This is a genomic window from Pelomicrobium sp. G1, assembly GCF_051905455.1.
GTDB lineage: Bacteria > Pseudomonadota > Gammaproteobacteria > Burkholderiales > UBA6910 > Pelomicrobium.
The window spans coordinates 58089-113436 of sequence record NZ_JBQACR010000012.1 but is presented as its reverse complement, the minus strand read 5'-3'; the positions used below and the strand labels follow the sequence as shown (position 1 = coordinate 113436).

General features: G+C 67.6%; 51 protein-coding genes (1 of these 51 running past the window's edge). 25 read left to right on the top strand and 26 right to left on the bottom strand.

The features are described from left to right. Positions 1 to 352 carry the 3' portion of an ACT domain-containing protein gene (locus ACTFO6_RS12750; protein WP_439934827.1) on the top strand. 62 nt of this gene lie to the left of the window's left edge, so the window shows 352 of its 414 coding nt (coding positions 63-414); the start codon falls outside the window, past its left edge; it ends in the stop codon at positions 350 to 352. A gap of 29 nt (positions 353 to 381) precedes the next feature. Here ACTFO6_RS12750 and ACTFO6_RS12745 read toward each other — a convergent pair whose 3' ends face one another. After that, positions 382 to 1287 (bottom strand): fumarylacetoacetate hydrolase family protein, encoded by a 906-nt coding sequence (locus ACTFO6_RS12745; RefSeq protein ID WP_439934826.1) that lies wholly within the window; start codon positions 1285 to 1287, stop codon positions 382 to 384. 129 nt (positions 1288 to 1416) lie between these two features. Between ACTFO6_RS12745 and ACTFO6_RS12740 the strand changes: the two genes are divergently transcribed. Together ACTFO6_RS12740 and ACTFO6_RS12735 are read left to right on the top strand one after the other, a co-directional pair. After that, complete coding sequence (locus ACTFO6_RS12740; protein ID WP_439934825.1) at positions 1417 to 3690, top strand: NADP-dependent malic enzyme; 2274 nt, start codon at positions 1417 to 1419, stop codon at positions 3688 to 3690. Between the two features lie 119 nt (positions 3691 to 3809). Then, entirely contained in the window at positions 3810 to 5330 is a 1521-nt protein-coding gene (locus tag ACTFO6_RS12735; RefSeq protein WP_439934824.1) for a fumarate hydratase, read from the top strand. Between the two features lie 54 nt (positions 5331 to 5384). On the opposite strand, the gene ACTFO6_RS12730 is transcribed toward ACTFO6_RS12735, so the two are convergent. Then, a complete protein-coding gene (locus tag ACTFO6_RS12730; protein WP_439934823.1) occupies positions 5385 to 5816 on the bottom strand; it encodes an Hsp20/alpha crystallin family protein in 432 nt (143 codons plus the stop codon). A gap of 152 nt (positions 5817 to 5968) precedes the next feature. Here ACTFO6_RS12730 and fumC point away from each other — a divergent pair, with 152 nt between their 5' ends. Together fumC and ACTFO6_RS12720 are read left to right on the top strand one after the other, a co-directional pair. Beyond that, complete coding sequence (gene fumC / locus ACTFO6_RS12725; RefSeq protein ID WP_439934822.1) at positions 5969 to 7372, top strand: class II fumarate hydratase; 1404 nt, start codon at positions 5969 to 5971, stop codon at positions 7370 to 7372. A 31-nt stretch (positions 7373 to 7403) separates the two neighbouring features. After that, positions 7404 to 8120: an SDR family oxidoreductase gene (locus ACTFO6_RS12720; protein WP_439934821.1), complete on the top strand. Its 717-nt coding sequence runs from the start codon at positions 7404 to 7406 to the stop codon at positions 8118 to 8120. 7 nt (positions 8121 to 8127) lie between these two features. Here the strand turns inward: ACTFO6_RS12720 and ACTFO6_RS12715 are convergent, their stop codons facing one another. From ACTFO6_RS12715 to ACTFO6_RS12695, 5 genes are all read right to left on the bottom strand, one after another. Next, positions 8128 to 8643 carry an arsenate reductase ArsC gene (locus tag ACTFO6_RS12715; RefSeq protein ID WP_439934820.1) on the bottom strand — a complete coding sequence of 172 codons (516 nt, stop codon included), beginning with the start codon at positions 8641 to 8643 and terminating at the stop codon, positions 8128 to 8130. Next, positions 8640 to 9092, bottom strand: coding sequence for an ArsI/CadI family heavy metal resistance metalloenzyme (locus tag ACTFO6_RS12710; RefSeq protein WP_439934819.1), 453 nt, complete (start codon positions 9090 to 9092; stop codon positions 8640 to 8642). The genes ACTFO6_RS12715 and ACTFO6_RS12710 overlap by 4 nt, the downstream gene beginning before the upstream one ends. Next, on the bottom strand, positions 9089 to 9448 hold the full coding sequence (locus ACTFO6_RS12705) for an ArsR/SmtB family transcription factor (protein WP_439934818.1): 360 nt from the start codon (positions 9446 to 9448) through the stop codon (positions 9089 to 9091). The genes ACTFO6_RS12710 and ACTFO6_RS12705 overlap by 4 nt, the downstream gene beginning before the upstream one ends. Before the next feature lie 81 nt (positions 9449 to 9529). Then, a complete protein-coding gene (gene pip, locus ACTFO6_RS12700) occupies positions 9530 to 10513 on the bottom strand; it encodes a prolyl aminopeptidase (protein WP_439934817.1) in 984 nt (327 codons plus the stop codon). 116 nt (positions 10514 to 10629) lie between these two features. After that, on the bottom strand, positions 10630 to 10875 hold the full coding sequence (locus ACTFO6_RS12695) for a hypothetical protein (RefSeq protein ID WP_439934816.1): 246 nt from the start codon (positions 10873 to 10875) through the stop codon (positions 10630 to 10632). A gap of 207 nt (positions 10876 to 11082) precedes the next feature. On the opposite strand from ACTFO6_RS12695, the gene ACTFO6_RS12690 reads away from it, so the two are divergent. From ACTFO6_RS12690 to ACTFO6_RS12655, 8 genes are all read left to right on the top strand, one after another. After that, positions 11083 to 11709 carry a CoA pyrophosphatase gene (locus ACTFO6_RS12690; RefSeq protein WP_439934815.1) on the top strand — a complete coding sequence of 209 codons (627 nt, stop codon included), beginning with the start codon at positions 11083 to 11085 and terminating at the stop codon, positions 11707 to 11709. A 325-nt stretch (positions 11710 to 12034) separates the two neighbouring features. Continuing rightward, positions 12035 to 12724: a helix-turn-helix domain-containing protein gene (locus tag ACTFO6_RS12685; protein ID WP_439934839.1), complete on the top strand. Its 690-nt coding sequence runs from the start codon at positions 12035 to 12037 to the stop codon at positions 12722 to 12724. 166 nt (positions 12725 to 12890) lie between these two features. Next, complete coding sequence (locus ACTFO6_RS12680) at positions 12891 to 13349, top strand: (2Fe-2S)-binding protein (RefSeq protein WP_439934814.1); 459 nt, start codon at positions 12891 to 12893, stop codon at positions 13347 to 13349. Between the two features lies 1 nt (position 13350). Beyond that, positions 13351 to 15534 carry a molybdopterin cofactor-binding domain-containing protein gene (locus ACTFO6_RS12675; RefSeq protein ID WP_439934813.1) on the top strand — a complete coding sequence of 728 codons (2184 nt, stop codon included), beginning with the start codon at positions 13351 to 13353 and terminating at the stop codon, positions 15532 to 15534. A gap of 1 nt (position 15535) precedes the next feature. After that, entirely contained in the window at positions 15536 to 16531 is a 996-nt protein-coding gene (locus ACTFO6_RS12670; protein WP_439934812.1) for an XdhC family protein, read from the top strand. Then, entirely contained in the window at positions 16524 to 17090 is a 567-nt protein-coding gene (locus ACTFO6_RS12665; RefSeq protein WP_439934811.1) for a nucleotidyltransferase family protein, read from the top strand. Before ACTFO6_RS12670 ends, ACTFO6_RS12665 begins: the two co-directional genes overlap by 8 nt. A gap of 165 nt (positions 17091 to 17255) precedes the next feature. After that, positions 17256 to 17759 (top strand): GreA/GreB family elongation factor, encoded by a 504-nt coding sequence (locus ACTFO6_RS12660; RefSeq protein ID WP_439934810.1) that lies wholly within the window; start codon positions 17256 to 17258, stop codon positions 17757 to 17759. Positions 17760 to 17949: 190 nt separating this feature from the next. Continuing rightward, on the top strand, positions 17950 to 18450 hold the full coding sequence (locus ACTFO6_RS12655; protein ID WP_439934809.1) for a hypothetical protein: 501 nt from the start codon (positions 17950 to 17952) through the stop codon (positions 18448 to 18450). Between the two features lie 19 nt (positions 18451 to 18469). On the opposite strand, the gene ACTFO6_RS12650 is transcribed toward ACTFO6_RS12655, so the two are convergent. After that, positions 18470 to 18946 carry a cytochrome P460 family protein gene (locus ACTFO6_RS12650; RefSeq protein ID WP_439934808.1) on the bottom strand — a complete coding sequence of 159 codons (477 nt, stop codon included), beginning with the start codon at positions 18944 to 18946 and terminating at the stop codon, positions 18470 to 18472. A 124-nt stretch (positions 18947 to 19070) separates the two neighbouring features. Between ACTFO6_RS12650 and ACTFO6_RS12645 the strand changes: the two genes are divergently transcribed. Beyond that, the gene (locus ACTFO6_RS12645; RefSeq protein WP_439934807.1) at positions 19071 to 19400 is read left to right on the top strand and encodes a winged helix-turn-helix transcriptional regulator; all 330 of its coding nucleotides are present in this window, start codon (positions 19071 to 19073) and stop codon (positions 19398 to 19400) included. Between the two features lie 12 nt (positions 19401 to 19412). On the opposite strand, the gene ACTFO6_RS12640 is transcribed toward ACTFO6_RS12645, so the two are convergent. Both ACTFO6_RS12640 and ACTFO6_RS12635 read right to left on the bottom strand, forming a co-directional pair. Beyond that, a complete protein-coding gene (locus ACTFO6_RS12640) occupies positions 19413 to 20564 on the bottom strand; it encodes an AI-2E family transporter (RefSeq protein WP_439934806.1) in 1152 nt (383 codons plus the stop codon). 115 nt (positions 20565 to 20679) lie between these two features. Next, the gene (locus tag ACTFO6_RS12635) at positions 20680 to 21456 is read right to left on the bottom strand and encodes a DUF2189 domain-containing protein (RefSeq protein WP_439934805.1); all 777 of its coding nucleotides are present in this window, start codon (positions 21454 to 21456) and stop codon (positions 20680 to 20682) included. A 221-nt stretch (positions 21457 to 21677) separates the two neighbouring features. Here ACTFO6_RS12635 and rocD point away from each other — a divergent pair, with 221 nt between their 5' ends. Together rocD and amaB are read left to right on the top strand one after the other, a co-directional pair. Further along, positions 21678 to 23777 (top strand): ornithine--oxo-acid transaminase, encoded by a 2100-nt coding sequence (gene rocD, locus ACTFO6_RS12630; RefSeq protein WP_439934804.1) that lies wholly within the window; start codon positions 21678 to 21680, stop codon positions 23775 to 23777. Between the two features lie 49 nt (positions 23778 to 23826). Then, positions 23827 to 25371, top strand: a complete 1545-nt coding sequence (gene amaB / locus ACTFO6_RS12625) for an L-piperidine-6-carboxylate dehydrogenase (protein ID WP_439934803.1) — start codon at positions 23827 to 23829, stop codon at positions 25369 to 25371. A gap of 46 nt (positions 25372 to 25417) precedes the next feature. Here the strand turns inward: amaB and ACTFO6_RS12620 are convergent, their stop codons facing one another. Beyond that, entirely contained in the window at positions 25418 to 25963 is a 546-nt protein-coding gene (locus ACTFO6_RS12620; RefSeq protein ID WP_439934802.1) for a DUF6806 family protein, read from the bottom strand. An 82-nt stretch (positions 25964 to 26045) separates the two neighbouring features. Here ACTFO6_RS12620 and ACTFO6_RS12615 point away from each other — a divergent pair, with 82 nt between their 5' ends. Then, entirely contained in the window at positions 26046 to 27056 is a 1011-nt protein-coding gene (locus ACTFO6_RS12615; RefSeq protein WP_439934801.1) for a CobD/CbiB family protein, read from the top strand. Positions 27057 to 27078: 22 nt separating this feature from the next. On the opposite strand, the gene rsgA is transcribed toward ACTFO6_RS12615, so the two are convergent. Genes rsgA through ACTFO6_RS12600 form a run of 3 tightly spaced genes read right to left on the bottom strand, consistent with a single transcriptional unit; the run spans position 27079 to position 29597 of the window. Further along, positions 27079 to 28002, bottom strand: coding sequence for a ribosome small subunit-dependent GTPase A (gene rsgA, locus ACTFO6_RS12610; RefSeq protein WP_439934800.1), 924 nt, complete (start codon positions 28000 to 28002; stop codon positions 27079 to 27081). A 13-nt stretch (positions 28003 to 28015) separates the two neighbouring features. After that, positions 28016 to 28330 carry a cytochrome c gene (locus ACTFO6_RS12605; protein ID WP_439934799.1) on the bottom strand — a complete coding sequence of 105 codons (315 nt, stop codon included), beginning with the start codon at positions 28328 to 28330 and terminating at the stop codon, positions 28016 to 28018. 10 nt (positions 28331 to 28340) lie between these two features. Continuing rightward, positions 28341 to 29597, bottom strand: a complete 1257-nt coding sequence (locus ACTFO6_RS12600) for a M48 family metallopeptidase (RefSeq protein ID WP_439934798.1) — start codon at positions 29595 to 29597, stop codon at positions 28341 to 28343. A gap of 120 nt (positions 29598 to 29717) precedes the next feature. Here ACTFO6_RS12600 and orn point away from each other — a divergent pair, with 120 nt between their 5' ends. Together orn and glgP are read left to right on the top strand one after the other, a co-directional pair. Continuing rightward, positions 29718 to 30263: an oligoribonuclease gene (orn, locus tag ACTFO6_RS12595; protein ID WP_439934797.1), complete on the top strand. Its 546-nt coding sequence runs from the start codon at positions 29718 to 29720 to the stop codon at positions 30261 to 30263. Positions 30264 to 30357: 94 nt separating this feature from the next. Further along, entirely contained in the window at positions 30358 to 32916 is a 2559-nt protein-coding gene (glgP, locus tag ACTFO6_RS12590; protein ID WP_439934796.1) for an alpha-glucan family phosphorylase, read from the top strand. A 36-nt stretch (positions 32917 to 32952) separates the two neighbouring features. Here glgP and glgA read toward each other — a convergent pair whose 3' ends face one another. Further along, positions 32953 to 34428, bottom strand: coding sequence for a glycogen synthase GlgA (gene glgA / locus ACTFO6_RS12585; protein ID WP_439934795.1), 1476 nt, complete (start codon positions 34426 to 34428; stop codon positions 32953 to 32955). 105 nt (positions 34429 to 34533) lie between these two features. Between glgA and ACTFO6_RS12580 the strand changes: the two genes are divergently transcribed. Continuing rightward, positions 34534 to 35364 carry an NAD(P)-binding domain-containing protein gene (locus ACTFO6_RS12580; protein WP_439934794.1) on the top strand — a complete coding sequence of 277 codons (831 nt, stop codon included), beginning with the start codon at positions 34534 to 34536 and terminating at the stop codon, positions 35362 to 35364. A 22-nt stretch (positions 35365 to 35386) separates the two neighbouring features. Here the strand turns inward: ACTFO6_RS12580 and ACTFO6_RS12575 are convergent, their stop codons facing one another. Next, a complete protein-coding gene (locus ACTFO6_RS12575) occupies positions 35387 to 35593 on the bottom strand; it encodes a DUF6494 family protein (protein WP_439934793.1) in 207 nt (68 codons plus the stop codon). Between the two features lie 375 nt (positions 35594 to 35968). Between ACTFO6_RS12575 and ACTFO6_RS12570 the strand changes: the two genes are divergently transcribed. Then, positions 35969 to 38959, top strand: coding sequence for a transglycosylase domain-containing protein (locus ACTFO6_RS12570; protein WP_439934792.1), 2991 nt, complete (start codon positions 35969 to 35971; stop codon positions 38957 to 38959). On the opposite strand, the gene pgi is transcribed toward ACTFO6_RS12570, so the two are convergent. The 5 genes from pgi to hslO form a co-directional block, all read right to left on the bottom strand. Next, positions 38928 to 40568, bottom strand: a complete 1641-nt coding sequence (gene pgi, locus ACTFO6_RS12565) for a glucose-6-phosphate isomerase (protein ID WP_439934791.1) — start codon at positions 40566 to 40568, stop codon at positions 38928 to 38930. The two genes, ACTFO6_RS12570 and pgi, sit on opposite strands and share 32 nt — an antisense overlap. 126 nt (positions 40569 to 40694) lie before the next feature. Next, complete coding sequence (locus ACTFO6_RS12560) at positions 40695 to 41237, bottom strand: phasin family protein (RefSeq protein ID WP_439934790.1); 543 nt, start codon at positions 41235 to 41237, stop codon at positions 40695 to 40697. A 378-nt stretch (positions 41238 to 41615) separates the two neighbouring features. After that, positions 41616 to 42803 (bottom strand): acetyl-CoA C-acyltransferase family protein, encoded by a 1188-nt coding sequence (locus ACTFO6_RS12555; protein ID WP_439934789.1) that lies wholly within the window; start codon positions 42801 to 42803, stop codon positions 41616 to 41618. Between the two features lie 178 nt (positions 42804 to 42981). Then, a complete protein-coding gene (locus ACTFO6_RS12550; protein ID WP_439934788.1) occupies positions 42982 to 43893 on the bottom strand; it encodes a DMT family transporter in 912 nt (303 codons plus the stop codon). Positions 43894 to 43911: 18 nt separating this feature from the next. Then, a complete protein-coding gene (gene hslO, locus ACTFO6_RS12545; protein ID WP_439934787.1) occupies positions 43912 to 44787 on the bottom strand; it encodes an Hsp33 family molecular chaperone HslO in 876 nt (291 codons plus the stop codon). 145 nt (positions 44788 to 44932) lie between these two features. Here hslO and glgC point away from each other — a divergent pair, with 145 nt between their 5' ends. Next, positions 44933 to 46249: a glucose-1-phosphate adenylyltransferase gene (gene glgC, locus ACTFO6_RS12540; protein WP_439934786.1), complete on the top strand. Its 1317-nt coding sequence runs from the start codon at positions 44933 to 44935 to the stop codon at positions 46247 to 46249. Beyond that, entirely contained in the window at positions 46249 to 47955 is a 1707-nt protein-coding gene (locus ACTFO6_RS12535) for a glycoside hydrolase (RefSeq protein WP_439934785.1), read from the top strand. The genes glgC and ACTFO6_RS12535 overlap by 1 nt, the downstream gene beginning before the upstream one ends. A gap of 7 nt (positions 47956 to 47962) precedes the next feature. On the opposite strand, the gene ACTFO6_RS12530 is transcribed toward ACTFO6_RS12535, so the two are convergent. The 3 genes from ACTFO6_RS12530 to ACTFO6_RS12520 form a co-directional block, all read right to left on the bottom strand. Beyond that, complete coding sequence (locus ACTFO6_RS12530) at positions 47963 to 49663, bottom strand: ArnT family glycosyltransferase (protein WP_439934784.1); 1701 nt, start codon at positions 49661 to 49663, stop codon at positions 47963 to 47965. Positions 49664 to 50041: 378 nt separating this feature from the next. Further along, positions 50042 to 50260 (bottom strand): 50S ribosomal protein L31, encoded by a 219-nt coding sequence (gene rpmE, locus ACTFO6_RS12525; RefSeq protein WP_333842887.1) that lies wholly within the window; start codon positions 50258 to 50260, stop codon positions 50042 to 50044. Between the two features lie 90 nt (positions 50261 to 50350). Next, the gene (locus tag ACTFO6_RS12520) at positions 50351 to 51370 is read right to left on the bottom strand and encodes an isocitrate/isopropylmalate dehydrogenase family protein (RefSeq protein ID WP_439934783.1); all 1020 of its coding nucleotides are present in this window, start codon (positions 51368 to 51370) and stop codon (positions 50351 to 50353) included. Positions 51371 to 51566: 196 nt separating this feature from the next. On the opposite strand from ACTFO6_RS12520, the gene ACTFO6_RS12515 reads away from it, so the two are divergent. Then, positions 51567 to 52805 carry an MFS transporter gene (locus tag ACTFO6_RS12515; RefSeq protein WP_439934782.1) on the top strand — a complete coding sequence of 413 codons (1239 nt, stop codon included), beginning with the start codon at positions 51567 to 51569 and terminating at the stop codon, positions 52803 to 52805. Between the two features lie 94 nt (positions 52806 to 52899). Here ACTFO6_RS12515 and rho read toward each other — a convergent pair whose 3' ends face one another. Together rho and trxA are read right to left on the bottom strand one after the other, a co-directional pair. Continuing rightward, a complete protein-coding gene (rho, locus tag ACTFO6_RS12510; RefSeq protein ID WP_147800839.1) occupies positions 52900 to 54159 on the bottom strand; it encodes a transcription termination factor Rho in 1260 nt (419 codons plus the stop codon). Positions 54160 to 54277: 118 nt separating this feature from the next. Further along, positions 54278 to 54604 (bottom strand): thioredoxin TrxA, encoded by a 327-nt coding sequence (gene trxA / locus ACTFO6_RS12505; protein ID WP_439934781.1) that lies wholly within the window; start codon positions 54602 to 54604, stop codon positions 54278 to 54280. A 248-nt stretch (positions 54605 to 54852) separates the two neighbouring features. Here trxA and fdxA point away from each other — a divergent pair, with 248 nt between their 5' ends. Next, a complete protein-coding gene (fdxA, locus tag ACTFO6_RS12500; protein ID WP_439934780.1) occupies positions 54853 to 55176 on the top strand; it encodes a ferredoxin FdxA in 324 nt (107 codons plus the stop codon). Positions 55177 to 55348: the final 172 nt, after the last annotated feature.

Sequence of the window (55348 nt, the reverse complement as noted above, 5' to 3'; positions counted from 1 at the left end):
GGCGGCCAATCACCTGAAAGCCCTCAAGGAGGCGGGGGTCAACCTGCTCGGCTTCACCGGCTTCCCCAGTGCCCGGCGCGCCCAGATCGACTTCATCCCGGAGGACACGGCCAAGCTCAAGGCGGCGGCCCGCAAGCTCAAGTGGAAGCTGGGGGACAAGAAGACCGTGTTCCTAGTCCAGGGGGAGGACCGGGTGGGCGCCATCTACGACGTGATCGGCAAGCTTGCCGAGGCCGGGATCAACATCACCGCCCTGGATGCGGTCTCCGCCGGCGAGGGACGCTATGGGGCCATGTTCTGGGTCAAGCCCAGGGACGTGGCCAAGGCCTCCAAGGTCCTAGGGGTGAAGTGACCCCGGCGGGATGAGGGGTGTCCCGCGGTTCAGGCCGCCACGGGATTGCGCAATACCCCGATTCCCTCGATTTCCGTCTCCAGCAGATCGCCGGGCCGGAGGAATTCGGGCGGTGTGCGGGCGAAGCCCACGCCCTGGGGGGTGCCGGTGGAGATCACGTCCCCGGGCTCCAGGGTCATGCCCAGGGACAGCTCGGCGATCAGGCGCGGGATCTTGAAGTAGAGATGGCAGGTATTGGAATCCTGCTTGACCACCCCGTTCACCCGGGTCATGACCCGCAGACCGTTGGGGTCCAGAGCGTCGGCGGTAACGATGGCCGGGCCCATGGGACAGGTGCCGTCCAGGCTCTTACCCTTGTGCCACTGACCCCCGTGGGCTCGCTGAAGGTCCCGGGCCGACACGTCGTTCACGACCGTATAGCCGAACACATGCTCCATGGCCCGCGCTTCGGGAATGTTCTTGCCGGCCCGGCCGATCACTACGCCAAGCTCCACCTCCCAGTCGAGCTGGGTGGTGACCTTCGGGTCGTAGGGAATCGGGTCGTGGGGGCCGATCATGGCGGTCACCGCCTTGCTGAAGAAGACGGGATGGTCCGGAAGCTGCTGCCCGCTCTGGCGGATGCGCTCCCCCTCCTCGAAGTGCTCCAGGTAGTTCCAGCCTACGCAGAACACGTTCTTGCGCGGTCGAGGGATGGGGGCGAGGAGCTTCACTCGGGACAGGGGAAGCTGCCCCTCTCCGGTGCCGGAGAGGCCGCGAAGCGCCGCCAGGGCCCCGTCGCCCGCAGCGATCAGCGACACCATGTCCCAGGGGTCGAAAGGAAGACGAACGCCCAGAGCCTGGGCGGCGTCGAGCACGTCCAGCACAGTCGTCTCGTCGATGAGCACCCCGATGCGGGGCTCGGCGTCTTCGGGACGGGTGAAGGTGACGAGTTTCAAGGGCAAGCTTCGCTGAAGTGAAAGGGGTTCGTAGTCGAAGTTTACCACCGGCGCCGCCGGCGGTTCTCAGAAGCCGAACGGCGGCCAGTATATAATTTTCGCCCTCGCGACCCCATGCCGGGAGAAGGAATGGACGACCAACTGCGCCAGAGCGCGCTCCAGTATCACCGCCTGCCCAAGCCCGGCAAGATCTCCATCGCGCCGACCAAGGGTCTCATTAACCAGCGGGATCTGAGCCTCGCCTATTCCCCCGGAGTGAGCGCCGCCTGCCTGGCCATCCAGGAGGACCCCGCCGAGGTGCGCAACCTGACTGCCCGGGGCAACCTGGTGGGCGTGGTGACCAATGGCACGGCGGTGCTCGGGCTTGGCAACATCGGGCCCCTGGCGGCCAAGCCCGTCATGGAAGGCAAGGCGGTGCTGTTCAAGAAGTTCGCCGGCATCGACGTGTTCGACATCGAGCTCGCCGAGAGCGATCCGGACCGGCTGGTAGACATGATCGCCGCCCTGGAGCCCACCTTCGGCGGCATTAACCTGGAAGACATCAAAGCCCCCGAGTGCTTCTACATCGAGCGCAAGCTCCGGGAGCGGATGAAGATCCCGGTGTTCCACGACGACCAGCACGGCACCGCCATCATCGTGGGCGCGGCGGTGAGGAACGGGCTCAAGATCGTCGGCAAGGACATCGGCCGGGTGAAGCTGGTCACCTCGGGCGCGGGGGCGGCCGCCCTTGCCTGCCTGGGGCTTCTGGAGGCGATGGGGCTTAAGCGCGAGAACATCTGGGTGACCGACATCAAAGGCGTGGTGTACCAAGGGCGCACCGAGGAGATGGACCCCTACAAGGCGATTTACGCCCAGAGGACCGAGGCTCGCACCCTGGCGGAGGTGATCCAGGGGGCGGACGTCTTTCTCGGGCTTTCCGCCGGCGGGGTGCTCAAGCCCGAGATGGTGAAGCGCATGGCCGACAAGCCCCTCATTCTGGCCCTCGCCAACCCGGTCCCCGAGATCATGCCGGAGGAGGCCAAGGCGGTGCGGCCCGATTGCATCATCGCCACCGGCCGCTCCGACTACCCCAACCAGGTCAACAACGTGCTCTGCTTCCCCTTTATCTTCCGTGGAGCGCTGGACGTGGGCGCCACCGCCATCACCCGGGAGATGGAGCTCGCCGCCGCCCAGGCCATCGCGGAGCTGGCCGAGCAGGAGCAGTCCGACGTGGTGGCCAGCGCCTACGGCGAGCAGGACGTGGCCTTCGGGCCCGAGTACATCATCCCCAAACCCTTCGACCCCCGCCTGATCCTCAAGATTGCCCCCGCCGTGGCCAAGGCGGCGATGGAGAGCGGGGTGGCCACCCGGGAGATCGCCGACTTCGAGGCCTACAAGGCCGAGCTGCAGCAGTACGTCTACCACTCCGGGCTGGTGATGAAGCCCATTTTCGCCGCGGCCAAGGCGGCTCCGGACAAACGCATCGTCTACGCCGAGGGGGAAGACCCGCGGGTGCTGCGGGCGGTGCAGGTGGTGGTGGACGAGCGGCTCGCTTGGCCCATCTTGATCGGCCGGCCGGAGGTGATCGAAATGAACATCCGGCGGCTGGGGCTGCGCATCCGGCCCGGGGAGCACTTCGAGCTGGTGAACCAGGACTCCGACCCCCGCTACCGGGACTACTGGACCGAGTACCACCGGATCATGGAGCGCAAGGGCGTGTCGCCCGAGTACGCCAAGATCGAGATGCGCCGGCGGCGCACCCTGATCGGGGCCATGATGGTGCGCAAGGGGGACGCGGACGGCATGCTATGCGGCACCTTCGCCCATTACCTGCTGCACCTGTACTACGTGCAGAACGTGATCGGGCTGCGATCGGGTGCCAAGATCTTCGCCGCCATGAACCTGCTCATGCTGCCGGAGCGCACCCTGTTCCTGTGCGACACTTACATCAACAAGGACCCTACCCCGGAGCAGATCGCCGAGATGACCCTCATGGCGGCGGACGAGGTGCGCCGCTTCGGCGTTACCCCCAAAGTGGCGCTGCTGTCCCACTCCAGCTTCGGGAGCGTGCGGGACGAATCGGCGGCGAAGATGGCCCGCGCCCGGGAGCTGCTCGAGAGCATGGCGCCGGCGCTGGAGTGCGAAGGGGAGATGCACGGGGACGCGGCCCTGTCCGAGGAGATCCGCCTCGCGGTGTTCCCCAACTCCAAGCTCAAGGGGCCCGCCAATCTCCTCATCATGCCCAACGTGGAAGCGGCCAACATCTCGTTCAACCTGCTCAAGCAGGCAGCGGGGGGCGGCATCACCGTGGGGCCCATCCTCCTCGGGGCGGCCATGCCGGTGCACATCCTCACCCCGAGCGCCACGGTCAGGCGGCTGATCAACATGACGGCGCTGCTGGTGGTAGAGACCATCAAGCGTTGAGGCCGTCCGGTCCCAGATCCAGGCGGGCGGCGGCCCGGGGCGATGGGGTAAAATAGCAGTCTCGATTCTTCTTCGTTTTTCCTTCGCGGCCGGGAGCGGCCGCTCTCTGGGGACCGATCATGGCCGTCATCAAGCAGGAAGACCTTATCCAGAGCATCGCCGACGCGTTCCAGTACATCTCCTACTACCATCCCGCTGACTATATCAAGGCGTTGACCGAAGCCTACGAGCGGGAGGCTTCGCCCGCTGCCAAGGACGCCATGGCCCAGATCCTGGTCAACTCCCGCATGTGCGCGGAAGGACACCGTCCCCTCTGCCAGGATACGGGCATCGCGGTGGTGTTCCTCAAAATCGGCATGAACGTGCGTTGGGACGCCACCATGGGCGTGGCCGACATGGTGAACGAGGGCGTGCGCCGCGCTTATACCCATCCGGACAACGTGCTGCGCGCTTCTATCCTGGCAGATCCGGCAGGGGAGCGGAAGAACACGCGGGACAATACCCCGGCGGTGATCCACATGGAGGTGGTGCCAGGGGACACGGTGGAAGTGATTCTGGCGGCCAAGGGCGGCGGTTCGGAGAACAAGGCCAAGTTCACCATGCTGAACCCTTCGGATTCCATCGTGGACTGGGTGCTGAAGACCGTGCCCACCATGGGGGCCGGCTGGTGTCCGCCGGGCATCCTGGGGCTGGGCATCGGCGGAACGCCCGAAAAGGCGATGGTGATGGCCAAGGAAGCGATCCTGGAGCCCATCGACATCCATGAGCTCCAGGCACGGGGGCCCAAGAACCGGATCGAGGAACTGCGGCTCGAGCTCTACGAGAAGGTGAACGCCCTGGGGATCGGCGCCCAGGGGCTCGGGGGTCTCACCACCGTGTTGGACGTGAAAATCCGGCACTATCCGACCCATGCGGCGTCGCTTCCCGTGGGCATGATCCCCAACTGCGCCGCCACCCGTCATGCCCACTTCGTCCTGGACGGCTCGGGGCCGGTGGCGCTCGTGCCCCCCAGCCTGGACCTGTGGCCTAAGATCGAGCTCACGGGGGTCCAAGGCGCTCGCCGGGTGAACCTGGACACCATCACCCGGGAGGACATCCTCGCCTGGCGCGCCGGGGAGCGGGTGCTTCTTTCCGGCAAGCTCCTCACGGGGCGGGACGCGGCCCACAAGCGCTTGACCGACATGCTGAGCCGCGGGGAGAAGCTGCCGGTGGATTTCACCAACCGCTTCATCTACTACGTGGGGCCCGTGGACCCGGTGCGGGACGAGGTGGTGGGCCCCGCCGGCCCAACCACCGCCACCCGCATGGACAAGTTCACCGACGCCATGCTGGCGAAAACGGGGCTGATCGGCATGGTGGGGAAAGCGGAACGAGGGCCCGAGGCCATCGCGGCCATCAAGCGGCACAAGGCGGTCTACTGTATCGCCGTGGGCGGGGCCGCCTACCTGGTGTCCAAGGCGATCCGCGCCGCCCGGGTGGTGGCTTTCCCCGACCTGGGGATGGAGGCGATCTACGAGTTCGAGGTGAAGGACATGCCAGTCACCGTGGCGGTGGATGCGGAAGGCCGCTCGGTGCATGCTACCGGCCCCGCCGAATGGCGGGCGAAGATCGGCAAGATCCCGGTGGCCGCGACGGTTTGAATAAAAAAGCCCGCTTTCCGCGGGCTTTTTCAACGGCAGCAGGCCGAAAGTCTATTATTGGACGGTCAACCGCTTGGCGATGCTGTCCGCCTTCTTCGGCAGCGTCAGGCGCAGAACCCCATCCTCGTGCTTGGCCTCGGCATGCTCGGAATCGATTTCGGTGGGCAGCATAATGGACCGGCTGAACTTGCCATAGGTGCGCTCGCCCAGGAGCTGCTTGGCTTCTTCACCGGCTTGCTTCTCTTGTACCGCCTCCGCTTCGATCACGAGCTGGTTGTCGAAGACCCGCACGTTGATGTTGTCCTTGCGAACCCCCGGGAGCTCCGCCATCACGACGTAGGCGTTATCGGTCTCCCAGATGTCCATGGGGATGACCCCCCGGACCGTGCGCTGGGTGTCCCAGTCGAGCAGAGTGGGACGCAAGAAGCTGCGGAACAGGTTATCGACGGCGGTTTCGAAGGGATCGAAACGAATCAGGTTCGCCATATTTTCACCTCCTTCACCTATGTCTAACCTTTCACGCCCAAAGAAGAAAATGCTCTCGATGACCTATATAGGGTCGGCGGCAAGCTTCATCAAGTCCTCGGGCAGGGACTCGGGTTTGAGCTTATCACTTTGATTTTACATGGAACATTGCCATGACCGGATTCCGTGAAGAAAAGGACACGATGGGCGTGGTGCGGGTGCCGGAGCGGGCCCTCTGGGGCGCCCAGACCCAGCGCTCCCTGGAAAACTTCCGCATCGGCACCGAGCGCATGCCCCTGGAGCTGATCCGGGCCCTCGCCCGGGTGAAACGGGCGGCGGCCACCGTCAACCGCGACCTGGGCCTCTTGGACGCCCGCAAGGCCCAGGCCATCATCCAAGCGGCGGACGAGGTGATCGAAGGCCGACACGACGACCAGTTTCCCCTGGTGGTCTGGCAGACAGGCTCTGGCACCCAGACCAACATGAACATGAACGAGGTGCTGGCCAACCGGGCCTCCGAGCTCCTGGGTGGCCCCCGGGGCCAGGAGCGTCTGGTCCATCCCAATGACGAGGTAAACCGGGGCCAGTCGTCCAACGACGTGTTTCCCACCGCCATGCACGTGGCGGCGCTGGAGGCGATCGAGGAGCGGCTCAAACCCGCCGTCAACCGGCTGCGGGAGACCCTGGCGGAGAAATCCCGGCGCTACATGGACATCGTGAAGATCGGCCGCACCCACCTGCAGGACGCCACCCCCGTTACCCTGGGCCAGGAGATTTCCGGCTGGGTGGCCCAGCTCGACCACGGGCTCGCCCATCTGGACGCGACCCGCTGGCACCTCTCGGAGCTGGCCATTGGGGGCACGGCGGTGGGCACGGGGCTGAACACCCACCCCGAGTTCGGCCGGCGCTGCGCCGAGGAGCTATCCCGCTTGACCGGCCTTTCCTTCGTTTCCGCCCCCAACAAGTTCGAGGCCCTGGCCGCCCACGACGCCCTGGTGGCCGCCCACGGGGCGCTCAAGACCCTGGCCGCCGCCCTCATGAAGATCGCCAACGACGTGCGCTGGCTCGCTTCCGGCCCCCGTTGCGGCATCGGCGAGATCCGCATCCCCGAGAACGAGCCGGGCAGCTCCATCATGCCCGGCAAGGTGAACCCTACCCAGTCGGAAGCCATGACCATGGTGTGCTGCCAGGTGCTGGGCAACGACGTGGCCGTCAATCTGGGCGGTGCTTCGGGAAACTTCGAGCTCAACGTCTTCAAGCCCCTCATCATCCACAACTTCCTCCAGAGCGTGCGGCTGCTGGCGGACAGCGCTCGGAGCTTCAACGACCACTGCGCCGTGGGCATCGAGCCCAACGTGCAGCGCATCGAGAAGCTCCTCCACGAATCCCTCATGCTGGTGACGGCCCTCGCCCCCCACATCGGCTACGACAAGGCGGCGGAGATCGCCAAGCTCGCCCACCAGGAGGGCATCACCCTCAAGCAGGCGGCCTTGGAGCTGGATTACGTGACCGGGGAGCAGTTCGACGAATGGGTGCGGCCCGAGGCCATGGTGGGGCGGCTTGGGGACACGGAATGAGGGGCGGGCACGTCCAGAAGGAGGTCCGGACATGAGGACTGCGAGCGGCCCGAAGATCGGGGTGGTGACAGGGGCGAACCGGGGGCTGGGCCTGGAAATTTCCCGCCAGCTCGCCCTCCGGGGCGTGCACGTGGTCATGACCGCCCGGGACCCGGAGAAGGGGAAGGCGGCCTGGGAAGGGCTGCGCCGCCAGGGGCTTTCCGTGGAGTTCCTGCCCCTGGACGTGACCGCTCAGGAGAGCGTGGACGCCCTGGCCCGGGCCTTGGAGCGGTCCTTCGGCGGCCTGGACATCCTGGTGAACAACGCGGGCATCCTGCCGGAGGGGCGGGGAGCGCAGGCCCTGACCCTCAACCTGGAGGTCTTCCGCCAGGCGCTCGAGACCAACGCCTTGGGGGCCCTGAGGCTTTGTCAGGCGCTCTCGCCCCTTATGAAGAAGCGGGGTGGCGGGCGCATCGTGAACGTCTCCAGCGGCCTCGCCCAGCTCGCCACCATGGGGGCGGGCACGCCCGCCTACCGGGTCTCCAAGACCGCCCTCAACGCGATCACCCGGATCCTGGCGGCGGAGCTGGAGGGGGAGCGAATCAAGGTGAACGCCGCCTGCCCCGGCTGGGTGCGCACCGACATGGGCGGCCCAGACGCACCCCGCTCGGTGGAAGAGGGGGCCGACACCCCGGTATGGCTGGCTCTTCTGCCGGACGATGGGCCCACCGGCGGCTTTTTCCGCGACCGCCAACCGATTCCATGGTGAAGCGGGTTCAGCCCGTGCAGCCGATTTCCTCGAGCCGGCGCCGCAGGGCCAGGCGGTCCAGCTTCTCCAGGGGAAGGTTCACGAAGAGGCCGATGCGGCGGCTCAGGAGATGGAAGGCGTCCCGGACGGCTTTGCGCGCCTTGTCCGGGTCCTCTTCGTAGGGCGCGGGATCGGGAACGCCCCAGTGGGCCGTCATGGGCTGCCCCGGCCAGATGGGGCAGGCTTCGCCAGCGGCGTTGTCGCACACGGTGAACACGAAGTGCAGGGGCGGTGCGCCGGGCCGGGCGAACTCGTCCCAGGACTTGCTGCGCAATCCTTCGGTGGGCAGCCGCTGGGCGGCGAGGAACTCCAGCACGTAGGGGTTGACACGCCCGGCCGGATGGCTGCCGGCGCTGTAGGCGTTGAACCGGCTTCCGCCGTGGTGCCGCAGGAGGGCCTCTGCCAGGATGCTGCGGGCGGAGTTGCCCGTGCACAGGAACAGCACGTTGTATTTTCCGCCGGTCAGGGCGCGCTCCCCGTTCACTCGCGGCGCTTGCCGAAACTTGCCTTCACCGGCGCCGCGGCAGGGCCGCAGCACGCCGCCGCGCCGGCGCCTTCATCATTGAAAGTGGGAATGGTGCCTAGGCTCCGGTACGCTTCCCAGGCGATGCCCTGGGGATCGGTCACCCAGTGCTTGTCCGAGCGGGCGTAGCAGCAGGCCGCCCCCGGCTCGTCCCGCACGGGCAGCGCCGCCCGCTCGAGCTGGGACCGCACCTGGGCGAGCTCCTCGTCGCTGTCCACCTGGATGCCCAGGTGATCCACGCCCGGCGCCGCGCCGCGCTGGGAAACGGCGAAATTGATGCGCGGATCCTCTAGCATCCATTTCGCATAATCGGGTTTGACCAAGGCGGGCGGCGCTCCGAACAGAGCGGAGTAGAAGCGGATGCTCTCCTTAAGGTTCGAAACCGAGACGTGGACATGGAAGCGTTTCATGGATTCGCGACCTCCTTGCGCGGACGTTTCGATGCCGGGCGGCGATCCGCTGCCGGGGTGCAGAGTTCCGGGCTGCCGCCGCAACAGTTTTCCGACAGGAACGCCATCAGCTCGGCCATGGCGGCGTAGTTGGCGCTGTAATAGATGAATCGGCCTTCCTGCCGCCCGTGGACGAGCCCGGCGTGGACGAGCTCCTTCAAGTGGAAGGAGAGGGTCGGCCCGGCTACGCCCACGGCTTCGGCGATCTTGTGGACCGGCAGCCCGCCGAAGCCCGCCTGCACCAGCAGCCGGAACACCGTGAGCCGGGTTTCCTGGGCCAGGGCCGAAAGAGCCCGGATCGCGGCTTTCATTTCCATGATTCGAATACTATAAAAATAATTGCCAAAGTCAAGCCCCCTCAACCGCCCAGCGCAAGGACCATTCCCTCAAGCGGAGTCTCATCGACGCGGGGGCTCGGGCTGCTTGAAGCGCTCCATGGCCTTCACCAGCTCCGCCCGGATGCCGGGCTCCCAGGCGGAATGGCCGGCGTCGGGAACCACGACGTACTGGGCCTCGGGCCAGGCGCGAGCGAGCTCGTCCGCGGTGACGATGGGACAGACCGCGTCGTAGCGGCCTTGCACGATCACCCCCGGGATCGAGCGGATGCGCTCCACGTTCTCCAGCAGGGCGTTCTCGGGCAGGAAGATCCGGTGGACGAAGTAATGAGCCTCCATCCGGGCAAGGCCCAGGGCCACCGCGTCCGAGGCGAAATAGTCCACCGTTTCCTGGCTGGGAAGCAGGGTGGAGCAGGAGCCTTCGTACACGCTCCAGGTCCGGGCGGCGGGCATGTGGACCGCGGGATCGGGATCCGTGAGCCGCCGGTAGTAGGCGGCGAGCAGGTCGTCCCGTTCGGCTTGCGGGATGAACTCGGCGAAGGTGCGCCACGCTTCGGGAAAGAAGTTGCGCACGCCGTAGAGGAACCAGTGGATCTCGGACGGGCGGCAGAGAAAGATGCCCCGCAGGATCAATCCCAGGCAGCGCTCGGGGTGGGCTTCGGCGTAGGCGATGGCGAGGGTGGAGCCCCAGGAGCCCCCGAACACGAACCAGCGCTCGATATCCAGAAACCGCCTTAGCTTCTCCAGGTCCTGGATCAGTAGGGGCGTCGTGTTGTCGGTGAGTTCGCCCAAAGGGGTGGAGCGGCCGGCGCCCCGCTGGTCGTAAACGACGATCCGGTAATGGGCGGGGTCGAAAAAGCGGCGGTGGTTGGGGACCGCGCCGGCCCCTGGCCCCCCGTGCAGGAATACCACCGGCACCCCGTCGGGTTTGCCCGACTGCTCCCAGTACATGGTGTGCACGTCGTCCAGGGGCAGCATGCCGGAGGCGTAGGGGGAGATCTCGGGATAGAGCTCGGTGCGCAGCCGTTCGGCGTTCACGGTGTCCACGGGAGGCCTCCAAGGGCTGAGTTCTCCTTCTTATTTTGCCCTCAGCCGCGGATTGAATACGAAGACCGCCGGCGGCAACCGGCGGTCTCGGGAAAAGGAAGCGGCGTGAAGGGCGATCAGATGCCCAGGATCTTCTTGGCCTTGGCCAGGGTGTCCACGGACTCCTGGTGTTTGCCCGCCTTGTGCAGCTTTTCCCCCTCCTCCCGGTATTTCTTGACCTCGGCCATCTGCTCCGCCGAGAGCTTGGGGTTCTTGGCCAGGGCTGCGTCGATGGCCTTCATGTCGGCGGGGCAGTGGAAGGCGAAGGCGCTGGCGCTGGCAAAGGCGAGGCCCAGGGCGACGATCAGGGACTTGAATTTCATGGGAATCTCCTTCTTGTTCAAAGTCAAGGGTGCAGGGAATGACGATCGCTCTTTCCGAGGGGAGGCAAAGGGCGCTTCCCTCCCTGCCGTTTCGCGGAAGCACGGAAAAACCGTTCGCGCGCTCGCGCTGGCTTCCGCTCCGCATTATAGTAAACAGGGCGAGGGAAGAATTTAGTCCCTGGCCTTGTCCATTCCCCTGCTTCTCCCATGGATGGGACGACGCCTGTAGCCCCTTTGGCCTTGACGCCCCAGGCAATCGCCGAGCGGCTGGCGGTCGCCCGGGCCCGGACCGATTGGGTGCCGGGGGATGCGCCGGATCCTGCGCGTCGAGGGAACGGCGCCCCGATCCCCGCGGCGGTACTGATCCCCCTCGTTCAGCGGGAACGGGGGCTCACGGTGCTGCTCACCCAGCGCACCGCCCATTTGAACGACCATGCCGGGCAGATCAGCTTTCCCGGCGGCCGGGTCGATCCGGGCGACGCAACGCCCGAGGTAACAGCCCTGCGGGAAGCCGAGGAGGAAGTGGGCCTGCCGCGGGAGCGGGTGCGGATTCTCGGGCGCCTGGCCGATTACCATACGGTGACCGGCTTCGCTGTCACGCCGGTGGTGGGCTACGTCGTGCCGCCTTTTTCCCTCCATCCCGACCCCTTCGAGGTGGCGGAGGCGTTCGAGGTGCCCCTCGAGTTCCTGATGAACCCGACGAACCACCAGCGCCGTACGTCATCCTACCGGGGCAGGGAGCGCAGCTACTACGCCATGCCCTACGAGGGGCGCTTCATCTGGGGCGCTACCGCCGGCATGATCGTCAATCTCTACCGAGCCCTCATGACCTGACCGCCCGAAGGGCTTGGGGGGCCCGTCACGGGAGAGCCGTATGAATTCGCAAGAAAGCGCCTCCGGCTGCGATGCCGGCTATCTCGCCCGGTCCCTTGCCGAGGCGCTCGCGCGCACCAGCGCAGGCAAGCCCGCCCTCTGTAAGTACAGCGGTTGCGCCGCCGGCCAGCGCCGCCAGACATGGCCGGGCCTGATCGTGGAGTCCGCGCGATGGCATATCGCGCCCAGGGCGGAGGGGGTCGTGCGGCTGCCCTGGCACGTGATCTACGTGACGCTCGCGGGGGGTACGCGGCGGACCGTCACCCGCACCGACGGCGTGGTCGGAATGGACGGACCGGAGCTCGCCGGTCGCGTCTCTTTCGTCCCCGCAGACCGGGAGCGGTGGGGCTGGTACGAGGGAGCCTGGATGGAGTTCGCCGCCATCCTGCTCGATCCCCAGTGGATTGCCCGGGCGTTAGAGCGAGACGGGATTGCCGTGCCGACGCAATGGCGTTCGGTGGACAACGTGCGGGATCCCTTCATACTGGGCGCCGCCCGGGCCCTGGTGGACGAGATGGAGACGGGCGGCGTCGCGGGGCCGCTGTTCGCCCAGAGCGTGGCGCTTTCCCTGGCGCTGCACGTGGTGCGCCGGTACTCGGACTCGGCGCCGTGTCTTCGCGAGGGGCCCGACCTGTCGCGCAAGCGCATCGCCCGGGTGCTGGACTTCATCCACGATCACCTGGATCAGCCCATCGCCCTGGCGGATCTAGCCGCAGTGGCGGAACTGGGTCTGTACGGGTTCCTGCGGACGTTCAAGCGGTCCGTGGGCGTATCACCTCACCGGTACCTGGTGGAGCGCCGGATCGAGCGGGCCCGGATGCTGCTCGAGACCACCGACGATCCAATTGCAGAGATCGCGGCTGCGGTGGGATTGTCCAGCCAGAGCCATCTCACCACGCTGTTTCGCAAGCATCTGGGGACGACGCCCGAGAAATTCCGCCGCAGCCGCCGTTCGTTGCCGGGAGCAAGTTCCTGAAAACAGCGCAAGATCGTGAAAGAACCACGCCCCTTGCTCGGCGATAATGCGCCCCTGCTCGCCCTTCACTCTCAACATACGAAGGAAATACGCATTGGGGGCCCCGTTCGATCCCCGCCGGCGCAGAATCCGGAGAAGTGAAACATTTTTCTAACAGGAGCTGACCATGATTGCTTTGACGGTGAATGGCAGGCGGCGCAACGTGCAGGCGGATGCCTCGACCCCCTTGTTGTGGGTGCTGCGCGACCACTTGGGCCTTACCGGCACCAAATATGGCTGCGGCATGGCGCTGTGCGGTGCCTGCACGGTGCACGTGGAGGGGGAGCCCACCCGCTCGTGCGTGACGCCGGTGTCCGCGGTGGCTGGAAAGAGGATCACCACCATCGAGGGGCTATCGCGCAACGCCGATCATCCGGTGCAAAAGGTCTGGATCGAGCTGGACGTGCCTCAGTGCGGCTACTGCCAATCCGGCCAGATCATGAGCGCGGTGGCGTTGCTCGCGAAGCACCCGAAGCCCACCGACGCCCAGATCGACGAAGCGATGCGGGGCAACCTCTGCCGCTGCGGCACCTATCCGCGCATCCGCGCCGCCATCAAGCGCGCCGCCGGTATCAAGGAGGCCTGACATGAACGAGCCCGCGAATCTCGATCGGCGCACCTTCCTCAAAAGCTCCGCGGCCCTCGCCGGCAGCCTGGTCATCGGCTTCCATCTCCCGATGAAGGGGGCCCGGGCCGCCGCGCCAAGCCCGGGCGCGGCCACCGGCGGGGCGTTCGCGCCCAACGCGTTCCTGCGCATCGCCCCCGACAACACCGTCACCGTGATCGTCAAGCACCTGGAGATGGGACAGGGGGTGTACACCGGGCTCCCGACCTTGGTGGCCGAGGAGCTGGAAGTGGATTGGAGCCAGGTGCGGGTGGAGACCGCCCCGGCGGACGTGACCCGCTACGCCAACCTGGCCTGGGGCGGCGCGGCCCAAGGCACCGGCGGCAGCACGAGCCTGGCTAATTCCTGGGAGCAGTTGCGCCGGGCGGGCGCGACGGCGCGGGAGATGCTGATTGCGGCGGCGGCCCGGACCTGGAACGTGGACCCTCAAGGGCTCAAGGCGGAGAAGGGCTTCGTGATCGATCTGCGGGGCGGTCGGCGCTTCTCTTACGGCGAGCTGACGGCGAAGGCGGCGAGCCTGCCTCCGCCCGCCGACGTGAAGCTAAAGGCGCCTTCCCAGTGGAAGCTGATCGGCCAACCGGTGCCGCGCAAGGACAGTCCCGAGAAGGTGAACGGCGCGGCTCTCTTCGCCGTGGATGTGAAGCTCCCCGGGATGCTGACCGCGGTGGTGGCGCGTCCGCCCCGCTTCGGCGGCAAGGTGAAGCGCTTCGACGCGGAGAAAGCGAAGGCCATGCCTGGGGTGAAGGCGGTGGTGGAGATTCCCCAGGGCGTCGCCGTGGTGGCGACCGACTTCTGGTCGGCGGTCCAGGCGCGCAACGCCCTTGTCATCGAATGGGATGAGGCGCAAGCCTTCACCGGGGGAAGCGAGGCCCTCACCCGCCGCTACGCCGAGCTCGCCCAGCAGCCCGGCGCGGTGGCGCGCAAAGAGGGCGACGCCGAGGGAGCCTTGGGCTCCGCGGCCAGACGGCTCTCGGCCACCTTCGAGTTCCCCTTCCTCGCCCACGCACCCATGGAGCCCTTGAGCTGCGTGGTGCGGTTGAGCGGTGAAGCGTGCGAAGTGTGGGCCGGCTCCCAGCTCCAGACCCTAGATCAGGCCATCGCCGCGCGCATCGCGGGGCTGCCGCCGGAGCGGGTACAGATCCACACGCTGCTCGCCGGCGGCTCCTTCGGCCGCCACGCGAACCCGACCGCGGATTACATCGCCGAGGGCGTGGCGGTGGCGGTGGCGACCCGTCCCCTCGGCGCCCCCATCCGCCTCCTGTGGACCCGGGAGGACGACATCCGGGGCGGCTACTACCGGCCCCTCTACGTGCACCGGATCGCCGCTGGGCTCGATGCCGCTGGGCGCCCGGTGGCGTGGCAGCAGCGCATCGTGGGCCAGTCCATCCTCAAGGGCACCCCCTTCGAAGGGATGATGAAGGAGGGCATCGACCCCACTTCGGTGGAGGGCGCCGCCAACCTGCCCTATGCCATTCCCCACCTGCAGGTGGAGCTGCATACCGTCGACGTCGGCGTGCCGGTGTTGTGGTGGCGCAGTGTGGGCAGCACCCATACCGCCTTTTCCGCGGAAGTGATGATGGACATGCTGGCCCACGCCGCGGGAGAAGATCCGGTCGCGTTCCGGTTGCAGTTGCTGGATAAGCATCCGCGCCACGCCGGAGTGCTCAAGCTCGCGGCGGAAAAAGCGGGATGGGGCCGCCCGCTTCCGAAGAACCGGGGCCGGGGCGTGGCGGTGCACGAGTCGTTCCATTCCTTCGTGGCCCAGGTGGTCGAAGTCACGGTCAAGGACGACGGCACCTTTTCGGTGGACCGGGTGGTGTGCGCGGTGGACTGCGGGGTGGCCGTCAATCCGGACGTGGTGCGGGCCCAGATGGAGTCGGGCATCGTGTTCGGGCTGTCGGCGGCCCTCCACGGCGCCATCATCCTCAGGGACGGGATCGTGGTGCAGTCCAACTTCAACGACTACCCGGTGCTGCGGCTCGACGAGACGCCGAGGATCGAGGTGCACATCGTGAGAAGCGAGGCGCCGCCCACCGGCGTGGGCGAGCCGGGCGTGCCGCCCGTCGCGCCGGCGCTGGCCAACGCCCTCTTCGCCGCCACCGGCAAGCGGCTGACCAAGCTGCCCCTGCGGCTCAAGGAGGCCTGAGATGGACTCGGTGGATCTGGAGGTCCTGCGCACGGCGGTGCGCTGGCTCGCCGAAGGGCGGCGGGTGGCCCTCGCCACGGTGGTGCGCACCTGGGGATCGAGCCCCCGTCCCGTGGGGGCCCTTGCGGCTTTCGGCGAGCACGGGCGCGTCGCCGGCTCGGTCTCTGGCGGTTGCGTGGAGGACGACTTGCTTTCCCGTTTCGTCGGGGGCTTTCCCCTGCGCCCGGAAGTCGCCCGCTATGGCGTCACGCGGGACGAGGCGGCCCGCTTCGGGCTTCCTTGCGGCGGGACCCTGGAGCTCGCGATCGAGCCCCTCGCCTCGGCCCGAAGCCTCGCCCCGGTGCTGGAGGCGGTGGAGACCCGCCGCTCCGTCGCCCGCCGGCTGGATCTCGCGACGGGGAAGGCCACGATCGTGCCCGCAGCCGGGGACGGCCCGGTCATCTTCGACGGGCGCGAGCTGACCCGGGTCTTCGGCCCCCGCTGGCGGATGCTGCTGATCGGCGCGGGGCAGCTATCCCGCTATCTCGCCGAGTTCGCCCTGGCGCTGGACTACCAGGTGCTGGTGTGCGACCCGCGGGAAGAGTACGCTCAGGAATGGAAGGTTGCGGGGGCGGAGCTTCTGCCCGGGATGCCCGACGAGGCGGTGCAGGCGCTTGTTCCCGACGAGCGCACGGCGATCGTGGCTCTGACCCACGACCCGAAGCTGGACGACATGGCCCTCATGGCGGCGCTCAAGTCCAGGGCGTTCTACGTGGGGGCGCTGGGGAGCCGGGCCAACAACGCCCGGCGCCGGGAGCGGCTCAAAATGCTGGACCTGACGGGAGACGAAGTGACCCGGCTCCGCGGGCCGGTGGGACTTCCCCTGGGCGGTCGCACGCCGCCGGAGATCGCGGTGGCCATCCTGGCGGAGCTCACCGCGCTGCGCCACGGCGTCCGGCTCGTGGGTCAAGAGACGCTCGAGGCGGTTTTTTCCCGGGACGCTGCCGTCTGTGATTAACGGCGTGCTCCTGGCGGCGGGCCGCGGATCCCGCTACGGCGCCGACAAGCTTCTCGAGCCGCTGGCAGACGGGGTGCCCATGGCGGTGGCGGCCCTGAGGAGCCTCCTGCCTGTGGTGCACCGGGCGTTCGCCGTGGTGCGTCCGGGCTGCGGCCGGCTCGCCCACCTTCTGATGGAGGAGGGGGCGCTGGTGTCCATCTTCCCCGGAGCGGATCGGGGCATGGGCGCGAGCCTCGCCTGGGGCGTGGGCGTGCTCCCGGAGCACACCGAGGGCATCCTTGTGGCCCTGGCTGACATGCCCTTCATTCTTCCCGATTCCTACCGGCAGGTGGCGGAGGCACTGCGCGGTGGGGCGCTCATCGCCGCGCCCTCGTATCATGGAGAGCGGGGTCACCCGGTGGCCTTTTCCATCCGGCTGCGCACCGAACTGGAAGCCCTGAGCGGCGACGAAGGCGCCCGCAGCCTGATCGCCCGGCACCAGGAGGCCCTGGTGTTGGTGGACGTGGACGATCCCGGCGTTCTCTGGGACATCGACCGGCCGGCGGATCTGGAGCGTTAGCCATACTGGACGCCGGGCGGCCGAAGAAAACCCCCGGAAATATAAACCGGAGCCCGGTTCCGCGGTCTTATTTCCAGGCTGGGGAAGCCGGCGCGAGATTTCGCTATACTGAAAAAATAGGCTTGTGGGTGAGCGGGCTTGATTCTCGGGGATCAAGGAGGGTCGATGAGCCAGGCGTTTCTGAAGGAACAGGACGACAGCGTTCTGGCCAACCAGTTGCCGGACCGGCCGCAGAGCGAGCATCCCAACTACGTGACCCGGGAGGGGCTCGAGCGGCTACACGCCATGGTTCGCGACCTCCAGGAGCGCCGCGCCAGCCTGGAGGGGCAAGTGGACGATCCCCACAGGCAGCAGGAGCTCGCCCAGGTAGAACGGGACCTGCGCTACTACCAAGGGCGCATCGAAAAAGCGGTGGTGGTCGACCTGTCCAAGCAGCCGGCGGACGAGGTCCACTTCGGGGCCATCGTCGAGGTGGAAGACGAAAACGGGGAGCGCCACACCTTCACCATCGTGGGTGAGGACGAGGCCGACGTCACCAAGAACCGGGTGAGCTGGGTCTCGCCCCTGGCACGGGCCATGCTAGGCGCCAAGGTAGGGGACACGGTGACCTGGCAACGACCTGCGGGCAATCTCGAGCTGGAAATCGTGAATATTCGTTATCCGGAGTGAGTCCTCGCCGCTTCGGCCCGCCAGGAGCGGCGGAGCGCTCCCCGGGGATTTCCAGCGGCTGCAGGAAACGGTCTCGCCCGCCGGTTGCCGCCGAGCCTTCGGTTAACGGTTGACGAGCCGTTTGCCGTCGGCAGGCCCGGCCCACGCCGGCGGGAGATGGGAGCGTCAACCACGACAAGGGGAGGAGTTCATGGCGGGCAACTTTACGCCGGGTACCGTTTTTGCCAAGACCGACAAGGGCCGCGCTGAAGTGGCGACGCGCCAGGCGGGTCTCGATGCCAAGACCCGCATGCTGCTCATCATGCTGGACGGGCAGACCCCGCTCGGGCAACTAGCGCAGAAGCTGGCCCACCTGGGAGACCTGGGTCCCTACCTGGAAAAGCTCCTCGCCCTGGAGCTGATCGCGCCGGCGAACGGCGCGGGCCAGCAGGCAGCGAAGCCGGCCGCGGCCCTGGAACCTGGGAAGGCACCGCCGGAAGGCCCCCTGGAGGCGGCGCGCCGGGAGGCTTTGCACCGGCTCCATGAGCTTCTGGGACCCGACGCCGATCTGTTCGCCCCGGGCCTGGAGGCGGCGGGTTCCGCCGCCGGGCTGCTGGCTGAGGTGCAGCGGGTCGCCGACGTGGTGGGTCGCGTGGCGGGCAAAGGGAAAGCCGAGGATTACGTGAACCAGGTGCGCCGGCACCTCGGATGAGAACGCCGGCGCGCGCCCCTCAAGGCCGCAACTGGCTGAACACGTAGTCCTTTTCCTTTTGCGGGGTGTGGCAGGCGTAACACGCCGTTTCGGCGTTTCCCCCCACCGCGCGCTCCGCTTTCGAATCCCCCTTGAAGCCCTCGAAGCCCCACCCGCCCGTCTTGGCGAACTTCTTCGAATCCTTGTGCATCACCCCCACCACTTTGCGCGGGCCTTCGGTGACGGCGTTGTCGGCGTTCCTGGCTTCCAGAAGATCGAAGACGATCACCGCGCCATCGGGGAACCGGCCCTTCTGGTAGCCCTGGAGCGCCTTTTTGTTGGCGTAGATGTGATGGATCCCGCCGAAGGCCTCGTAGAGCGGATGACCGGGGTTGATCACCATGCTTTTGACATGGCGCCAGTCCCGGTAGCCCTCGGGGTAGGGGACCTGGACCTTCTCCTGGGCGAGGGCGCTCGGGGCGAGAAAACAGAAGGAAAGAAACACGGCTGCGCGCATGATTGCCTCCATTCGGACTCGCGTGATGAAATCCGCGAAGGCTGCCAATGTAGCAGCCGGGCAGCCGCCGGGAAAGCGGGCACAAAACGGTAAGCTCCTCACTTTTCGGTGTATTTTTCTGACGATGAAGGGGAAAAAGAACGCCGCGATTTCCCGGCCGCGCGTGGCCGCGATGGTGGAGGAGGTGATCGGCTGCAAATGGTCCCTCACGGTCCTCTCCCTCGTGCGCCAGGGGGTGCGGCGCCCCGGGGCCCTGGAGCACGCCGTGCCGGGCCTCTCTGCCAAGGTGCTCAACGAGCGGCTGAAGAAGCTCACCCGCTACGGGGTGCTGCAGAGAACCAGCTACCCGGAGATCCCGCCGCGGGTGGAGTATTCGTTGACCCCCTTCGGCGAGCGCTTTGCCGGCATCCTGGACCAGATCCGCCGGCTGGAAGACGAACTGGACGGGGAGTGAGCCCGCGCCCGTTCAGGGTCCTTCCTTGCCGTCGTTGGGACTGGCCGCCCGAGCAGGGGGAGGGCGGCGGCCCGGCGGCTCGGCCTCGGGCGCCCGAAGGCCGGCGTCGAAGGCGATCACGTCCTTGCGGACCATCTCGAACACGATCACGAACACCGCCAGCACCAGGGGGCCCACCACCAGGCCGAAAAAGCCGAAGGCGGCGAGCCCCCCCAGAGCGCCCAGGGTCATAAGGGAGAAGGGCAGCCCGGTGCGGCCGCTGATCAAGAGCGGGCGCAGGAAGTTGTCCGCCGAGCCCACCACCAGGGCACACCAGCCGGCCAGGATCAGGCCGTCCACCACCTGCCCGGTGAGGAGCAGGTAGGCGACCGCCGGCACCCAGACCAGCATGGTGCCCACCACCGGGACCAGGGCGGCGATGGCGGTCAGGGTGCCCAGCAGCACCGGCGATCCGAGTCCCACCAGCCAGTAGGCGAGGCCCGCCAACAGCCCCTGGAGGGAGGCGGTCACCAGGATGCCGATCACCACGGCCGAGACCACGTTCTCCACGGTGTCGTGGATCACCCGCTTGCGCTCCTCGCCGATGGGCAGCGCCGACCAGAAGCCCTGGGTGAGCTTGGCCCCGTCCCGGTAGAGGAAGAAGAGGGCGATCAACACCAGGAGCAACTGGAGCACGAAGAGTGCCACCTGCTTGGCGGCGCCGGTCAAGGAGTCGAATAGCAGCCGCAGCAGGCGCTGACCGCTCTGCACCGCCGCTTCCTTGATGTTGATGTCGTACAGGGTTACCAGCTCGTTCGCCCTGGCCACCAGGGGCGCCACCCAGGGGTGATGGAGCACCTCGTCGATGGCGAGCTTGCGCTCCTCCGCGCTCCAGCGGCCGATGTATTCCTGGGCGTGCCCGATTTCTTGGGCCAGGGTGAGGCCGATGAACACGCCGGGCACCACCAGGACCAAGAACACCATGAGGGTCGTGAGGGCGGAGACCCAGGTCTCGCCCAGGGGCAGGCGCCTCCGTAGCCCGTCGTACACGGGATAGGTGGCGATGGCGATCACCGCCGCCCAGCCGAGGGCCGGCAGGAACGGGCGCAGGACCAGGTAGAGGGCATACAGGAAGCCGAGCAGGGCCGTGTACGCCAAGAGGGCGAAAAAGACTCTGCGATCCATGGCGGCCGCTCATGGTACACGCAAACGCCGCCGCTGTGGCCGCGGCGGATCGCCGGCGGCTCCCCCCGGATCGCCGGGGCCGCCGCGCCCGCGCCCCGCGGGGGAAGGGTGCGATTCAGTCGGTCTCCACCAGGTCTTTGTAGGCATGCCAGGTGGCGTGACCCACCAGGGGCATGGTGACGATGAGCCCGATGAACAGGGTGAGGAGCCCGACGCCCACCAGGGCGACGATGAGGGCGGCCCACAGAGCCATCGCCGGGACGTTGCGCGCGCATACGCGCGCGCTGGTCACCACCGCGGTGGCGGTGTCCACCTTCCGGTCTAGCATGAGAGGGATCGAGACCGCGCTGATGGCGAACACCCCCACGGCGAGCAAAGCCCCGAACAGCAGATAGGCCGCCACGAACCCCAGGTACTCCACCGAGAACAGGCGGTTCGCCAGGGCCTCCAGCGAAGGCAGGTCGCCGCCGTGGAAAAAGAGCGCGAACAGGACGGCCGACAGGCGCTCCCAGGAGATGAGGATGAAGGCGAGCAGGAACCCGAACAGGCCGATAGACTGGGGGTTTTCCCGCCAGGCGAGGGCCGAGTCGACGAAGCTCGCCCGCTCTCCCCGCTCCAGGCGCCGGCTGATCTGGTAGAGCCCGATGGCCAGGAACGGGCCCACCAGGAAGAAGCCCGAGACCATGGCGGTGAAAAGATAGGGTCGGTACCAGGCGAACATGAAGATGACATAGCCGAAGAGGGCGAAGAAAATCCCATAGGCCAGGCTCGAGAGGGAGGCGGCCTGCAGGTCCCGCCATCCGGCGGCGAGCCAGCGCAACGGGCGCCGGGACTCGACGCTGCGGACGCGGACGGCGTCGAAGCCGGAAGCTTGACTGCTAATGTGCTCCATTGCCTTCTCTTTTTTGTCGACGCTGACGCGGGATGAGCGGAATCTTCTCCCGGCTCGCCGGGCGCCGCACCGGCCTTACGGCCGCCTGCTCCCTCGACGGCGGACCACATTCCCTATTTAGCCTATGGCGGGCCGTTTGTTAAGGGCCGGCGGGCACCGCCGAACGCCCAGCTCCCTGTAGGCTCTAAGTTTTTGAGATTGAGATTCCTTGGGCGAGGAAAATGAAGTCTCTCGATCCTCAGGCGTGGCATCTGATCGGTTATGCCTCGGGGCTTGGCGCCCGGGACGCGGGCTGCGCCGAAGGCCCCGCGGCGCTCGCGGCGTTGATGGGCGAAGACCACGCCCAAGCCCGCTGGCGGGCCATCTTGTTCCCCGAACCTAGGCCCCGGGACGCGACGCGGGAAGTCGCCCGTCTGGGGGCGCGCCTTGCCGAGGAAGTGGCCGCTTCCCTGGCGGAGGGCGTCTTTCCCATCGTGGTGGGGGGAGACCATACCTGCGCCCTGGGCACGTGGAGCGGCGCCTGGCGGGCGCTCTCCGCTGAAGGACCCCTGGGCCTCCTCTGGATCGACGCCCATTTGGACGCCCATACGCCCGAGACCTCCCCGAGTGGAGCGCTCCACGGCATGCCCCTCGCCTGCCTGCTGGGCTACGGCGATCCCGCCCTCACGGGATGCGGCGGCCCCGGCCCCAAGCTGGACCCCGCCCGGGTGTGCCTGGTGGGGGCGCGCAGCTTCGAGCCCGAAGAGGCGGCGCTCCTCCTGCGCCTGGGGGTGCGGGTATTCGGCATGGCGGAAGTGCGGCGCCGGGGCCTGGACGAGGTGCTGGACGAAGCGGCTTCCATCTGCGCTCGCGGCAGCGCGGGCTTTGGCCTGTCGGTGGACCTGGACGCCTTCGAGCCCGAAGAGGCCCCCGGCGTGGGCACGCCCGCGCCGGGGGGCTTGAGGGCGGAGGAAGCGGTGAGGGCGCTCTTCCGGATCGCGGACGACGCCCGCCTGTTTGTCCTGGAGGTGGCCGAGCTCAACCCGCGCCTGGACCCCCACGGCCGCACGGTGCGACTGGCGCAACGGCTCATCGCCGCCGTGGTGGAAGGGCGGCAGCGAGCGTCGCGCCCGTGGATCGAGGTGGAAAAGCGCTGGGGCGCCCGCAACTACGATCCGCTGCCGGTGGTGATCACCCGGGGAGAGGGCGTTTACGTGTGGGACGACCAGGGCCGGCGCTACCTGGACATGCTGGGCGCCTACTCGGCCGTGAGCCACGGCCACGCCCATCCCCGGCTAGTGCGGGCCCTGGAGCGCCAGGCGCGCCGGCTCGCGGTCACCTCTCGGGCGGTCCACAACGACCGGCTGCCACGGCTGCTGGAGCGCCTGGGCCAGGTGTTCGGGTTCGACCGGGCGTTGCCGGTGAACACCGGCCTGGAGGCGGTGGAGGCGGCCCTCAAAGCGGCGCGGCGCTGGGCCTACCGCGTGAAGGGGGTGCCGGCCGGGTCGGCCGAGATCATCGCAGCCCAGGGCAACTTCCACGGCCGCTCCATCGCCATCATCGGACTCTCGTCGGAGCCGGAGTACCGGGACGGTTTTGGCCCCTTCCCGCCCGGAGCGGTACTGGTGCCCTACGGGGACGCGAACGCCTTGGAGCGGGCGATCACGCCCCACACCGCGGCCTTCCTGGTAGAGCCGGTGCAGGGGGAGGGCGGGATCGTGGTGCCGCCCGAAGGCTACCTCGCCCGGTGCGCGGAGATCTGCCGCCGCCATCGGGTGCTGCTCATCTGCGACGAGGTGCAGACCGGGCTCGGGCGCACGGGGCGGCTGCTCGCTTGCCAGCACGAAGGGGTGCAGCCCGACGGGGTCGTGCTGGGCAAGGCCCTGGGCGGCGGGCTTGTGCCGGTGTCCGCTTTCCTCGCCCGGGAGGAAGTCATGGGGGTCTTCACGCCGGGCAGCCACGGCAGCACCTTCGGCGGCAATCCTCTGGCGGCGGCGGTGGCGCTGGAGGCGCTGGAAGTGATGCTGGAGGAGCATTTTCCCGAGCGGGCGCAAGCGCTGGGCGCGCGGCTCCTGGCAGGGCTGCGGGCCATCGAAAGCCCCTTGATTCGGGAAGTACGCGGGCGAGGGCTCCTGGTGGGCGTCGAGATCGATCCGGCGCGGGTAGACGCCCGCACCCTGTGCCTGGATCTGCTGGCGCGGGGCATCCTGACGCTAGATACTCACAAGACCGTGCTGCGCTTCGCCCCGCCCCTGGTGATCGACGCCGAGCGGATCGACTGGGCGGTGGCCCAAGTGCGGGAAGCGTTCGAACACCAGCGGAACGCGCGCCGGGTGGCCTAGCCGGGAGGCCGGCGAGAAGGCAGTCAAAAACGCCCGAGAGGGATCGATCATGGAAACGGTGCTCCATCGTCTCGGCATCGAGCCCGCCAATCCGGCAGGCTATTGCGCCCCGTCCACCTGGCTTCCGGGCGCCGGTCAGTTCCCTTCCCTCAATCCGGCCACCGGGGAGCCCATCGCTACCGCGGGCGCCTGCACGGCCGCCGACTACGAGACGGTGATCGCCAGCAGCCGGCAGGCGCAGCGGGAGTGGTGCCGGGTGCCGGCCCCGAAGCGCGGGGAGCTGATCCGGGCGATCGGCGACGCCCTGCGGGCCGAAAAGGATGCCCTCGGCACCCTGGTGTCCCTGGAGACGGGCAAGATCAAGCAGGAGGGGGACGGGGAAGTCCAGGAGATGATCGACATCGCCGACTTCGCCGTGGGCCAGTCCCGCATGCTCTACGGCCGCACCATGCCTTCGGAGCGCTCCCAGCACCGCATGTTCGAGCAGTGGCACCCCCTGGGCCTGGTGGGGGTGATCACCGCCTTCAACTTTCCCGTGGCCGTGTGGGCGTGGAACGCGTTCTTAAGCGCCGTGTGCGGCAACGTGACCGTGTGGAAGCCCTCGCCCAAGGCGTCCCTGAGCGCCCTGGCCGTGCAACACCTGGTCAACCGGGTGCTCGCGCGCTTCGGCTATGACGGCGTTTTCGCCCTGCTGCTCGACCCGGGCACGGAGGCGGCCGAGCGGCTGGCGGCCGATCCGCGGATCAACCTCTTGTCCTTCACCGGCTCCAGCGCCGTGGGCCGGCGTGTGGCCCAGGCGGTGGCGGCGCGGATGGGCAAGTGCCTGCTGGAGTGCTCCGGCAACAACGCCGTGATCGTGGACGAGGCCGCCGACCTGAAGCTGGCCATTCCGGCCATCGTTTTCGGCGCGGTGGGCACCGCGGGACAGCGCTGCACTACCACCCGCCGGCTGATCGTCCATGCCTCCTGCATGGAGGAGGTGGTGGCCCGGCTGATCGATGCCTACCGGCAGGTGCGCATCGGCGATCCCCTGGACCCCGCCACCCTTATGGGGCCCCTGATCGATGGAGCCGCCGTGGAGCGGTTCCGGGCCACCTTGGCCGAGATCCGGGCCCTCGGGGGAGAGGTGCTCTACGGAGGCGAGGTGCTACCGGGCCCCGGCTATTACGTGCAGCCCACCATTGTCCGGGCGGAGAACCACTGGCCGGTGGTCCAGCGGGAGACTTTCGCCCCCATTCTCTACGTGATGCCCTACCGCACCCTGGAGGAGGCGATCCAGCTCAACAACGGCGTTCCCCAGGGGCTTTCTTCGGCGCTGTTCACCACCGACCTGCGGCGGGCGGAGCAGTTCCTCTCGGCGGAAGGCAGCGACTGCGGCATCGCCAACGTCAACCTGGGCACCTCGGGGGCCGAGATCGGCGGGGCGTTCGGAGGCGAGAAGGAAACCGGCGGTGGGCGCGAGGCGGGCTCCGATGCCTGGAAAGCCTACATGCGGCGCCAGACCAACACCATCAACTGGGGTTCGGCCCTGCCCCTGGCCCAGGGGATCCGCTTCGAGGTGGGGGGAAGCGGGACGGCGAGAGGCGCCCCGTGATGCGGCGCCCCATCTCGAGATCGGGCAAAGCGCGCAGAGGAAGAAGTCAGTGCAGGTGCTTGCGCCCCGGCGGCACCGATGAGAGGGAGGGCGCCGGAGCCGCCTCGCCGCCTTGCTGCCATTGGCGGCGGAAAAGATCGTTCACCAGGGCCACCACTTCGTTCACCGCTCTTTCGTCGAACTGGCGCGCGAGCAGCCCCGCCACGTCCTCCACCATGCGCCGGCGCTGGGCCTCGTGGATCGCTTCGGAGGTGGGGCCGATGAAGATGAGCCGGGTTTCGTCGTTGCCGTTCTCGTGGTAATAGGTGAGCTCCAGCTCGGCGGCCTGCTCGGTGAGGGGCCCTAGCAGCTCCACCGTCTCCTCCAGCTTCTGCTCGAAGGTGCGCCCCACGGCGCCGGTCCAGCAGATTTCCAGCACGCCGTCCCGGGCGTGGTAGACGATGCCCGGCTGGTCCGGCTCCAGGCTCTTCGCTTCCTCCATGCGCTCCACATCGAGATACTCGAGCCACGGGCGCAGGGCCGCCTCCACCTGACGGCGGGTGACGCCTTCGCATAGATAGAGGCTGCCGTGGACGTGAACCTCGGTACGCATGTCCGAACTCCTTGGGAGCCAAGGGAAAAGATTATTTAATAATACCACGGGGCCGGGCGCGGGTCAGTCTGGGAAGCGCCGGATGGCCCGGCGCTTCCGGCGCCGCGACCCCGTGACTCGTCCCTTGAGACGTTCTACCATATCGGCGGACCGTTCCTTCCACCTCCCCGTGACCCTGGCCTCATTGCTGGCAGCCCTGCTGCTCGATTACTGGCGCCCCCTGGATCGGGATCACCCCCTCGCTTCCCTCTTCGCCCGCTACGCCGATTTCCTCGAGCGGCAGTTCAACGGCGGCGAGCGCCATCAGGCCGTGGTGGCCTGGGCCCTCGCGGTCCTCCCGGTCCTCGTCGCCGTCGGTGTCGTGTACCTCCTGCTCGCCCAATTGAGCGGGCTGCTCGCCTGGGCGTGGAACGTGCTGGTGCTCTACCTCACGGTGAGCTTGCAGCAGGGAAACCGCGCCCTAGCCGAGATCGAGCAGGCCTTGAGGCGCGGAGACGATACGCAAGCGCGGGAGCGGCTCGAGCGCTGGCGGGGAGAGACCGCGTCCGATCTCGGCCCCGGGGAGGTGGCGCGCCTCGCCATCGAGCAGGGGCTGCTGGAGGCCCATCGCGGCGCCCTGGCGGCGGTCTTCTGGTTCGTGGTGCTGCCCGGGCCCATCGGCGCGGTGCTCTACCGGCTCACCACCCTGATCCAGCAGCGCTGGAGTCGCGCCGACGGAACCGAACGGGCCGCCTTCGCCGGGTTCGCCGCGCAAGCGTTCCATGTCCTGGATTGGCTCCCGGCGCGCCTCACGGCGGCGAGCTTCGCCATCGTCGGCGATTTCGAAGACGCCGTGTATTGCTGGCAGCGCCAGGCGTCCACCTGGCTCGACCGCAACGAGGGCATCGTGCTGGCGAGCGGCGCCGGAGCCCTGGGGGTGCGGCTGGGGGAGCCCTACCGCCGCTACGGCGAGCTCTTCTATCGCCCCGAGCTGGGAATAGGGGACGAGGCCGATCCCGACATGGTGGCGAGCGCCCGCCTGATGATCTGGCGGGTAATCACCCTGTGGGGGGGCGTCCTGCTGCTGATCGCGGTGGCCCGCTGGTTCGGCTGAACGCGGGATTGGACGGGCTGGATCAGGCGTACAGCTTTTTCTTCAGCCGCTCCCGCATGAGGGTCTGGTAGATCGTCAGCCGCCGCTGGTCGATCTCGCCCCGCTCCACCGCGGCGCGCACCGCGCAGTCGGGCTCTTCCAGGTGGCGGCAGTCGTTGAAACGGCAGACGCCCAGGTGGGGACGGAACTCGGGAAAGGCGGCGGCCAGGGCTGGCGGCTCCAGGTGGGAGAGCCCGAAGGCCTGCATGCCGGGGGAATCGATGAGGTCGCTGCCCGGCCCCAGGTGATAGAGCCGGGCGTGGGTGGTGGTATGGCGGCCCGCGTCCAGGGCCTCCGAGATCTCCCCCGTGGCGGCCCGGGCGCCGGGGACCAGGGCGTTCACCAGGGTGGACTTTCCCGTTCCGGAAGGCCCCACCAGGACCGTCACCCGCCCTTCCAGGTAAGGGCGCAAGGGGGAGGCGTCCTGTTGGGCCGAGAGAGGGACCACGGGATAGCCCAGGCCCTCGTACAGGGCAAGCTGGGAGCGAAGGCGGGCCGCCTCTTCCGCCAGGTCGATCTTATTGAGCACGATCACCGACGGGATGGCCGCGGCCTCGGCGGCCACCAGGCAGCGGTTGAGCAACCCTTCGTTGAAAGGAGGCCGAGGGGCGACCAGCACCAGCACCTGGGTCACGTTGGCGGCGATCAGCTTTTCCCGCTGGGGGTCGCTGCGGTAGAGGAGGTTTTTCCGGGGCAGGATCTCCTCGATCATGCCTTCCCCCTCCCCCGAAGGCCGCAGCCGCACCCGGTCCCCGCAGGCGACCCCGCGCCGCTTGGCCTTCACCACGCACTGGCGCCGGGCGCCGTCGGGGGTTTCCACTTCGAAGCGCCGGCCGTAGGCGGCCACCACCCGCCCCTCCATCAGGCCGCAGCCCCGGTCGAGTTGGCTCCCGGCCGGGTGATCCATCGGCGCGCTCCCCTCACTTGAAGCGGTAGTACCGCTGGTTCAGATAAGCGGCCACGTGTTCCTCTTCCTCCGGGAACCAGTTGGCCTTCACCTGGGTGGCGCAGAAACGGACCTGGGCCCGGAGCTGGGAGGGATTGCTCACCCGGCGGTCGGGACGGGTGTAGATGCGGCTGCCGTCGCCGCCGAAGAGAGCCTGGTGGCAAGCGTCGCACTGGGCTTCCGCCATGAGCTGCTCGCCCTTGGCCGGATCGCCCTTGGGAAAGGGATTAGCCCAGGCGGTTCCCGCCCCGGAGAGGCAGGCGAAAGCAACGATCAGAATGCGCACCATGGCAACTTTCCTACGAAGGAGCCGGTTCCGCCGCTTGCTTGAGCTGCGCGATGCGCAGCCCGACCGGTGGGTGGGAGTCGTAGAAAGCAGATCGCAGGGGGTCGGGCGTCAGGGTCGAAGCGTTGTCCTTGTACAGCTTGACCAGCGCCGAGACGAGGCTGGACGCCGGGGCGTGCCGGGCGGCGTAAGCGTCCGCTTCGTACTCGTGGCGGCGGGAATAATAGGCAGCCAAGGGTCGCAGCGGGAAAAGGAAAGGGGGCGCCGCCAGGAAGAACAGGATCAGGGCGGCGGCGGTGGAGGGCGTGGTGACACCCAGGGCCGAGTAGAACCACTCCCGCTCCATCAGCCAGCCGAGGAGCGCGAGCGCCGCAAGGCTCGTGGCTAAGGACCAGGCGAGCCGCTTCGCCACGTGCCGCAACCGGAAGTGCCCCAGCTCGTGGGCGAGCACCGCTTCCACTTCGGGGGGCTCGAGCCGCGCGAGCAGGGTGTCGAACAGCACGATGCGCTTGGACCGGCCGAAGCCCGTGAAATAGGCGTTGCCGTGGCTGCTGCGCCGGGAGCTGTCCATGACGTACAGTCCCTGGGAGCGGAAGCCGCAGCGCTTGAGGAGCCCCTCCACCCGCCGCTTGAGCTCCCCCTCCTCCAGGGGCGTGAACTTGTTGAACAGGGGCGCGATCAGGGTGGGGTAGAGGGCCACCACGAGAAGGTTGAACAGAACCCAGGCGGCCCAGGCGTAAAGCCACCAATAGGCGCCCGCCTTTTCCATCAGCCAGAGCACCAGCAGGAGCAAGGGCAGCCCCAGGGCCGCCGTCACGAGCAACTGCTTCACCAGGTCCGAGACGAACATGGCGGCGGTCATGCGGTTGAAGCCGAAACGGGACTCGATGCCGAAAACCCGGTAGGCGGTGAGGGGAAGCTCCAGGGCGCCGGCGATCAAAACCACGCTGGCGACCAGGGCCACTCCCGCAGCGAGCCCGGCGCCGAAGGCGCCGTTCCATAATTCGATCAGCGCCTGCAGCCCGCCGCCCAGGGTAAAGGCGACGACGAGGGCCGCGTCGAGGAGGGTATGGACCAGGGACAGCCGGGTCTTGGCCACGGTGTAATCGGCGGCCTTCTGGTGCTGGGCGAGCTCGATCACGCCGGCGAACTCGGCCGGTACGGCGCCGCGCCGCTCGCCCACGTGGCGGATGTGGCGCAGGTCCAGCCACAGCCGGGTCGCAGTGGTGGCTGCCAGGACGGCCAGGAAGAGGGCGGTGAAAGGATGCATGGGAAAATGACGCGGCAGTGGGACTTATGACAAAATTTCGCTTCGCGGGTTTTGGCGAGAGCGGGACCGGGGACGCCGCCGCCGGTTGAGCGGGGCGGCTCTCGTCCGACCCAACCGATTATGGCACAGGACGCGACGCGCCTCATCTGGATCGACCTGGAAATGAGCGGGCTCAACCCCGACACCGACCGCATCCTGGAGGTGGCGGCGGTGGTGACAGACTCGGCCCTGGAGACGGTGGCCGAGGGGCCGGTGCTGGTGGTGCACCAGCCCGACTCCCTCCTCGAGGCGATGGATGACTGGAACAAGTCAACCCACGCCCGCACCGGGCTGATCGAGAGGGTCAAGGCCTCGCGGCTCAACGAGCAGGAGGCGGAGGCGCGCATGCTCGCCTTTCTCGAGGAGCACGTGCCGTCCAAGGCCTCGCCCATGTGCGGCAACTCGGTGTGCCAGGACCGGCGTTTCCTCGCCCGGTGGATGCCCCGGCTGGAAGCCTATTTCCACTACCGCAACCTGGACGTGAGCACGCTGAAGGAGCTCGCCCGCCGCTGGCGGCCGGAGGTGGCCGCGGGCGTGGCCAAGCAGGGCAAGCACGAGGCGTTGGCCGACGTCTACGAATCCATCGCCGAGCTCAGGTACTACCGCGACAATTTCTTGAGGCTCTGAAGGATCAGGAAGCTCCGCCGGGCTGGAGCGCCCGCCCGGTCCCCCAGAACAAGACGAACAATTTTCCGCCTCGATGTTTCACGAAGAACGCCCCATGACGCCGCGCACGGTGTTTCACCTGGAAGTCAACCCGAAGATCCCGCGCCGACTCGCCCGGCTGGAAGAGCTGGCGAACAACCTGTGGTACAGCTGGGACCGGCCGACCCGCACCCTCTTCGCCCGGCTGCACCCGGGCCTGTGGGACGCGGTGGGCCACAACCCCAAGGCGTTCCTGAAGCGGATCGACGAGAAGCTCCTCACCCAGGCGGCGGAAGACCCGGTCTTTCTGGCCTATTACAACCACATTCTCTCCGCCTACGACTCCTACCATTCGGAGCTGGTGCGGCGGGACGGCCAGGCGCTCCTGGGTCCGGACGACCTGGTGGCCTATTTCTGCGCCGAGTTCGGCTTCCACGAGAGCTTCCCCATCTACTCCGGGGGCCTGGGCATTCTGGCGGGGGACCATTGCAAGACGGCGAGCGACATGCGCCTGCCCTTCATCGGGGTCGGATTGCTCTACCGCCAGGGCTATTTCCACCAGAGCTTGGACAGCGACGGCAACCAGCACGCCCAGTACACCGATTCCGACTTCGACGACCTGCCGGTGGCACCGGTCATCGGCCCGGACGGCAAGGAGCTCAGGGTGGCGGTGGAGCTGCCGGGCCGCAGCGTCTCGGTCAAGGTGTGGCAGGCCCGGGTGGGCCACGTGACCCTTTACCTCCTGGACACGGACCTGGAGGAGAACCGGCCCGACGACCGGGACATCTCCCACCGACTCTACGGCGGGGACCGCACCATGCGCCTGGAGCAGGAGCTGGTGCTGGGGGTGGGCGGCGTGCGGGCCCTGGCGGCCCTCGGGCTCAAACCGATTGTGTACCATGTCAACGAGGGCCATGCGGCTTTCCTGGTGCTGGAGCGGGTGCGCATGCTCATGAGCCAGGGGCTCGATTTCGCCGCCGCCCTGGAGGCGGTGGCAGTGTCCACCGTATTCACCACCCATACCCCCGTGCCGGCGGGGCACGACCACTTCAGCGACGAGATGATCCTCACCTACTTCGACTGGTATTTGAAGGAGGTGAAGATCCTGCCGGAAGAGCTGCTGGCCCTGGGCCGCACCCCCGGCAGTAGCGATTTCAACATGACGGCCCTGGCGGTGCGGGGCTCCCGCTTCCACAACGGCGTCTCCCGCATCCACGGGGAGGTTTCGGCGCGTATCCTCCAGGGCCTGTGGCCCCAGATCGAGCCGGAAGAAAACCCGATGGAGTCGATCACCAACGGGGTCCACGTGCCGACTTTCTTGTTCCAGGATTGGGCGGACGTGTTCGACAAGTTCCTGGGCAATGAATGGCGCAACCGGCTATGCGACGATTCTTTCTGGGCACGTATCGACGAGATTCCCGATCATCTCTTCTGGAGCACGCGCCAGTCGTTGAAATCCCAGATGCTCTACCTGGTGCGCCACCGGGTGAGGATCCAGCACTTCCGCAACCACGGTTCGGAGGCCCACCTGGAGCGGCTACTTAAGTACGCCGACCCCATTAACCCCCACGTGCTTACCATCGGCTTTGCCCGCCGCTTCGCCACCTACAAGCGAGCGCTACTCCTGTTCCAGGACCTGGAATGGCTCAAGCAGATCGTCTCCGACCCGGAGCGGCCGGTCCTGTTCATCTTCGCCGGCAAGGCGCACCCGGCGGATGAGCCGGGGCAGGCGTTGATCCGACGCGTGGCGGAGATTGCCCGCATGCCGGAGTTCGAGGGCAAGATTTTGCTGGTGGAGAACTACGACCTGCGGCTTGCCCGGCGCCTGGTCTCAGGCGTGGACGTGTGGCTCAACAACCCGATCTACCCCCAGGAGGCCTGCGGCACTTCCGGCATGAAGGCGGCGATCAACGGGGTGATCAACCTCTCGGTCACCGACGGTTGGTGGGGGGAAGGTTACGACGGCAAGAACGGCTGGGCCATCAAACCGGCGCCAGAAAGCATGGACCCGGCGCGCCGCGACCGGGAGGAATCTCGCACCCTGTACGAAATCCTGCAGGACCAGGTGCTGCCCCTCTACTACCAGCGCGGCAAGCAGGGCTACCCGGTGGAGTGGGTGAAGCTCGCCAAGCGCTCCATCGCCTCCATCCTGCCCCGCTTCAATTCCGTGCGCATGGTGGGCGAATACGTGCAGCGCTTCTATGCCCCGGCGGCGCGCCAAGGCGCCGCCTACGCCCAGAACCGGTTCGAGAGCGCCCGGGCGATCGCCGCCTGGAAGTCCCGGGTCCGGCGCGCCTGGCCCGGGGTCCGGCTGCAGCGGCTGGACACGGGGCCCAAGCGTATCCAGTTCGGCAGCCGTCTCACCTTCAAGGTGGTCATGTATCCGAACGGGCTCGAGCCCGACGACGTGGTGGTGGAGCTGCTGATCGGCCGCACCAGCAAGGCCGACCGGTTGTCCGAGTACGAACGCTTCCGCTTCCGGCCGGAGGGCGCGGCCGACGATCCGAATCAATACCTCTATACCCTGGACCTGGAGCCGAGCCTTTGCGGGAAGCTCAACTACATGATCCGCGCCTACCCCTGTCATCCCCTGCTCACCCACCCCCTGGAGATGGGGATGATGGTATGGCTGTGAGTGCGACGTCCGGGCAGACGGTGCCATTTTCCCGTCTCAGCCCTCCCGGACCAGGGCGCGATAGAGCCCCAGGTACTGCTGAGCGCTTCGGCGCCAGCTGAAATCCCGCGCCATCCCGGCGCGCTGGATGCGCCGCCAAGCGTCCGGGTCCCGCCACAGGGCGAGCCCCCGGTCGATGGCGCCGAGAAACGCCTCTTCCGCCATGACCTCGAAGGCGAAGCCGGTGGCGGTGCCGGCGGCGAGGGTGGCGGGGGTGGCATCGGTCACCGAGTCCTTGAGCCCGCCGGTGGCGTGGACCACCGGGGGCGTGCCGTAGCGCTGGCTATACATCTGGTTCAAGCCGCAGGGCTCGAAGCGGGAGGGCATCAGGAACAGATCGGCGCCGGCCTCGATCCGGTGAGCGAGAGGCTCGTCGTAGCCCAGGCGCACCGCGAGACAACGGGGAAAGCGCCGGGCGGCCTCGGCGAGGGCCTGTTCCAGCGCAGGATCGCCGCTCCCCAGGACGGCGAGCTGGGCGCCCCGCGCCGCCAGCCGGGGCGCGATGCGTGCTACCAGGTCCGCGCCTTTCTGGGTCGTGAGCCGGCTCACCACGCCGAGGAGCGGCGCATCGGCCTCTTCCGGCAGCCCCAGCGAGCGCTGCAGCGCCCGCTTGTTCTCGCCCTTGCGTTCCAGGCGCTCGGCCGAGTAGGGGGCGGCGATGAAGGGATCCCGGGACGGGTCCCAGACCTCCGTGTCGATGCCGTTCAAGATTCCCGTCAGGTGGTCGCGGCGCGCCCGGAGCAGCCCATGGAGGCCGAAGCCCAGGGGCTCCGACTGGATTTCCTGGGCGTAGGTGGGGCTCACCGTGGTGATGTGGTCGGCGTAGTAGAGCCCCGCCTTGAGGAAGGAGAGCTGCCCGTAGTATTCCACGCCATGGAGGGAAAAGGACTCGGGCGGCAGGCCCACCTGGGCCACCGTCTCGGCGGGGAAGATCCCCTGGAACGCCAGGTTGTGGACGGTCATCACGGTGGCGGCCCGACCGCTGCGGAAGTAGTGGAGATAAGCGGGAGCGAGCCCCGCCTGCCAGTCGTTGCCGTGGACCACGTGGGGGCGCCAGGCGAGGGGGCTGCGGCTCGATCCCAGGAGCGCCGCGATCCGCCCCAGCAGGGCGAAGCGCAGGGCGTTGTCGGGCCAGTCATTGCCGTCTGGCCCCAGGTAGGGACCGCCCTCCCGGCGGTAGAGTTCGGGGCAATCGATGATGAGGAGGGGGGCGGTGGCGTCCGAGCGGGCGGTGAGCAGCCGAGCCGGGGGAAACCCGGGCAGGTCTTTGACCTCCAGGATCACCCGCTTGTGGCTCGCGCCCTGGAGCACGGCCGGGTAGCCGGGCACCAGGACCCGGACGTCCACGTGAAGGGCCGCCAGGGCCTTGGGCAGGGCTCCGCTCACGTCGCCGAGACCCCCGGTCTTGACCAGGGGATGAATCTCCGGCGTCACGAACAGGACGCGCAGGGGACTGCGGGATGGCGGTGGCATGGGGAGGGCGGAGGCCATGTGTTATAGTGGCCCGGTATTGTAGCGCGGGCTTCCGGCGCCCCCGGCGCGGGAAGACGGTTCCAGCGCTTTTTTCTCCCCCTTTCCATGCAGGTTGGCGTCCTCGGGATCGATGCCTTGGCGGTGGCCGTGACGCGCCGGCTGGCCGCCCAGGGCGTGGCGGTGCGGATCTACGCCCGGAAGCAGGCGGCCCTCGACGCCCTGTGCCGGGATGGGACGATCGCCGTCTCCCGGGGGATAAAGGCCCTATGCCAGGGACTCGATCCCCCGCGCAACCTGTTCCTCTTCGGCTGCGATGCCCGCCTGCTCGCCGCTCTCGTCCGCCGGATCGAGCCGGGGGACTGTATCGCGGATTGCGTCGAGGGGGATCTGCGCGCCGCCGCGGAACGGGCCCGGCGCTTCAAGGCGCGGGGCGCCTTGGTCGCCGACCTGGGTCTGTTCACCGCGCCAGGAAGCGAAACCTACGGCTTCGGTCTGGCCATCGGGGGCGAGGCGGCCGCCTTCGAGCGCTTGAAGCCCCTGGCGGAGAAGCTGGCGGTGGACGGCGGGCCGCCCCCGGGCGGGTTCGGCGCGATCCATGCAGGACCCGCGGGCTCCGGCCACTTCCTGAAGGCGCTGCAGGAACTGCTCCTGGAAAGCGCGGCGGCGGGAAGCGCCGAGGCGCTCCGGCATCTCGTCCAGGCGCCCGCTTCCCTCGCTTCGCCCGAGCTCCTCGTCCGCGCCTGGGACGCGGGCAGACACGCGAACGTCCGCTTGGAGGCCCTATGTTGGTCATACGTGAACCTCGCGGGCGGCGACGCAGCACCTTCCTGCCCGGCGGTCAACCTGGCGCGGGCGACCCTCGCCAGCACCCAGGCGGCGGCGGGCTTCCTGGACCGGCTCCAGGCGCTGCTGCGGGGACGAGGGCTCGGCGCTTGAAGAGCCCCTTCTGCGGGGGCGACTATTCCAACTCGATCTCGCCTTCGAAGGTGACGTCCACCTGAAGGCCGTCCACCGTCAGGCGCATCTTGGCGGGAAAGGTCTCGTTGCCTTTCACCCGGCCCGCCGACAGCGCCTTCTCCACCGCGTGCTCGATTTCCCGCTGGGAGCGGATGCCCACCTTCTTGAGAAACTTGCGAATGCTCAGGTTCAGCGCTTCTTCGTTCATGACCTGTCACGTGGGTCGGTGAGGTAGCCCCTACAGATTACTCCAAAACGCTTGCCTCGACACCGTAACAAAGGTTCGAGAATCCGCCGGCAATTCTTTGCGCTTTGGTGCGTCTAATGAAGGCCGGGTTTTCGCTTTTCTCGTTGTTCCCGGCAACAGGATATGAATACGAATATGCGCCTCCGTTTCCGCGGAGGCGGTGGCTCTCGCGGGGCCAGGGCGCTCGGGGGTGCGCCCGAACGACCGCTCGAGCGTGGAGCGGAGACTTGGCCTTCCGCTCCCGCTTGCCTGCTTCTCTCGGCGCTGCCCCATCCGCCGGCCCGGCGGCGCCATCGCCGGCGCGTCGTCTGGGCGACGGCGGCTTTCGTCGCGGCGATGGCCGGGCTTGGGTTCTGGGAGCTGCAAACCTCCACCATCCAGGCGCAGCAGCTCTCCCGCTACGCCCAGGCGATCCGGTTCTGGGTGGAGCCGGGCGCGAATCCCTCGATCCGTTTCCCCGGGCCGGGACCTTTCGACCAGCGCATGGGCTACAGCCGCCTTCCGGCGTTCCTCGAGCGTCTTGAAGCCGAAGGCTTCGTTGTGGAGCGGCAAGCCCGCGCCTCTCCCACCCTGACTGCCCTGATGGACCTAGGGCTTTTTCCCATCTACCGAGAAAAAAACCAGACGGGCCTCAGGGTGTTGGACTGCCGGGGGCGGCCTCTCTACGCCTTCGATTTTCCTCAGCGGGTCTACCAGAACTTCGCCGAAGTGCCACCCCTGGTGGTGGCCGCGCTCCTCTTCATCGAGAACCGGGAGCTGCTCGACACCCGCTATCCCTATCGCAATCCGGCAGTGGAGTGGGACCGGCTGGCCAATGCGGTGCTCAGCCGGATGGTGCACCTGGTGGCCGAGGACTATCCTTCGCCGGGAGGAAGCACCCTGGCCACCCAGATGGAAAAGTACCGCCATTCCCCCGGCGGCCGGACCGATTCCGCCGAGGAGAAGGTGCGGCAGATGGTCTCCGCGTCGCTCCGGGCCTATCTCCACGGGAACGAGACCCTTACCGCTCGCCGGCAGATCGTGGTGGATTACCTGAACACGGTGCCCCTGGCGGCGGCGCCCGGCTTCGGCGAGGTAGTGGGCCTCGGCGACGGCCTGTGGGCCTGGTACGGGGAGGACTTCGACGCGGTGAACGCCCGGCTGCGCCAGGCGCCCCAGGGACCCGAGGAGCTCGAGGCCCAGGCCCGGGCGTTTCGCCAGGTCTTGAGCCTGCTCATCGCCCAGCGGCGTCCCTCCGAGCTGCTCAACGGGGGGCGGGAGCGACTGGATTCCCTCACCGACAGTTACTTGCGGCTGATGGCGAAGGAGGGGGTGGTCGAGGGCGCCTTGGCCCGGACCGCCCTGCGGATTCGGGTGGTGCCCCGGGCCTCCGCACCCCTGGCGTCGCCGGGCTCCTTCCTCGAGCGCAAGGGGGCGGACGCGGCGCGGGTCAAGACGGCCCGGCTCCTGGGGGTGGCGAGCCTCTACGAGCTGGATCGCCTGGACCTCACCGTGGAAACGCCGCTCGAGGGTTCGCTGCAAAATGAAGTCTCGGAGGCGCTGCGCCGGCTTGCCGATCCCCGCTACGCTCGGGAAGCCGGCTTGCTGGAGCCTAAGCTCCTCGCCCGGGGAGACCCGTCCCAGGTGATCTACAGCTTTACCCTCGTGGAGCGGGCAGCCGGTGCCAACCGGGTGCGGGTCCAGGCCGACAGCATCGATCAGCCCTTCGACGTGAACGAGGGGGCGAAGCTGGACCTGGGCTCCACCGCCAAGCTGCGCACCCTGGTGACCTATCTGGAGCTGATCGCCGAGCTCCACGCCCGCTACGGAGCGCTCCCGCCGGAAGCGTTGCGTAAGGTCGAAGCGAGCCCCCGGGATCCCCTGACCCGCTGGGCTCTGGATTACCTGGGAAAGGCTCAGGACCGGAGCCTTCCCGCCATGCTGGAGGCGGCCCTGGACCGGCGTTACTCCGCGAGCCCCCACGAGACCTTCTTCACCGGAGGAGGGCTCCACCGCTTCGAGAACTTCCGACCCGAGGATGACGTTCGGGTGGTAAGCGTGGGAGAGGCGTTCCGCGACTCCATCAACCTGCCCTTCGTGCGCCTGATGCGGGACATCGTGCACCACGTTATGTTCCGGGAGCCCGGCTCCACCGCCCGGGTTCTGGAGGATCCCACCCATCCGGCTCGAGCCCAGTATCTCTTCCGGTTCGCCGACCGGGAGGGGCGGGAGTTCGTGCGCCGCTTCTACGCCAAGTACCGGGGCAAGTCGCCGGAGGAGATGCTGGCTCTCCTCGCCCAGGGGGTGCGGCCGGCGCCGGCGCGGCTCGCGGCCGCCTTCCGCGCCGTGGCTCCCGAGGCCGGGCTCGAGGCGCTGGAAGCGTTCCTGGCGGCGCACCTGCCCGCCGGGCGGGCCTTCGATGCAGCCGCGCTGTACCAAGCCTACGCGCCCGGCCGCTATGACCTGGCGGACCAGGGTTTCCTCGCCGGGGTGCATCCCCTGGAGCTGTGGGTGGTGGAGTTCCTGCGCCGCCACCCCGGGGCGAGCCTCGGCGTGACGGTGGAAGCGAGCCGGGAGGCGCGCCAGGCGGTGTACCAGTGGCTCTTCCGCACGCGGCACAAGGATGCCCAGGACCGGCGGATCTGGAGCCTGATGGAAGTGGAGGCGTTCATGGAGATCCACCAGCGCTGGCGGCGGCTGGGTTATCCCTTCGATGCTCTGGTGCCTTCCTACGCTACTGCCATCGGCAGCTCCGCCGACCGCCCGGCCGCGCTGGCGGAGTTGATGGGCATCCTCGTCAACGAGGGCGTGCGGCTGTCCACGGTGCGCCTGGAAGCGCTGTACTTCGCCCGGGCTACCCCTTTCGAGACCCGCAGCGCGTTCCAAGCCCCAGCCGGCGAGCGGGTATTGCCCGCGGAGGTGGCGGCGGCGGTGCGGCGCGCCCTGGAAGACGTGGTGGCCCGGGGCACGGGGCGGCGGCTCCCTGCCGCGTTGACCCTCGCGGACGGTTCAGTGGCGGCCCTGGGGGGCAAGACCGGCACCGGCGACCATCGCTTCGAGGTCTACGCCGCTGGAGGCCAGCTCGTGGAGTCCCGGGTCATGGGCCGGGCCGCCACCTTCGTCTTTCTGATCGGGGACCGTTACTTCGGCACGGTGAGCGCCTACGTGCCCGGGGAAAAAGCCAAGGACTACCGGTTCACCAGCGCCTTGCCGGTGCAGGTGTTGAAAGGCCTCCTGCCGGTACTGGAGCGGCATCTGGGGGCGACGTGCCCGGCCGCGCCGGCGCGCCTTCTGGCCGACACCTCCGCCGCGGCACTCACACCCCCCGGGAGCGGGCGTAATCGATGAGCCCGCGGGTGGAGGCGTCGTGGGCGGCTGTCGGCCCCGCGGGCCCTTCCAGCTCGGGAAGGATGGATTTGGCGAGCTGCTTGCCCAGCTCCACGCCCCACTGGTCGAAGGGGTTGATGTGGAGGATGACACTCTCCACGAACACCTTGTGCTCGTAGAGGGCGAGGAGCGCGCCCAGGGCGTAGGGGGTGAGCTTCTCGTAGACCAAGGTGGTGCTGGGGCGGTTGCCGGGGAACACCTGGTAGGGGAGCAGCCGCTCCAGGGCTTCTCCCCCCATCCCCTTCGCTTCCAGCTCGGCGCGGGCCTCGGCCTCGGTCTTGCCACGCATGAGGGCCTCGGTCTGGGCGAAGCAATGGGCGATGAGCATGCGCTGGTGGGCGGCGAGGGGATGGTGGGCCTTCAGCCCCACCAGGAAGTCCGCCGAGACGAGCTGGGTGCCTTGGTGCAGGAGCTGGAAGAAGGCGTGCTGGCCGTTGGTGCCTGGCTCGCCCCAGAGGACCACGCCGGTCTGATAGTCCACCGTCCGCCCGTCCCGGTCCACCTGCTTGCCCAGGCTCTCCATTTCCAGTTGCTGCAAATAGGCGGGAAGCCGGGCCAGGTGCTGGTCGTAGGGAAGCACCGCGTGAGAGCGTACACCGAGGAAGTTGGCGTACCACACCGCCAGCAGCCCTAGGATCACCGGCGCGTTTTTTTCCAAGGGCGCTTCGGCGAAGTGCCGGTCCATGGCCCGGGCGCCCGCTAAGAGCTCCGCAAAGCGGTCGAAGCCCACGGCAATGCACAGGGGAAGCCCGATGGCGGACCAGAGGGAATAGCGCCCCCCCACCCAATCCCAGAACTCGAACATGTTGTGGGGCGCGATACCGAACTTCTGCACCTCCTCTCCATTGGTGGACACGGCGACGAAATGGCGCGGCACTGCGGAGCCGGTGCGCAGCCCCTGGAGCAGCCATTCCCGGGCCGAACGGGCGTTGGCCAAGGTCTCCTGGGTGGTGAAGGTCTTAGAGGCTACGATGAAGAGCGTGGTCTCAGGATCGAGCCCGGCGAGGGTGTCGGTCAGATGGCTGCCGTCCACGTTGGAGACGAAGCGTACCCGAAGCTCGGGGCTGCCGTAAGGGCGCAAGGCCTCGGTGGCCATGGCCGGGCCCAGGTCCGAGCCGCCGATGCCGATGTTGACCACGTCGGTGAAGGGCTTGCCCGTGATGCCGCGCAGGTTCCCGCTGCGCACCGCGTCGGAGAAGCGCCGCATGTGCTCCAGCACCCGCTGCACGTCGGGCAACACATCACGACCCTGGAAATGGACGGGCCGATCGGCCCGCAGCGCGGTGTGGAGCGCGGCCCGCTGCTCGGTGTGGTTGACCAGGTCGCCTCCGAGCAGCCGCTCGATCCAGCGGGGAAGCTCCGCCTGACGGGCGAGCTGGACGAGTAGGGCCAGGGTTTCCTCGGTGATCCGGTTCTTGGAATAGTCGATCAGCAATCCCGTCGCCTCCAGGGAAAAGCGATCGAAGCGCCGAGGATCGGCGGCGAAAAGCTCGCGCAGGTGGCGGCCTTCCAGGCAGGCGTGGTGGGCCGCCAGCGCTTTCCAGGCGGGGGAATCGGTCAAACGGCTCATGGGGCCAGAAATGGGGCTGGAAAGGATGCTTCGATTTTAACCGGCATCCGGCGACCCCCCAACCGCTTCCCCGAAAACGAAAAGCCCCGGACGAACCGGGGCTAGGCAATGCAGAAGGAAAACGACTTACGCTTTGGCGGCCTTTTTCTTGGCGGCGCTGACGGCGGCGGCAGCCGTGTTCACGTTGGCTTCCGCCAGCTCGGCTACTTGCTTGGCGGCCTTGGAGAAGCTGTCGTAGGCGCTGTTGGCGGCGGCGACCCCCGACTTGATGAAGGAGACGGCTGCCTCGGAGCCTGCGGGACCCGACAGGGATACCTTCTCGATTTGCTCGATCAGGGCCTGGCCGAAGGCGCTGACCCGCCCTTCCACCGCTTTGGCCGCGGCCGCCTGAGTCTCGGCGGCGATCTCGTAGACGTTTCTGAGATAGCTCAGCACCTTTTCCGCCTGGGGCTCGACGGTGGCCGGTTGCAACGCCAGGAGCTCTTGCAGGCTTTTCGCTTCCAGGGCGGTTCGGGCGGTGCGGGCGGTTTCGTTCAACGCTTCCCGGGCGGCCGCCAGGTTAAGCTGGGCGAGCTTCTCGGTGCCGTCCAGGGCGACCTGGGAAATTTCCACTGCGGCGGCCAGATTCGCTTGTTGGAAAGCGATGAAGGGTTCATGGGTGGCGTACATGGGTTGCTCCTTGGAGGTTAAGGGGTGAGAGGAGAGGGGAGGTGTTGCTGCAATGCAATAAAGCTACATTCTATAGGAAATTCAATCGGTGTCAACTTGTCTAGGCTACTTTGATCAACCTGGAACATTGTAACGCACAAAAAAGGCAGGAGGATGAAAGAAATCCTTCGAATGGAACCCGTAGGCTCTAGGCCAACCCCAAAATCACCGGGCTGGGATGGCCAAAATGACCCATAGGAGCTGGGTGCCCGGTCCTGTTGGCCCGCGGAAGGACCCGCTGAGCCGTAAAGCGAAAAAAGAGAAAGGGATGGGCGGGACGCTCAACCCTTGCATCACGGCGGGGCGACTCGTCCAGAAGACGAGCCGCGCCCCGGGGGATCAGAGCCGCTCGTAGACAGCGGCGATGCCCTGGCCTCCGCCGATGCACATGGTCACCAGGGCGTACTTGCCCTGGATGCGTTGCAGCTCGTACAGGGCCTTCACCGTGAGGATCGCGCCCGTGGCGCCGATGGGGTGTCCCAAGGCCACCGCGCCGCCGTTCGGGTTGGTCCTGGCCGGATCCAGCTCCAGCTCCTTCGCCACCGCGCAGGCCTGGGCGGCGAAGGCCTCGTTGGATTCGATCACGTCCATGTCGGCGAGCTTGAGCCCGGCCCGCTCCAAGGCTTTCTTCACCGCCGGCACCGGACCGATGCCCATGTACTTGGGATCGACGCCGGCGTGGCCGTAGGACACCAGGCGCGCCATGGGCTTCAAGCCCTTCTTCTCCGCGTACTTCGCCTCCGCCAGCACCACCGCCGCCGCGCCGTCGTTGATGCCGGAGGCGTTGCCCGCCGTGACCGTGCCGTCCTTCTGGAACACGGGCTTGAGCTTGGAGAGGCCTTCGGGATTCACGTCCCGGCGCACGTGCTCGTCCGTGTCGAAGACCACCGTTCCCTTCTTGCTCTTGATCTCGATGGGGACGATCTGCTCCTTGAAGTAGCCCTTGTCGATGGCGTTGGCCGCCCGCTTGTGGCTCTCGACGGCGAAGGCGTCCTGCCGTTCCCGGCTGATGCCCCACTTGGCGGCCACGTTTTCCGCCGTGATGCCCATGTGCACCGTGTCGAAGGGGTCGGTGAGCGCCCCCACCATCATGTCGATGGCCTGGGTGGCGTTCATGCGCGCCCCCCAGCGCAGGGCGGGCATCAGGTAGCCGCCCCGGCTCATGGACTCCGCGCCACCGCCCACGGCCACGTCCGCATCCCCCAGTAAGATGGTCTGGGCCGCGGACACGATGGCCTGGAGGCCACTGCCGCACAGCCGGTTGAGGGTGAGGGCGGGCGTCTCATGGGGCAGCCCCCCGTTGATACACACCACCCGGGAAAGGTACATGTCCTTCGCTTCCCCGTGGATCACGCTGCCGAACACCAGGTGGCCCACCTCTTTCCCGTCCACCTGGGCGCGCTTGACCGCTTCGCGCACTACCGTGGCGCCCAGTTCGGTGGGGGGGATGTCTTTGAGGCTGCCGCCGTAGTCGCCGATGGCGGTGCGGACTCCGCTGAGCACAACGACTTCTCGTGAAGTGGCCATGGACGTTCTCCTTTGGGATGGTCAGGGCTCAAAGCGCGTTTCTCCGCGCTGTTTGGGGTAGGAATGGAAAAGCCAGTTTACGCCTCTCCCCCATGCCCTGTCGAGAAGAATGATGCGCCACAACAATAATAGATATGCGATTGTTTTAATGAATTTTTTTGTGGTTTTTCGTTCCCCTTCAGCCGCGCATCACCAGCCACACGCCCGTGACGGCGAGCCCCATGCCCATCACCGCTGTGGAACCCAGCGTCTCGCCGAAAGCGAGCCAGGCGAGCACCGCGGTCACAGGGGGCGTGAGATAGAAGAGGCTCGTCACTCGGGCCGCTTCGCCCCGGCGCAGCATGAGGTACAGGAGGCTGATGGCCCCCAGGGAAAGCACCAATACAAGCCAGCCCAGGGCGAACAGGAATTCGCCGCTCCACACGATGGCACGGGACTCCAGCCACCAGGCGAAGGGGGCGAGCACCAGGGCGGAGGCCACGAACTGGATGAGGCTCCCGGCCGCCAGGTCCGCGGCCCCACCGTGACGCTTCTGGTAGAGGGTGCCTGCCGTGATGCTGGCAAGGGCCAGCGCGGCCCAGGCGAAGGCGGCCGGCGGCGCGCCTTCCCAGCGGAGCTTGTCCCATACCACCAGGGCCACGCCGGCCAGCCCCAGGGCGAAGCCCAGCCATTGGCGCGGGGTGACCCGCTCGCCCAGGAGCCGCGGCGCCGCGACGGCGGTGGCGAGGGGCTGCAAGCCCACGATCAGGGCAACCACCCCGGCGGGCAGTCCCTGGTGGATGGCGGAGAACACTCCGCCCAGGTATCCGGCGTGGAGCAGCACGCCGGCCGTGGCCACGTGGGCGAACTCCCGGGGGTTGCGCGGCCAGCGATGGCCTAGCCCCAGGGCGAGGGGAGCGAGCAGGGCGACGGCGAGGGCGAAACGCAGGATGAGGAAGGTCAGGGGCTCGGCGTAGGGCAGGCCCAGCTTGGCGCCGATGAACCCGGTGCTCCACAGTAGGACGAAGAGCCCCGGCGCCGTCCGGACCAGCATCTCCCCGGTCGCCGGGGACGGGCGCCCGGCGGCCGGCGGCGATTCCCGCGGGCTCATGCCGCTCTCCCGAGCGGCTCAATGCCGCGTGGCGCCCGGGGCGGTCATTACCGCCGCGGCGAAAAGCTGCTCCGCGTCCACTGCGTCGAAGCCATAGCGGCGGTTGCAGAACTCGCAACGGACCTCCACCATGCCCTGCTCGGCGACGATCGAGCGCACCTCATCGCGGCCCAGCATGCGCAGCATGGCCTCCACCCGCTCCCGGGAGCAGGAACAGCCGAAACAGACGGGCCTCGTCTCGAACACGCGCACGTCCTCTTCGTGGAACAGGCGCCGCAGCAGCTCCCGGGGGGCGCAGGCTAGGAGCTCGCTCCGAGTGAGGGTGGCCCCCAGGGTGACGGCCCGATTCCACAGGTCGTGATCGGAAGACGAGGTGCCGGGAAGCTGCTGCAGCAGCATGCCCACGGCCCGCTCCTCCCCTGCGGCCAGCCACAAGCGGGTGTCGAGCTGTTCCGAGCGCAGCATGTAGTGCTCGAGCACGGCGGCCACGCTCTCGCCCGCGAGATCGACGATGCCCTGATAGGTGCGGCGGCCCTCCCGGGGATCGAGGGTGATGGCGAACCTGCCGGGCCCCACCAGCTCGGAGAGGGGCCCTTCCCGCAGGTCGTCCTTCCAGTGGGCGAGGCCCCGCAAGGCCAGCTCGCTGGTGCACTCCACCACCAGCAGGGGGATCGGACCGTCCCCCTGCATCTGCATGATCATGGAGCCGGAGTACTTCAGGGTGGCGGAGAGGAGGGCCGCCGCCGCCATGGTTTCCCCCAGCACGTCCCGCACTGGGCGGGGGTAACCCCGGTTTTCCAGCACCGCCCGCCAGGTGGCGTCGAGGGCCACCAGCCCGCCGCGCACGGCGGCATGCTCGAACAGAAAGGGCTGGAGAACGTCGTGCTGGTTCATGGAAGACGGCTCGGGCATCGCGCACGCGTCGCGTTGACTCGGCGCTCGTCTCCGTGATTGACTTGTCGCCGAAGCATGCACGTCATTATAACCCACGGCGATGCCGGCCTTGCCGGCATCGCGGCCGCGGCGGAAAGGAGGAAGAATGGGCGCGAGTCAGATCCAGAACGGCATGTCCGGCGCGAGCCGCGCCGACGCTTCTACTCGCTTCATCAGCCTGCTTACCAAGAATACCCTGGCCCTCATCCTGGCCGGAGGGCGGGGCTCGCGGCTTAAGCACCTGACCGACTGGCGGGCGAAGCCCGCCGTGCCCTTCGGAGGGAAGTTCCGCATCATCGATTTTCCCCTGTCGAACTGCGTCAATTCCGGCATCCGCCGCATCGGCGTGGTCACCCAGTACAAGGCCCAGAGCCTCATCACCCACATCCAGCGGGGTTGGAGCTTTCTCGGCGGCCAGCTCGGCGAGTTCGTGGAGGTCATGCCCGCCCAGCAGCGCGTCCAGGAAAGCTGGTACCAGGGCACCGCGGACGCGGTGTTCCAGAACCTCGACATCCTGCGCTCCTACGAGCCCCAGTACGTCCTGGTCCTGGCGGGGGACCACGTGTACAAGATGGACTACGGGCGGCTGCTCGCCCACCACGTGTCCAACGCCGCCGACTGCACCGTGGGCTGCGTGGAGGTGCCCCGGGAGGAGGCGAGGGCCTTCGGCGTGATGGCGGTCGACGAAAACCTGCGCATCACCGAGTTCCAGGAAAAACCCGGCGATCCCAAGCCCATTCCCGGCAAGCCGGACCTGGCGCTCGCCAGCATGGGCATCTACGTCTTCAATGCTCCGTTCTTGTACGAGCAGCTCATCCGGGATGCTGACGAGCCACGCTCGGAGCACGACTTCGGCCGCGACGTCATTCCCTACCTGATCCGGCGCTATCGGGTGTTCGCCCACCGGCTGCAGGACAGTTGCGTGAACATGGTGGAGGACGTTCCCTACTGGCGCGACGTGGGCACGGTGGACGCCTACTGGGAAGCGAACCTGGACCTCACCACGGTAAAGCCCCAGCTCAACCTGTACGACAAGCAATGGCCCATCTGGACCTACCAGGAGCAACTGCCGCCGGCCAAGTTCGTGTTCGACGAGGAGGGGCGCCGGGGCGCGGCGGTGGATTCCATGGTCTCGGGCGGCTGCGTGATCAGCGGCTCCACCGTGCGGCGCTCCCTTCTGTTCTCCGACGTGCGGGTCAATTCCTACTGCACCATCGAGGACGCGGTGATCCTGCCCAACGTGCAGATCGGCCGCCGGGCAGTGCTCAAGAAGGTGATCGTGGACAGCCGCTGCATCATCCCCGAGGGGCTGCAGGTGGGCGTCGACCCGGAGGAGGACCGCAGGCGCTTCTACGTGACGGAGAAGGGGGTGACCCTGATCACCCCGGAGATGCTGGGCCAGCGGGTGCACCAGGTGCGCTGATGCCAGACCCTTCCCGCAAGCTGGAGCTGGTGCTCCTGTGGCACATGCATCAGCCCGATTACCGCGACCACCGCACGGGGGAGTTCACCCTGCCCTGGGTGTACCTCCACGCCCTCAAGGATTACGCCGACATGGCCCATCACCTGGAGCGGCACCCAGGGGTGAAGGCGGTGGTCAATTTCGTACCGGTGCTCTTGGACCAGTTGGAGGATTACGCCGAGCAATTTCGCACGGGAACCGTGCGTGATCCCCTGCTGCAGCTCCTCTGGGCCCCGGACCTGGAGCGCCTGCCGGCGCCGGCCCGGCGCTTTATCCTGGACGCCTGCTTCCGCAGCAACCACCACACCATGGTGGAGCCCTTCCCGCCGTATAAGCGGCTCCACGAACTGTACCGGCAGCTAGCCGCCCAGGGAGAAGCGGCCCTCGCGTACCTGTCCGGGCAGTACCTGGCGGACTTGCTCACCTGGTACCACCTCGCCTGGACTGGCGAGAGCGTGCGGCGCAGACACGAGCTAGTGCAGCGCTTGATGGCCCAGGGAGGGGGCTACAGCTGCGACGACCGCCGCGCCCTTTTCCGCCTGGTGGGAGAGGTGGTGGCGGAGATCGTCCCGCGCTACCGGCGGCTGGCGGCCTCCGGGCAGATCGAGCTTTCCACTACGCCCCACTACCATCCCCTCGCGCCCCTGCTCATCGATTTCCGCAGCGCCCGGGAGGCGCTGCCCGAGGTGCAGCTGCCCCAGGCGGTCGGCTACCCTGGGGGGCGCACCCGGGTCGAATGGCATCTGGATTCGGCCCTGGAGAGCCATGCCCGTCGTTTCGGGGAGTCCCCTGCGGGGGTATGGCCGGCGGAGGGGGCCGTGTCCCAGCCCCTGCTCGAGCTCCTGGCGGGCCGCGGAGTGCGCTGGACCGCGAGCGGGCAGGCGGTGCTCGCCAACACCCTGCGCCGGGGCGCCGGCGGCCAGCCCCTCTCCGATCGCATCCATTGGCTCTACCGTCCGTACCTGCACCACGGTCCGGCGGGCGAAATCGTCTGTTTTTTTCGCGACGACCAGCTCTCCGACCTGATCGGCTTCGAGTACAAGACTTGGTTCGGGCGGGACGCGGCCAACGACTTCCTCTCCCGGCTGGAGGACATCCGGCGGCGTTTCCCCGAAGGAGGTAACCCCCTGGTAAGCGTGATCCTGGACGGGGAGAACGCCTGGGAGTACTACCCTTACAACGGCTACTTCTTCCTCGAAGATCTGTACGGGCTGCTCGAGCGCCACCCCTGCATCTCTACCACCACCTACCGGGACATCCTGGCGAAGACGAAGGCGGCGCCGCCGCTGCCGCCGGTGGTGGCGGGGAGCTGGGTCTACGGCACGTTTTCCACCTGGATCGGGGAGCCGGCCAAGAATCGGGCCTGGGACCTGCTCGCCGCGGCCAAGCAGCACTTCGACCTGGTGATGGAGAGCGGGCGCCTCGCGCCCGAGGAAGCTCAAGCCGCGCACCAGCAACTGGCCGATTGCGAAAGCTCGGATTGGTTCTGGTGGCTGGGAGACGACAACCCGGAACACGCCGTGGCGAGCTTCGAGCAGCGCTTCCGCGCCAAGCTGGGCAACCTCTACCGCTTGCTCAAGCTGCCCCCGCCCGCGGCGCTGTCGACCCCCTTGAGCCACGGCCACGGCGAGCCCGAGGCGGGCGGGACCATGCGGCGCGCCTCTTGAGGCAAGATCAGGGGGAGGCCGCCAGGCGTCGCGCCCCCTTTGCCGACTCGGGCGGCTTTTTCTTGTAAAGCACCCACAGCTCGTTCTTGTCCCGGGGGCGGTTACCGTCCCAGACTTTTTCCCACTCCCCGGCAGGTTCAGTCCACTGGCGGGGATCGCCTTGCACGAGAAGCCAGGTACACGATCCTTCGGTGCCGGTAGGGACGGGCCGGGTCACGATGCCAGCGAAATATTCCAGCATGGCGCGTTGCGCCTTGCCGAGATTGAGGCTGTCGAGGCAGGGCGGATTCACCGGAAGCGCGGTGCGGAGCGAAGCGACCACCGCGCGATAGGTCTTGGCGTGATCGATGTAGCCGACGAGCAGGGACATCATCAAGCACCACACCAGAGTGAGGCCGCCGCACCACGCCAGCAGCGGGCGCTCCGCGTTCTTTCTCAGCGCGGCGAGCAGCCCGACCCACGCCAGGGTGTAGGCGAGCCCCACCAGGAAGGGCACCAGACGGAAACCGAAGTTGTAACCCGGGCGCATGCGATCCAGGTGCCGGAACAGGCGCTCGGGCACTTCCAGCGCCAGGGGCACCCAATAAAACCACGCCACCAGCGCCAGCACGCTGAAGCCGAGCACGGCGAACCAGTACAGGGAATTGGCCGCGCCCCGGCGCAGGGTGTAGATGCCGGCGCTGGCGAGGAGGGCCAGGGGAATCAGCAGCGGCAGGCCTTCCACGTCCCGGGCGCTGGTGGAAAGGCTGGCGCCCACGAGCATTACCAGGAAGGCCACGGCGGGCAGGTGCACGCCGGGATGCCGGAACCCACCCCGTCCCTCGTGCCACAGGGCCCAGACGGCCAGGGGCAGGGCTGGCCAGGCGAACCAGGGCAGGGCCCGCACGTAGAACGAGGCGCTTTCCAGCGTGAGGGACGCCAGTCCCGGAACACGCCCCAGGTCGGCGGCGAGCCAGGCGGAGAAGAGCGCTGGCGAGTGGCGGTACAGAAGGTAGGGCCACGCGATGAGCCAGGGCGCGGCGAAGGCGAGCCCCAGCGCCAGGCAGATGGCCACGTTGCGGGTTCGCCACAGAGGCGAAGCGGCGGCCGCGCACGCCACCACGGCCGCGCTCAGCAGGGGCACCAAGAGCCCCTCCGACATGAAGGCCACGCCGATGCCGGTACCGAAAAGAGCGCCCCCGGCGCCCGGACGCCGCAGCCCCGTCGCTAGCCCGCAGAACGCTACCGCGGCTCCGGCGAGCAGGGCCACGTCGGCGATGATCTGGTGGCCGCGGATGATGAGACCGAAGCAGCCCAGCAGGGAGAGGGCGCTCACCCATCCGTAGCCGCGCCCATAGAACTCCCGCCCGGTGAGCCCGACGAACAAGAACGTGAGGGCCATGAAGAAGCCGGTAGCGAGCCGGGCACCGTCGTGCAGGGGCAGCAGAGGGGAGAAGAGCCGGGCGAAGGCGGCCGCCACCGCGTAGTACAGGGGGGGCTTTTCCAGCACCGGCTCTCCCGCCAGCGTGGGCACCAGCCATTCGCCGGTGCGGATCATGTGGTACACGATGCCGAAGTTTTCCGCCTCGTCGGGCTTCCATGGGTCGTGGCCCAGCAGGCCTGGAAAGATCCACGCCGCGATCACCAGGGCGAAGAGCCACCCAGGATGGGGCGGCTCCTGGACCTTCGCGTACGGCGAGTGGGGGGGGCGGAAGGGCGTCAGGGCCAAGGCGCTCATCCTCGGCGTGGACCCCGGCGCCGGAAGGAGCGCGGGCGGCTTAGCGAATCGTGGGGCGGGCTGGATCCATCGGGGAGCCGCGGATGCCAAGACGGGCGGGGGAAAAGAACGGCCGACGCGGTTGAACCGGAGCGGAGCGGGGCCTCGGGCATGGGGCATATTTTAGCCGCATATCTTCCCGTTGCACCGCTTCGCGCCCGAGGCGGACAGGCAGGACGGCTTTCCTGGGCCCGGCCCGGGCGGGGGAAAGAAGCGGTGCGCGGTCGACGGAACGCCGTGGAGGCGCGAACGCCACCATCGAACGTTCCGCTGGAGCGCTCGAAGAGGAAGTGTTAGCCCGGGCGAATCCGGGCGGAAAACGGCGGGGGCTTAAGTATGAGCCGCGCGCTTGTTGCCGTATTTCTGGCGGAACCTCTCCACCCGCCCGGCGGTGTCCACGATCTTCTGGGTGCCGGTGTAGAACGGGTGGCACGCGGAGCACACCTCCACGTGTAGGTCCCGTCCCAGGGTGGAGCGGGTCTTGAAGGTGTTGCCGCAACTGCAGGTGACCGTGATCTCGGTGTATTTGGGGTGGATCTTTTCTTTCATGGCGCATTCCTTGCCGCACGAACGCCCGGCCGCAGGCGCCCAGAAAAACGCACATTATCTCCTACAAGCCCTTTGCGGACAAGGGCGTGCTCAGGCGAGGCGGCGGATCATCGCCTGGGCGAACTCCGCGGTGGAGGCGCGGCCGCCCAGGTCCCGGGTACGGACGCCGTCCTCGATCATGGTCGCTTCTAAGGCGCGTTTCAAGCGCGACGCCAGGTCGTCGCGGCCCACGTGCTCCAGCATCATGGCGGCAGCCAGCATCTGCGCCACAGGATTAGCGATCCCCTGGCCGGCGATGTCCGGGGCGGAGCCGTGTACGGCTTCGAAGATGGCCGCGTCGCGCCCGATGTTCGCCCCCGGCGCGAGCCCCAGGCCGCCCACCAGGCCGGCGATCAGGTCGGAAAGGATATCCCCGAACAGGTTAGTGGTGAGAATCACGTCGAAGCGCTCGGGATCCAATACCAGTTGCATGGCGCAGGCGTCGATGATACGGTCTTCGACCTGGATCCGGCCTTCGTACTTCGCGCCCACCTCCCGCACCGTCTCCAGGAACAGGCCCGTGAGTGCCTTGAGGATGTTGGCCTTGTGCACGATGGTGAGCTTGCGGCGGCCGTGCTTCAGCGCGTAGTCGAAGGCGAACTGCGCCACGCGCCGGCAGCCCTCCCGGGTGATGATCCCGGAGGAGACGGCCGCGGCCCGCGGGTCGTCGCCCATCGGGATGTAGTGCTCGAAGCCCACGTAGAAGCCTTCGGTGTTCTCCCGCACCAGCACGATGTCCACGCCCTCGTAGCGGCCGCCGGGAAGGAGCGTGCGGGCCGGGCGCACGTTGGCGTAAAGCTGGAACTCCTTGCGCAGTTGCACGTTGACCGAGCGGTAGCCGCCCCCCACCGGCGTCGTGAGCGGTCCCTTCAGGGCGAGCCGGGTGCGGCGGATGCTCTCCAGCGTCTCGGCCGGAAGCGGGTCCCCATGGCCCTCTACCGCCGCCATGCCGGCGAGGCGCCTTTCCCATAGGAAGGGGGCGCCCAGGGCGTCCAGGACCAGGAGCGTGGCGTCGGTGATCTCGGGGCCGATGCCGTCGCCGGGGATCAGGGTGGCGGGGATGCGGTCCATTCCCACGGGTTAAGGGCCTTTCACGGTCGGGGATCTAAGATCTATTGTACTTGACTTGTGGGGTGACCGTGGCGTAGGTCTCGAGGGCGCCGGCCGGCGCCGCCGCCGCGGGCGGCCCAGGCAATCGCCAAAACGCTGCTTTTCTCACACCTAGGCATCATCGTAGGGGCGTCTTCGTGAAATATCCGGGCTAGAAATGTTCGCTTCCATCTTTTCCCTGCTCTTCGGCACCGGCCTCCTGCTGGTCGGCATCGGCTTTTTCTTCACGCTGCTCGGGGTTCGCGCCGGCGTCGAGGGATTTTCCGATGCGGTGACCGGGGCCATGATGTCGTCCTATTTCCTGGGGTTCGTCGCCGGCAGCTATCTGTGCCCGCCGCTCATCCGCAGCGTCGGGCACGTGCGGGCCTTCGCCGCCATGGCGTCCGTCGCCTCCACCATGGCCGTGCTGCACGCCCTCAGCGTGGACCCCGTCACCTGGAGTCTGTTCCGGGCGATCACCGGAGCCTGCATGGTGGGCCTGTACATGGTGATCGAGAGCTGGCTCAACGCGCTCGCCACCAACAAGACGCGGGGCCGCCTGTTTGGCAGCTACATGACCGTCACCCTGGTCACCATGGCCCTCGGCCAGTACCTGCTCCTGGTGGGGGACGTGCGCACCTTCGTCCCCTTCGGCGTCGTTTCCGTCATTCTTTCCTTGGCCCTCGTGCCCATCGTGATGACCAAGGTCCAGGAGCCCAAGCCCGTGGTGACCCCGGTGATCCACCCGGCATCCCTGTTCCGCCGGGTACCCCTCGGCCCGACCGGCGCCCTCGCCTCGGGCCTGCTCAACGGAGCCTTCTGGGGCATGGGCGCCGTGTACGCCTACCGGATCGGTTTTTCCGAGACGGGCGTGGCCGCCTTCGTAAGCACCGCCGTGCTAGGCGGCGCGCTCCTGCAGTTTCCCATCGGGCGCTTCTCCGACAAGCACGACCGGCGGGCAGTGCTTACCGTGGTGAGCGTCCTCGGCGCCGTTCTGGCGTTAGCCGTCTTCACCCTCGCCTACCTATCCCACGCCGCGCTGATCGCCTGCGCTTTTCTCTACGGGGGACTCGCCTTCACCGTATACGGCCTGAGCGTCGCTCACGTGAACGATTTCATGCGGACGGAGGACACGCTGGAAGCCAGCCGGGCGCTGCTGCTCCTGCACGGCATCGGCGCGGTGATCGGGCCGGCCCTGGCGGGCTACCTGATGGACGCCCTCGGTGCGGGAAGCCTGTTCGTCTATTTCGCCGTGGTGCTGCTCCTCCTCGGCGCCTTCGGCTATGCTGAAAGCCGGAGGCCGGCGCCGGAAGGCGTCGCGCCGACCACCTTCATCCCCATGGGCGAGAGCTCGACCGAGGCCCTGGAGATGGATCCGCGCACGGAAGCCGCTCCCGCATCCGGGACGCCGGATTAGGCGCAACGGACTTCGGGCCACGAAGGGCGGCGTTTGTCGGCCGCCGAAGGGAGCAAGCCCGGCTCAGCCGCGGCCGAAGACCTCGAGGCCTGACCTAACCGCGTCTCATCGAATCGAAGAAGTCCGCATTGTTCTTGGTGGCGCGGATTTTATCGAGTAGGAATTCCATTGCCTCGAGGTCGTCCATCGGATAGAGCAGCTTCCTCAGCACCCAGATCTTCTGCAGGATGTCCTGCTTGATCAGGAGCTCTTCGCGACGCGTGCCCGAGCGGTTCACGTTGATCGCCGGGTAGATGCGCTTCTCGTGCATGCGCCGGTCGAGGTGGATCTCCATGTTGCCGGTGCCCTTGAACTCTTCGTAGATCACGTCATCCATGCGGGAGCCGGTGTCGATGAGCGCCGTGGCGATGATGGTGAGGCTGCCGCCCTCCTCGACATTGCGCGCCGCGCCGAAGAAGCGCTTGGGCCGCTGCAGGGCGTTGGAATCCACGCCGCCGGTGAGCACCTTGCCGGAAGCCGGCACCACCGTGTTGTAGGCGCGCGCGAGCCGGGTGATGGAGTCGAGCAGGATCACCACGTCCTTCTTATGCTCCACCAGCCGCTTCGCCTTCTCGATCACCATCTCCGCCACCTGCACGTGGCGCGTGGCCGGCTCGTCGAAAGTGGAGGACACTACCTCGCCCTTCACCGAGCGCTGCATCTCGGTCACCTCCTCGGGCCGCTCGTCGATCAGCAGCACGATCAGGATGACTTCCGGGTAGTTGGCCGTGATGGAGTGGGCGATGTGCTGCAGCATCACCGTCTTGCCGGCCTTGGGCGGCGAGACGATCAGCCCCCGCTGGCCCTTGCCGATGGGGGCGATGATGTCGATGATGCGGCCGGTGATGTTCTCCTCGGCCTTGATGTCCCGTTCGAGCCGCAGCATCTCGGTAGGATGCAGCGGCGTCAGGTTCTCGAACAAGATCTTGTTCTTCGCGTTCTCCGGCGGCTCCCCGTTCACCTTGTCCACTTTCACCAGGGCGAAGTAGCGCTCGCCGTCCTTCGGCGTGCGGATCTCCCCCTCGATGGTGTCGCCGGTGTGGAGGTTGAAGCGCCGGATCTGGCTCGGGCTCACGTAGATGTCGTCGGGGCCGGCCAGGTAGGACATGTCGGGAGAGCGCAGGAAGCCGAACCCGTCCGGCAGGACCTCCAGCGTACCGCTGCCGTAGATGCTTTCGCCCTTGCGGGCCTGGTTCTTGAGCAGGGCGAAAATCAGGTCCTGCTTGCGCAGTCGATTGGCGCCCTCGATCTCGTTAGCGGTCGCCATCTCGACCAGTTCGGTCACTGGTAGACTTTTCAGATCGGACAAATGCATGTAGAACGACCCCGGAAAAACAAGGGAAGGAGAGGATGGGAGGATGCTGCGCCTGGAACCGGTCCGGGTCTTTTCGAATCAAGCTTTTAACTCGGACCGGGAGCCAAGGCTACTCGTATTAAAGGTGGCTGTCAATAAAGGCCGTCAACTGGGATTTGGACAAAGCGCCGACCTTGGTGGCCTCCACGTTTCCGTTCTTGAACAGCATGAGGGTAGGAATGCCGCGGATTCCGTACCGGGGCGGCGTGGACTGGTTCTCGTCGATGTTGAGCTTGGCGACCTTGAGCCGGCCGGCGTACTCCCGGGCCACCTCGTCCAGGATGGGGGCGATCACCTTGCACGGGCCGCACCATTCGGCCCAGTAGTCCACCAGCACCGGGATGTCGGATTTCAAGACCTCCGTCTCGAAGGAATCGTCGGTTACGTAACGTATGTGCTCGCTCATCAGGCCGCTCGGTATTGGATCCAGGGAATTCAAGAGTCGGCAGGACGCCGGATGCAGTGCGTCTCTATCCTAGCCCAAAATCCCCCGGGTTGAGAAGGCTGGCGCGGGGAAGCCCGCCCGCTTTTTGATATGCGTCAAGATTGGGACGGAGCCGCGGCTTTTCAAGGGTCCCGGGAGGATGTCCGCCGGGCCTTTCCTGCTAAAATGAAAATTTGCCTTTTGCGCATGGAAGCCTCCAAGGACCGCCTATGACCTACGTCGTCACCGAAGCGTGTATCAAGTGCAAGTACACCGACTGCGTGGACGTCTGCCCAGTGGATTGTTTCCGGGAGGGCCCCAACTTCCTGGTGATCGATCCCGACGAGTGCATCGATTGCACGCTGTGCGTGCCGGAGTGCCCGGTGGAGGCGATTTATGCCGAGGACGACGTGCCCGAGGACCAGCGGGATTTCATCGCGCTGAACGCCGAGCTGGCGAAGGTCTGGAAGCCGATCATCGAGAAAAAGGATCCGCCGGCGGACGCCGACGAGTGGGCCAAGGTCAAGGACAAGCGAGACCTGCTCGAGCGCTGAGAGGGTGGCCCCCGGAGGGTCGGCGTCTTTCCGCGCTCCGGGGTCGCATCCCTGACAGGGCCCCTGCTCCGCCCTGCGCGCGGATACGCCTCCGCGTGGGCCAAGGTCAAGGACAAGCGAGACCTGCTCGAGCGCTGAGAGGGTGGCCCCCGGAGGGTCGGCGTCTTTCCGC

What these genes read in the sequence shown, in the direction of transcription:
- ACTFO6_RS12740 (WP_439934825.1), top strand. Translation starts at nt 1,417, where the DNA reads ATGGACGACCAACTGCGCCAGAGCGCGCTCCAGTATCACCGCCTGCCC.
- ACTFO6_RS12735 (WP_439934824.1), top strand. Translation starts at nt 3,810, where the DNA reads ATGGCCGTCATCAAGCAGGAAGACCTTATCCAGAGCATCGCCGACGCG.
- ACTFO6_RS12730 (WP_439934823.1), bottom strand. Translation starts at nt 5,816, where the DNA reads ATGGCGAACCTGATTCGTTTCGATCCCTTCGAAACCGCCGTCGATAAC.
- fumC (WP_439934822.1), top strand. Translation starts at nt 5,969, where the DNA reads ATGACCGGATTCCGTGAAGAAAAGGACACGATGGGCGTGGTGCGGGTG.
- ACTFO6_RS12720 (WP_439934821.1), top strand. Translation starts at nt 7,404, where the DNA reads ATGAGGACTGCGAGCGGCCCGAAGATCGGGGTGGTGACAGGGGCGAAC.
- ACTFO6_RS12710 (WP_439934819.1), bottom strand. Translation starts at nt 9,092, where the DNA reads ATGAAACGCTTCCATGTCCACGTCTCGGTTTCGAACCTTAAGGAGAGC.
- ACTFO6_RS12705 (WP_439934818.1), bottom strand. Translation starts at nt 9,448, where the DNA reads ATGGAAATGAAAGCCGCGATCCGGGCTCTTTCGGCCCTGGCCCAGGAA.
- ACTFO6_RS12695 (WP_439934816.1), bottom strand. Translation starts at nt 10,875, where the DNA reads ATGAAATTCAAGTCCCTGATCGTCGCCCTGGGCCTCGCCTTTGCCAGC.
- ACTFO6_RS12690 (WP_439934815.1), top strand. Translation starts at nt 11,083, where the DNA reads ATGGATGGGACGACGCCTGTAGCCCCTTTGGCCTTGACGCCCCAGGCA.
- ACTFO6_RS12685 (WP_439934839.1), top strand. Translation starts at nt 12,035, where the DNA reads ATGGACGGACCGGAGCTCGCCGGTCGCGTCTCTTTCGTCCCCGCAGAC.
- ACTFO6_RS12680 (WP_439934814.1), top strand. Translation starts at nt 12,891, where the DNA reads ATGATTGCTTTGACGGTGAATGGCAGGCGGCGCAACGTGCAGGCGGAT.
- ACTFO6_RS12675 (WP_439934813.1), top strand. Translation starts at nt 13,351, where the DNA reads ATGAACGAGCCCGCGAATCTCGATCGGCGCACCTTCCTCAAAAGCTCC.
- ACTFO6_RS12670 (WP_439934812.1), top strand. Translation starts at nt 15,536, where the DNA reads ATGGACTCGGTGGATCTGGAGGTCCTGCGCACGGCGGTGCGCTGGCTC.
- ACTFO6_RS12660 (WP_439934810.1), top strand. Translation starts at nt 17,256, where the DNA reads ATGAGCCAGGCGTTTCTGAAGGAACAGGACGACAGCGTTCTGGCCAAC.
- ACTFO6_RS12655 (WP_439934809.1), top strand. Translation starts at nt 17,950, where the DNA reads ATGGCGGGCAACTTTACGCCGGGTACCGTTTTTGCCAAGACCGACAAG.
- ACTFO6_RS12650 (WP_439934808.1), bottom strand. Translation starts at nt 18,946, where the DNA reads ATGCGCGCAGCCGTGTTTCTTTCCTTCTGTTTTCTCGCCCCGAGCGCC.
- ACTFO6_RS12645 (WP_439934807.1), top strand. Translation starts at nt 19,071, where the DNA reads ATGAAGGGGAAAAAGAACGCCGCGATTTCCCGGCCGCGCGTGGCCGCG.
- ACTFO6_RS12640 (WP_439934806.1), bottom strand. Translation starts at nt 20,564, where the DNA reads ATGGATCGCAGAGTCTTTTTCGCCCTCTTGGCGTACACGGCCCTGCTC.
- ACTFO6_RS12635 (WP_439934805.1), bottom strand. Translation starts at nt 21,456, where the DNA reads ATGGAGCACATTAGCAGTCAAGCTTCCGGCTTCGACGCCGTCCGCGTC.
- rocD (WP_439934804.1), top strand. Translation starts at nt 21,678, where the DNA reads ATGAAGTCTCTCGATCCTCAGGCGTGGCATCTGATCGGTTATGCCTCG.
- amaB (WP_439934803.1), top strand. Translation starts at nt 23,827, where the DNA reads ATGGAAACGGTGCTCCATCGTCTCGGCATCGAGCCCGCCAATCCGGCA.
- ACTFO6_RS12620 (WP_439934802.1), bottom strand. Translation starts at nt 25,963, where the DNA reads ATGCGTACCGAGGTTCACGTCCACGGCAGCCTCTATCTATGCGAAGGC.
- ACTFO6_RS12615 (WP_439934801.1), top strand. Translation starts at nt 26,046, where the DNA reads ATGGCCCGGCGCTTCCGGCGCCGCGACCCCGTGACTCGTCCCTTGAGA.
- rsgA (WP_439934800.1), bottom strand. Translation starts at nt 28,002, where the DNA reads ATGGATCACCCGGCCGGGAGCCAACTCGACCGGGGCTGCGGCCTGATG.
- ACTFO6_RS12605 (WP_439934799.1), bottom strand. Translation starts at nt 28,330, where the DNA reads ATGGTGCGCATTCTGATCGTTGCTTTCGCCTGCCTCTCCGGGGCGGGA.
- ACTFO6_RS12600 (WP_439934798.1), bottom strand. Translation starts at nt 29,597, where the DNA reads ATGCATCCTTTCACCGCCCTCTTCCTGGCCGTCCTGGCAGCCACCACT.
- orn (WP_439934797.1), top strand. Translation starts at nt 29,718, where the DNA reads ATGGCACAGGACGCGACGCGCCTCATCTGGATCGACCTGGAAATGAGC.
- glgP (WP_439934796.1), top strand. Translation starts at nt 30,358, where the DNA reads ATGACGCCGCGCACGGTGTTTCACCTGGAAGTCAACCCGAAGATCCCG.
- glgA (WP_439934795.1), bottom strand. Translation starts at nt 34,428, where the DNA reads ATGCCACCGCCATCCCGCAGTCCCCTGCGCGTCCTGTTCGTGACGCCG.
- ACTFO6_RS12580 (WP_439934794.1), top strand. Translation starts at nt 34,534, where the DNA reads ATGCAGGTTGGCGTCCTCGGGATCGATGCCTTGGCGGTGGCCGTGACG.
- ACTFO6_RS12575 (WP_439934793.1), bottom strand. Translation starts at nt 35,593, where the DNA reads ATGAACGAAGAAGCGCTGAACCTGAGCATTCGCAAGTTTCTCAAGAAG.
- ACTFO6_RS12570 (WP_439934792.1), top strand. Translation starts at nt 35,969, where the DNA reads ATGGCCGGGCTTGGGTTCTGGGAGCTGCAAACCTCCACCATCCAGGCG.
- pgi (WP_439934791.1), bottom strand. Translation starts at nt 40,568, where the DNA reads ATGAGCCGTTTGACCGATTCCCCCGCCTGGAAAGCGCTGGCGGCCCAC.
- ACTFO6_RS12560 (WP_439934790.1), bottom strand. Translation starts at nt 41,237, where the DNA reads ATGTACGCCACCCATGAACCCTTCATCGCTTTCCAACAAGCGAATCTG.
- ACTFO6_RS12555 (WP_439934789.1), bottom strand. Translation starts at nt 42,803, where the DNA reads ATGGCCACTTCACGAGAAGTCGTTGTGCTCAGCGGAGTCCGCACCGCC.
- ACTFO6_RS12550 (WP_439934788.1), bottom strand. Translation starts at nt 43,893, where the DNA reads ATGAGCCCGCGGGAATCGCCGCCGGCCGCCGGGCGCCCGTCCCCGGCG.
- hslO (WP_439934787.1), bottom strand. Translation starts at nt 44,787, where the DNA reads ATGAACCAGCACGACGTTCTCCAGCCCTTTCTGTTCGAGCATGCCGCC.
- glgC (WP_439934786.1), top strand. Translation starts at nt 44,933, where the DNA reads ATGGGCGCGAGTCAGATCCAGAACGGCATGTCCGGCGCGAGCCGCGCC.
- ACTFO6_RS12535 (WP_439934785.1), top strand. Translation starts at nt 46,249, where the DNA reads ATGCCAGACCCTTCCCGCAAGCTGGAGCTGGTGCTCCTGTGGCACATG.
- rpmE (WP_333842887.1), bottom strand. Translation starts at nt 50,260, where the DNA reads ATGAAAGAAAAGATCCACCCCAAATACACCGAGATCACGGTCACCTGC.
- ACTFO6_RS12520 (WP_439934783.1), bottom strand. Translation starts at nt 51,370, where the DNA reads ATGGACCGCATCCCCGCCACCCTGATCCCCGGCGACGGCATCGGCCCC.
- ACTFO6_RS12515 (WP_439934782.1), top strand. Translation starts at nt 51,567, where the DNA reads ATGTTCGCTTCCATCTTTTCCCTGCTCTTCGGCACCGGCCTCCTGCTG.
- rho (WP_147800839.1), bottom strand. Translation starts at nt 54,159, where the DNA reads ATGCATTTGTCCGATCTGAAAAGTCTACCAGTGACCGAACTGGTCGAG.
- trxA (WP_439934781.1), bottom strand. Translation starts at nt 54,604, where the DNA reads ATGAGCGAGCACATACGTTACGTAACCGACGATTCCTTCGAGACGGAG.
- fdxA (WP_439934780.1), top strand. Translation starts at nt 54,853, where the DNA reads ATGACCTACGTCGTCACCGAAGCGTGTATCAAGTGCAAGTACACCGAC.